The sequence below is a fragment of the Kitasatospora sp. NPDC091207 genome (genome assembly GCF_044768625.1).
Taxonomy (GTDB): Bacteria; Actinomycetota; Actinomycetes; order Streptomycetales; family Streptomycetaceae; genus Kitasatospora.
This window is the reverse complement of the sequence record NZ_JBIVVS010000031.1, coordinates 1-57,037: the sequence shown is the minus strand read 5'-3', so window position 1 is coordinate 57,037 and position 57,037 is coordinate 1. Positions and strand designations below refer to the sequence as shown.

Annotated in this window: 48 protein-coding genes (1 of these 48 cut by a window edge); 11 read left to right on the top strand and 37 right to left on the bottom strand. The window is 73.3% G+C overall.

What is annotated here, in order from left to right; genetic code table 11:
* On the top strand, nt 1-635 hold the 3' portion of the coding sequence (locus ACIQTO_RS33675) for a DUF6348 family protein (protein ID WP_402396228.1). Its footprint begins 106 nt before the window's first position; 635 of the gene's 741 nt are visible here — the last part of the coding sequence; its start codon lies off the left edge, out of view; it ends in the stop codon at nt 633-635.
* 62 nt (nt 636-697) lie between these two features.
* Here ACIQTO_RS33675 and ACIQTO_RS33670 read toward each other — a convergent pair whose 3' ends face one another.
* From ACIQTO_RS33670 to ACIQTO_RS33655, 4 genes are all read right to left on the bottom strand, one after another.
* Nucleotides 698-892, bottom strand: a complete 195-nt coding sequence (locus tag ACIQTO_RS33670; protein ID WP_329487645.1) for a hypothetical protein — start codon at nt 890-892, stop codon at nt 698-700.
* A 558-nt stretch (nt 893-1,450) separates the two neighbouring features.
* The gene (locus ACIQTO_RS33665; protein WP_402396225.1) at nt 1,451-2,680 is read right to left on the bottom strand and encodes a PP2C family protein-serine/threonine phosphatase; all 1,230 of its coding nucleotides are present in this window, start codon (nt 2,678-2,680) and stop codon (nt 1,451-1,453) included.
* A gap of 325 nt (nt 2,681-3,005) precedes the next feature.
* Nucleotides 3,006-3,491 carry a ribose-5-phosphate isomerase gene (locus ACIQTO_RS33660; RefSeq protein WP_402396223.1) on the bottom strand — a complete coding sequence of 162 codons (486 nt, stop codon included), beginning with the start codon at nt 3,489-3,491 and terminating at the stop codon, nt 3,006-3,008.
* Nucleotides 3,492-3,605: 114 nt separating this feature from the next.
* On the bottom strand, nt 3,606-4,220 hold the full coding sequence (locus ACIQTO_RS33655; protein WP_402396220.1) for a biotin transporter BioY: 615 nt from the start codon (nt 4,218-4,220) through the stop codon (nt 3,606-3,608).
* A 357-nt stretch (nt 4,221-4,577) separates the two neighbouring features.
* On the opposite strand from ACIQTO_RS33655, the gene ACIQTO_RS33650 reads away from it, so the two are divergent.
* Nucleotides 4,578-5,993 (top strand): amino acid permease, encoded by a 1,416-nt coding sequence (locus tag ACIQTO_RS33650; RefSeq protein ID WP_402396217.1) that lies wholly within the window; start codon nt 4,578-4,580, stop codon nt 5,991-5,993.
* Between the two features lie 80 nt (nt 5,994-6,073).
* Here ACIQTO_RS33650 and ACIQTO_RS33645 read toward each other — a convergent pair whose 3' ends face one another.
* Nucleotides 6,074-6,706, bottom strand: a complete 633-nt coding sequence (locus tag ACIQTO_RS33645; RefSeq protein ID WP_380576291.1) for a disulfide bond formation protein DsbA — start codon at nt 6,704-6,706, stop codon at nt 6,074-6,076.
* Nucleotides 6,707-6,927: 221 nt separating this feature from the next.
* Between ACIQTO_RS33645 and pepN the strand changes: the two genes are divergently transcribed.
* Nucleotides 6,928-9,501 (top strand): aminopeptidase N, encoded by a 2,574-nt coding sequence (pepN, locus tag ACIQTO_RS33640; protein ID WP_402396214.1) that lies wholly within the window; start codon nt 6,928-6,930, stop codon nt 9,499-9,501.
* A gap of 172 nt (nt 9,502-9,673) precedes the next feature.
* On the opposite strand, the gene ACIQTO_RS33635 is transcribed toward pepN, so the two are convergent.
* Together ACIQTO_RS33635 and acnA are read right to left on the bottom strand one after the other, a co-directional pair.
* Nucleotides 9,674-10,978: a glycoside hydrolase family 18 protein gene (locus tag ACIQTO_RS33635; RefSeq protein WP_402396211.1), complete on the bottom strand. Its 1,305-nt coding sequence runs from the start codon at nt 10,976-10,978 to the stop codon at nt 9,674-9,676.
* A gap of 179 nt (nt 10,979-11,157) precedes the next feature.
* Nucleotides 11,158-13,803 (bottom strand): aconitate hydratase AcnA, encoded by a 2,646-nt coding sequence (gene acnA, locus ACIQTO_RS33630; RefSeq protein ID WP_402396208.1) that lies wholly within the window; start codon nt 13,801-13,803, stop codon nt 11,158-11,160.
* A gap of 463 nt (nt 13,804-14,266) precedes the next feature.
* Here acnA and ACIQTO_RS33625 point away from each other — a divergent pair, with 463 nt between their 5' ends.
* Together ACIQTO_RS33625 and ACIQTO_RS33620 are read left to right on the top strand one after the other, a co-directional pair.
* Nucleotides 14,267-14,674, top strand: coding sequence for a type II toxin-antitoxin system VapC family toxin (locus ACIQTO_RS33625; protein WP_402396206.1), 408 nt, complete (start codon nt 14,267-14,269; stop codon nt 14,672-14,674).
* 112 nt (nt 14,675-14,786) lie between these two features.
* Entirely contained in the window at nt 14,787-15,440 is a 654-nt protein-coding gene (locus ACIQTO_RS33620) for a superoxide dismutase family protein (protein WP_402396203.1), read from the top strand.
* 49 nt (nt 15,441-15,489) lie between these two features.
* Here ACIQTO_RS33620 and argF read toward each other — a convergent pair whose 3' ends face one another.
* The 3 genes from argF to ACIQTO_RS33605 form a co-directional block, all read right to left on the bottom strand.
* Nucleotides 15,490-16,491 (bottom strand): ornithine carbamoyltransferase, encoded by a 1,002-nt coding sequence (gene argF / locus ACIQTO_RS33615; protein WP_402396201.1) that lies wholly within the window; start codon nt 16,489-16,491, stop codon nt 15,490-15,492.
* A 240-nt stretch (nt 16,492-16,731) separates the two neighbouring features.
* A complete protein-coding gene (locus ACIQTO_RS33610; RefSeq protein ID WP_402396199.1) occupies nt 16,732-19,422 on the bottom strand; it encodes a polynucleotide kinase-phosphatase in 2,691 nt (896 codons plus the stop codon).
* Nucleotides 19,419-21,137, bottom strand: coding sequence for a 3' terminal RNA ribose 2'-O-methyltransferase Hen1 (locus tag ACIQTO_RS33605; protein ID WP_402396197.1), 1,719 nt, complete (start codon nt 21,135-21,137; stop codon nt 19,419-19,421). Before ACIQTO_RS33605 ends, ACIQTO_RS33610 begins: the two co-directional genes overlap by 4 nt.
* 216 nt (nt 21,138-21,353) lie before the next feature.
* Here ACIQTO_RS33605 and dapD point away from each other — a divergent pair, with 216 nt between their 5' ends.
* Nucleotides 21,354-22,343, top strand: a complete 990-nt coding sequence (gene dapD, locus ACIQTO_RS33600) for a 2,3,4,5-tetrahydropyridine-2,6-dicarboxylate N-succinyltransferase (RefSeq protein ID WP_402396194.1) — start codon at nt 21,354-21,356, stop codon at nt 22,341-22,343.
* A gap of 227 nt (nt 22,344-22,570) precedes the next feature.
* Here the strand turns inward: dapD and ACIQTO_RS33595 are convergent, their stop codons facing one another.
* The 6 genes from ACIQTO_RS33595 to ACIQTO_RS33570 form a co-directional block, all read right to left on the bottom strand.
* A complete protein-coding gene (locus ACIQTO_RS33595) occupies nt 22,571-23,242 on the bottom strand; it encodes a DUF6099 family protein (protein ID WP_402396192.1) in 672 nt (223 codons plus the stop codon).
* Between the two features lie 244 nt (nt 23,243-23,486).
* Nucleotides 23,487-23,879 carry a nucleotide pyrophosphohydrolase gene (locus ACIQTO_RS33590; RefSeq protein WP_402396189.1) on the bottom strand — a complete coding sequence of 131 codons (393 nt, stop codon included), beginning with the start codon at nt 23,877-23,879 and terminating at the stop codon, nt 23,487-23,489.
* Complete coding sequence (locus ACIQTO_RS33585; protein WP_402396186.1) at nt 23,876-25,360, bottom strand: AAA family ATPase; 1,485 nt, start codon at nt 25,358-25,360, stop codon at nt 23,876-23,878. The genes ACIQTO_RS33590 and ACIQTO_RS33585 overlap by 4 nt, the downstream gene beginning before the upstream one ends.
* A gap of 246 nt (nt 25,361-25,606) precedes the next feature.
* Nucleotides 25,607-26,449, bottom strand: a complete 843-nt coding sequence (locus tag ACIQTO_RS33580) for a putative RNA methyltransferase (protein WP_402396183.1) — start codon at nt 26,447-26,449, stop codon at nt 25,607-25,609.
* Nucleotides 26,450-26,501: 52 nt separating this feature from the next.
* A complete protein-coding gene (locus ACIQTO_RS33575; protein WP_402396181.1) occupies nt 26,502-27,380 on the bottom strand; it encodes a RimK family alpha-L-glutamate ligase in 879 nt (292 codons plus the stop codon).
* Nucleotides 27,377-28,357 (bottom strand): RimK family alpha-L-glutamate ligase, encoded by a 981-nt coding sequence (locus ACIQTO_RS33570; RefSeq protein WP_402396179.1) that lies wholly within the window; start codon nt 28,355-28,357, stop codon nt 27,377-27,379. The genes ACIQTO_RS33575 and ACIQTO_RS33570 overlap by 4 nt, the downstream gene beginning before the upstream one ends.
* A gap of 283 nt (nt 28,358-28,640) precedes the next feature.
* Between ACIQTO_RS33570 and ACIQTO_RS33565 the strand changes: the two genes are divergently transcribed.
* Nucleotides 28,641-29,534 (top strand): GNAT family N-acetyltransferase, encoded by an 894-nt coding sequence (locus ACIQTO_RS33565; protein WP_402396177.1) that lies wholly within the window; start codon nt 28,641-28,643, stop codon nt 29,532-29,534.
* A gap of 66 nt (nt 29,535-29,600) precedes the next feature.
* On the opposite strand, the gene ACIQTO_RS33560 is transcribed toward ACIQTO_RS33565, so the two are convergent.
* Nucleotides 29,601-30,020, bottom strand: coding sequence for a fic family toxin-antitoxin system, toxin component (locus tag ACIQTO_RS33560; RefSeq protein ID WP_402396174.1), 420 nt, complete (start codon nt 30,018-30,020; stop codon nt 29,601-29,603).
* Complete coding sequence (locus ACIQTO_RS33555) at nt 30,017-30,253, bottom strand: toxin-antitoxin system HicB family antitoxin (protein WP_380576310.1); 237 nt, start codon at nt 30,251-30,253, stop codon at nt 30,017-30,019. Before ACIQTO_RS33555 ends, ACIQTO_RS33560 begins: the two co-directional genes overlap by 4 nt.
* A gap of 178 nt (nt 30,254-30,431) precedes the next feature.
* Between ACIQTO_RS33555 and ACIQTO_RS33550 the strand changes: the two genes are divergently transcribed.
* Nucleotides 30,432-30,629: a hypothetical protein gene (locus tag ACIQTO_RS33550; RefSeq protein ID WP_402396172.1), complete on the top strand. Its 198-nt coding sequence runs from the start codon at nt 30,432-30,434 to the stop codon at nt 30,627-30,629.
* A gap of 53 nt (nt 30,630-30,682) precedes the next feature.
* Here ACIQTO_RS33550 and ssuE read toward each other — a convergent pair whose 3' ends face one another.
* The 13 genes from ssuE to ACIQTO_RS33485 all read right to left on the bottom strand — a co-directional run bounded on the left by ssuE (nt 30,683) and on the right by ACIQTO_RS33485 (nt 45,000).
* Nucleotides 30,683-31,273: an NADPH-dependent FMN reductase gene (gene ssuE, locus ACIQTO_RS33545; RefSeq protein ID WP_402396169.1), complete on the bottom strand. Its 591-nt coding sequence runs from the start codon at nt 31,271-31,273 to the stop codon at nt 30,683-30,685.
* A gap of 182 nt (nt 31,274-31,455) precedes the next feature.
* Nucleotides 31,456-33,135, bottom strand: a complete 1,680-nt coding sequence (locus tag ACIQTO_RS33540) for an FAD-binding oxidoreductase (protein WP_402396166.1) — start codon at nt 33,133-33,135, stop codon at nt 31,456-31,458.
* 183 nt (nt 33,136-33,318) lie between these two features.
* Complete coding sequence (locus tag ACIQTO_RS33535) at nt 33,319-34,233, bottom strand: LLM class flavin-dependent oxidoreductase (RefSeq protein ID WP_402396164.1); 915 nt, start codon at nt 34,231-34,233, stop codon at nt 33,319-33,321.
* A gap of 117 nt (nt 34,234-34,350) precedes the next feature.
* Nucleotides 34,351-35,715, bottom strand: coding sequence for an aminotransferase class V-fold PLP-dependent enzyme (locus ACIQTO_RS33530; RefSeq protein ID WP_402396161.1), 1,365 nt, complete (start codon nt 35,713-35,715; stop codon nt 34,351-34,353).
* A complete protein-coding gene (locus tag ACIQTO_RS33525; protein ID WP_402396159.1) occupies nt 35,712-36,518 on the bottom strand; it encodes an SDR family oxidoreductase in 807 nt (268 codons plus the stop codon). The genes ACIQTO_RS33530 and ACIQTO_RS33525 overlap by 4 nt, the downstream gene beginning before the upstream one ends.
* A 90-nt stretch (nt 36,519-36,608) precedes the next feature.
* The gene (locus tag ACIQTO_RS33520) at nt 36,609-37,469 is read right to left on the bottom strand and encodes a sulfurtransferase (protein ID WP_402396158.1); all 861 of its coding nucleotides are present in this window, start codon (nt 37,467-37,469) and stop codon (nt 36,609-36,611) included.
* A gap of 119 nt (nt 37,470-37,588) precedes the next feature.
* On the bottom strand, nt 37,589-38,785 hold the full coding sequence (locus ACIQTO_RS33515; protein WP_402396155.1) for an MFS transporter: 1,197 nt from the start codon (nt 38,783-38,785) through the stop codon (nt 37,589-37,591).
* A gap of 60 nt (nt 38,786-38,845) precedes the next feature.
* Entirely contained in the window at nt 38,846-39,367 is a 522-nt protein-coding gene (locus ACIQTO_RS33510) for a cupin domain-containing protein (protein WP_402396153.1), read from the bottom strand.
* 28 nt (nt 39,368-39,395) lie between these two features.
* Complete coding sequence (locus ACIQTO_RS33505; protein WP_402396150.1) at nt 39,396-40,634, bottom strand: styrene monooxygenase/indole monooxygenase family protein; 1,239 nt, start codon at nt 40,632-40,634, stop codon at nt 39,396-39,398.
* Nucleotides 40,631-41,818 (bottom strand): LLM class flavin-dependent oxidoreductase, encoded by a 1,188-nt coding sequence (locus ACIQTO_RS33500; RefSeq protein WP_402396148.1) that lies wholly within the window; start codon nt 41,816-41,818, stop codon nt 40,631-40,633. The genes ACIQTO_RS33505 and ACIQTO_RS33500 overlap by 4 nt, the downstream gene beginning before the upstream one ends.
* Nucleotides 41,815-43,053 (bottom strand): styrene monooxygenase/indole monooxygenase family protein, encoded by a 1,239-nt coding sequence (locus ACIQTO_RS33495; RefSeq protein WP_402396145.1) that lies wholly within the window; start codon nt 43,051-43,053, stop codon nt 41,815-41,817. Before ACIQTO_RS33495 ends, ACIQTO_RS33500 begins: the two co-directional genes overlap by 4 nt.
* 93 nt (nt 43,054-43,146) lie before the next feature.
* The gene (locus tag ACIQTO_RS33490) at nt 43,147-43,956 is read right to left on the bottom strand and encodes a TauD/TfdA family dioxygenase (RefSeq protein WP_402396142.1); all 810 of its coding nucleotides are present in this window, start codon (nt 43,954-43,956) and stop codon (nt 43,147-43,149) included.
* Between the two features lie 36 nt (nt 43,957-43,992).
* The gene (locus ACIQTO_RS33485; protein WP_402396140.1) at nt 43,993-45,000 is read right to left on the bottom strand and encodes an L-tyrosine/L-tryptophan isonitrile synthase family protein; all 1,008 of its coding nucleotides are present in this window, start codon (nt 44,998-45,000) and stop codon (nt 43,993-43,995) included.
* Nucleotides 45,001-45,450: 450 nt separating this feature from the next.
* On the opposite strand from ACIQTO_RS33485, the gene ACIQTO_RS33480 reads away from it, so the two are divergent.
* Nucleotides 45,451-46,452, top strand: a complete 1,002-nt coding sequence (locus tag ACIQTO_RS33480; RefSeq protein WP_402396137.1) for a LysR family transcriptional regulator — start codon at nt 45,451-45,453, stop codon at nt 46,450-46,452.
* A gap of 250 nt (nt 46,453-46,702) precedes the next feature.
* On the opposite strand, the gene ACIQTO_RS33475 is transcribed toward ACIQTO_RS33480, so the two are convergent.
* Entirely contained in the window at nt 46,703-48,058 is a 1,356-nt protein-coding gene (locus ACIQTO_RS33475; protein ID WP_402396269.1) for a class I SAM-dependent RNA methyltransferase, read from the bottom strand.
* 326 nt (nt 48,059-48,384) lie between these two features.
* On the bottom strand, nt 48,385-50,454 hold the full coding sequence (locus tag ACIQTO_RS33470) for an APC family permease (protein WP_402396134.1): 2,070 nt from the start codon (nt 50,452-50,454) through the stop codon (nt 48,385-48,387).
* 229 nt (nt 50,455-50,683) lie between these two features.
* On the opposite strand from ACIQTO_RS33470, the gene ACIQTO_RS33465 reads away from it, so the two are divergent.
* Nucleotides 50,684-51,352: a potassium channel family protein gene (locus tag ACIQTO_RS33465; protein ID WP_402396131.1), complete on the top strand. Its 669-nt coding sequence runs from the start codon at nt 50,684-50,686 to the stop codon at nt 51,350-51,352.
* Nucleotides 51,352-52,023 (top strand): potassium channel family protein, encoded by a 672-nt coding sequence (locus tag ACIQTO_RS33460; RefSeq protein WP_380576327.1) that lies wholly within the window; start codon nt 51,352-51,354, stop codon nt 52,021-52,023. Before ACIQTO_RS33465 ends, ACIQTO_RS33460 begins: the two co-directional genes overlap by 1 nt.
* Nucleotides 52,024-52,108: 85 nt before the next feature.
* Here the strand turns inward: ACIQTO_RS33460 and ACIQTO_RS33455 are convergent, their stop codons facing one another.
* The 4 genes from ACIQTO_RS33455 to ACIQTO_RS33440 all read right to left on the bottom strand — a co-directional run bounded on the left by ACIQTO_RS33455 (nt 52,109) and on the right by ACIQTO_RS33440 (nt 56,717).
* The gene (locus ACIQTO_RS33455; RefSeq protein WP_402396128.1) at nt 52,109-52,849 is read right to left on the bottom strand and encodes a DUF3159 domain-containing protein; all 741 of its coding nucleotides are present in this window, start codon (nt 52,847-52,849) and stop codon (nt 52,109-52,111) included.
* Between the two features lie 2 nt (nt 52,850-52,851).
* Nucleotides 52,852-53,259: an OB-fold nucleic acid binding domain-containing protein gene (locus ACIQTO_RS33450; protein ID WP_380582840.1), complete on the bottom strand. Its 408-nt coding sequence runs from the start codon at nt 53,257-53,259 to the stop codon at nt 52,852-52,854.
* 72 nt (nt 53,260-53,331) lie between these two features.
* Nucleotides 53,332-54,012, bottom strand: a complete 681-nt coding sequence (locus ACIQTO_RS33445; protein ID WP_402396125.1) for a response regulator — start codon at nt 54,010-54,012, stop codon at nt 53,332-53,334.
* Nucleotides 54,013-54,050: 38 nt separating this feature from the next.
* Nucleotides 54,051-56,717, bottom strand: a complete 2,667-nt coding sequence (locus tag ACIQTO_RS33440) for an ATP-binding protein (protein ID WP_402396122.1) — start codon at nt 56,715-56,717, stop codon at nt 54,051-54,053.
* Nucleotides 56,718-57,037 lie beyond the last annotated feature (320 nt).

The following is a 57,037-nucleotide window of genomic DNA, read 5'->3' as shown; positions in this document are numbered from 1 at the left end:
ACGTCGACCTGGGCTTCGTGTTCCGGCTGGGCCACGCGGACGCGCCCGTGGTGTGGGACTGCGCGGCCGGCCTCGGCAAGACCGAGGAGGAGAAGCTCGACAACGCGGTCCGGATGTGGGCGACCACCACCGCCGCGGTCCTGGTCGAGCTGCGGGAGCGCCGCGGCGAGCACGCCGACCACGCCGATCACCCGGAACTGCCGGGCTGGCACGCCGTCCAGGGGCCCGCGGCGGTGTTCGGCTTCGGCAACGAGCGGCTGGCCGGCTGGCTGGCGGAGCACCGGGTGCTGCCCGCGCTGGCGCCCGCGCTGCTGCCGGAGCTGACCGGGCGGCACCTGAACGGGGTGAAGCTCTTCCTCGGCGGCAAGGCGGGGGACGACGTCGCCGAGGTCCGGGTCAACGGCGAGGTGTCGGAGGCCGCCTCGGCGGCGCTGCGCGCGCTGGACTGGCCGCGCGGCGAACGGCTCTGCTGGGCACGGCTGTTCGTGCTGCTGACAGCCCCGGACGCGGCGTCGGTGACGACCGCGCCGACGAACGCCGCGGCGCCCGCGGCACCGCGGCCGCGGGCCCCGGCGGCCGCCCGGGCCCGGGGGTTCTTCGCCCGCTGGCGGCAGGCCAGACGGGCCGACCGGTGACCCGGGCGGCCGGCCCCCTCCCCCGCTGAACGCCCCCGGGCCTCGACCGAGGCCGCCGCGGGTCAGCTGGCGATGTTGGAGATGCTCTTGGCGATCTGGCTCAGGAAGTCCTGGATCGGCTTGGCCGCCGTGCTCTGGTTGAGCATGAAGCCGAACAGCGCGGCCAGGATCGCGTGCCCGACCTTCAGTTGCTTGTTGCGGATGAAGATGAAGCAGATGACGCCGAACAGGACCAGTGCGGAGACGGAGAGTGCCACCCGGACTCACTTCCTCGTTTCATAGCGGGGCGCCATCGGCTGACAGCCCCTGCGAAGCCGGACCCCGGCCTGTCCGACGGTCCCGAGGCGGAACGGCAGTTCGTCCGACGTGTCGCGGCCGGAAGGAGAGTCCGGTACGGCCGGACGGTGTCCGTCGTGCCGCATGTGGCGCCCCCATCCCCCGAATCCTGACCAGTCCCGCCCGGACTCAGTGTGGTCGAACGTGCCGATTGCGTAAAGGTCTGACTGTCAGCCGAACGCCGATATCCTGCGATGCGAGACGAGTTTCCGCCGACCGAGACGATAGCGGAGCCGTTCTGACGAATCGTCGGCGGGGCGCCGCTGAGCGGCCGGGAAACACCCGGCGGGGCGGACCGGAACGGGCTGGTCCGCTCCGGTGACGGCGGGTCGGAAATGGCCGAAGATCAGCTCCCCGGCTTGACAGCAGCTGCCCGCGGCATGTGCCGGGCAGCCGCCCGCCCGCTCACCGGCGGAAACGGCCCGGCGAGCGGGCCGGTGGATCCGGCGGGCACGGCGGCCCGGCCCGGACGCGCGGGGTCAGTCGCGCCAGAGCAGCAGGACGGCGCGGTCGTCGTTGATGTCCCGGGCGACCGTCTCGATCAGCCGGGCGGCGGCACCCGCCCCGGCGCCGGGACCACCGCCGGGGACCAGCCGGTCGGCCTCGCCCATCAGCCGGTCCATCCCGTCCGAGAGGTCCCGGCCGGGCGCCTCGACCATGCCGTCGGTGCAGAGCATCAGGACGTCGCCGCGGTTCAGCCGGCCGCGCACACCCTCGAACTTGGCACCGTCGTAGATGCCGAGCAGCGGGCCCTCGGTGCTCTCCTTCATCTCCCAGCGCCCGGCGCCCGCGAGCCGTTGCATCCCGGGCAGGTGGCCGGCCGAGAGCAGTTCGTACTCCCCGGTGTCCAGGTCGAGGACCAGGTGGACGGCGGTGGCGAAGCCCTCCTCCCAGGACTGGCGGAGCAGGTAGCCGTTGGCGGCGGGCAGGAAGTCGTGCGCGGGCAGCGAGCCGACCAGGCCGCCGAAGGCCCCGGAGAGCAGCAGGGCCCGTGAGCCGGCGTCCATGCCCTTGCCGGAGACGTCCGCCAGGACCACCTCCAGCACCCGCTGGGCGGGCCCGGTCCGGGCGGCGACCACGAAGTCCCCGGAGAAGGACTGCCCGCCGGCCGGGCGCAGCGCCATGTCGGCGTGCCAGCCGTCCGGCAGCTCCGGGACACGGCTCTGCACCCGCAGCCGCTCGCGCAGGTCGAACAGCATGGTGGAGCCGCCCCACCAGGGGACCCCGACCCGGCTGCGGAACTGGGCCAGCAGCAGACCGCCGACCCCGGCCGCGCCGACCACCAGGGCGGCGCCGGGGGTGACGCCGTAGGTGTAGGCGTCCGGGTCGGCGCTGGCGACCCGCTGGCCGGTGTGGATCACGGACTCGGCGGACAGCCCGAGCGCGGCGAGCGCGTAGAGCACCACCAGGCTGCCGGGGCGCAGCAGCAGCGCGGCGGCCAGGATGGGCAGGACCAGGGAGGTGGGCGGGGCCCAGGCCGGGATCCAGATGTTGAGCAGGATCAGCAGCGGGACCAGCAGGGCCAGCACGCAGAGCACCGGCCAGTCGGCGGCGCCGCCGCGGAAGTAGTCGACACCGGCGGTGCGCAGCCTTCGGCGGACCCGGCGGAGCTTCTTGCGCAACCGGGCCGTCACGGGGTCGGGCACCGTGGCGGCGCCGGGCCTCGTCGCAGTCGTCTGGGGCGGTTCGCCCGGCGGTCTGCCAGCCATGGGGACCGACCATATCCACCGGCACGGGTCGGCGTCGACGGCTCGGGCGCGGGCGGCGCCGCCGTGGCGCTGGCGCGTCAGCGGGTTTCGGCCGATTGCGGCGGTCGTCGGCCGCTTCGTCAGGAGGCGTGCGCCGGTTGGGCGTACGAACCACGCGGGCCGCGCACGCGCCCCGTGTGCGGGGTCGTCCGCGCGCCGGCCGGGCGGAGCGGGCTCTGTGGCCGATCACACAGGGCGACATCGGGCGGCGCGGCTGCCGACAAGCGCGCCGGCCGGCCGCGCCGGGGAGCGCGGCCGGCCGGCGGAGGCGGTCGGAAGGGGTGGGTCAGCCCTGCGGGTGGTGGGCCGGGATGGGCGGGAGCTCGCCCGTGGTCTCGTACTCGCTCAGCATCGTGATCCGGCGGGTGTGCCGGTCGTCGCCGCTGTACGGGGTGTTGAGGAAGACCTCGACGAAGCGGGTCGCCTCCTCCTGGGTGTGCATCCGGCCGCCGACGGAGATCACGTTGGCGTTGTTGTGCTCGCGGCCGAGCGAGGCGGTCTGCTCGCTCCAGGCCAGCGCGGCACGGACGCCCTTGACCTTGTTGGCGGCGATCGCCTCGCCGTTGCCCGAACCGCCGATCACGACGCCCAGTGCCTCCGGGTCCGCCGCGGTGCGCTCGGCGGCGCGCAGGCAGAACGGCGGGTAGTCGTCGGCCGCGTCGTAGATGTGCGGCCCGCAGTCGACCGGCTCGTGGCCGGCCTCCTTGAGCCACTCCACGAGGTGGTTCTTCAGTTCGTATCCGGCATGGTCCGAGCCGAGGTACACGCGCATGCCCATGAGTGTGGCATGCGTGTGCGGCGGGGCCGCGCAGGGGGCACGGCCGAGCGAGCCGGGGCCCGGCGGCGCCGGGCCCCGGGCGGGGCCGAGGTCCGCGGAGGCGCCCGCTCAGCGCTTTCCGAGCAGCTTCCAGGCGAGCGGGAGGGCGCCGGCCGCCAGGACGGCCTTCAGCGCGTCGCCGACCAGGTAGGGGTAGAGACCCAGCTCGGCGGCGCGGGCCAGCGGGACGCCCAGCGAGAAGGCGAGGTAGGGCACGCCGACGGCGTAGATGGCGGCGGTGCCGAGGGCCATCGTGGCGGCGGTGTTCAGCGGGCTCCGGTCGGCGCCCCGGCGGGCCAGCGCGCCGGTGAGGGCGGCCGCGAGGACGAAGCCGATCATGTAGCCGAGCGTGGGCATCGACCAGCCGGAGGCACCCTCGGCGAACCAGGGCAGGCCCGCCATGCCGGCCAGCAGGTAGAGGCCGAGCGAGGCGATGCCGCGGCGGGCGCCGAGCGCGGTGCCGACCAGCAGGGCGGCGAAGGTCTGGCCGGTGACGGGCACCGGGGAGCCGGCGACGTTGACCGAGAACTGGGCGGCCAGGCCGGTGAGGGCGGCGCCGCCGGTCACCAGGGCGAGGTCGCGGGTCTGGGCGCCGAACCGGCCGGACGCGGCGGGCAGCAGGTCGGCGAGGACGCCGCGGCTCAGTATCGGGGTGCTGGCAGTCGGGGTGCTGGCAGTGGCCATCGGGGGTTTCCTCCGCACGGGGACGGTCGGCGATCGGGTGATCGGGCGAGTCGGACGATCGGGTGGGCGTGGGTTCCGGCGATCAGGACCGGGTGGTGCTGATGATCAGGTGAGTGAACACCTGTGAACCTACGCGGTGATCGCCGTCGGCACCGTCAGGGAACCGGACAAAGCCCCGGCGCCGGTCATTGTCGGATCCGCCCCACCCATCACCACGGAATGTGACCATTCCGGCCATTTCCCGTCACGATCCGGTCCGCATCGTGGGCCCGGCCCCGTCATTCTTGGCATGGACAGTGGCGCCCCCGGATATTGGGCAACTCGCACCGCATTCCGAACAGTCTGGATCCCCACCTCATGGCCCGTACCTCCGCGCCCTCGGCGCCCGGGACGACCTCCGCCTCCGACGCGCCGGCCGGCGGGCAGCAGCTCACCCACGGCCTGAAGCAGCGCCACCTCTCGATGATCGCGCTCGGCGGGGTCATCGGCGCCGGCCTCTTCGTCGGCTCCGGGGCGGGCATCGCGGCGGCCGGGCCCGCCATCATCCTGGCGTTCACGCTCTCCGGCCTGCTGGTCATGCTGATCATGCGCATGCTCGGCGAGATGTCGGCGGCCCGTCCGGCGTCCGGCTCCTTCTCGGTGCACGCCGAGAAGGAGGTCGGCCCGTGGGCCGGGATCACCGCCGGCTGGATGTACTGGGTGATGCTCTGCTGCGGCGTCGCCGCCGAGGCCACCGCCGCCGGAAAGATCGTCAACGGCTGGATCCCCGGCGTCTCCGCCTGGGTCTGGGTCGGCCTCTTCATGGTCTTCTTCTGCGCCAGCAACCTCACCGCGGTGAAGAACTTCGGCGAGTTCGAGTTCTGGTTCGCCACCATCAAGGTCGCCGCGATCATCGCCTTCCTGGTGCTCGGCACGCTCGGCGTCGCCGGGGTGCTCGGCCCCGGCGCCCCCGGCACAGAGAACCTCACCGGCCAGGGCGGCTTCCTGCCCACCGGCGTCAGCGGGCTGATCGTCGGCCTGCTCGCCTCGGTCTTCGCCTACGGCGGTCTGGAGACCGTCACCATCGCCGCCGCCGAGTCCGACGACCCCAAGCGCAACGTCGCCAACGCGGTGCGCACGGCGGTCTGGCGGATCGCGATCTTCTACATCGGCTCGATGGCCCTGGTCGTCACCCTGGTCTCCTGGAAGGACCCGTCGGTCGTCGAGAACGGCCCCTACGTGACCGTCCTCCAGCACCTGGGCGTGCCCGGCGCGGGAACCATCATGGAGGCCGTGGTGCTGATCGCCCTGCTCTCCGCGATGAACGCCAACATCTACGGCTCCTCCCGGATGGCGTACTCGCTGGTCTCCCGCGGCCAGGGACCGAAGGCGCTGGCCAAGGTCAGCGGCGGGGTGCCGCGGCCGGCCGTGGTCGCCTCCTGCCTGTTCGGCTTCGGCGCGGTCCTGGCCTCCAAGTTCTGGCCGGACACCGTCTTCACCTGGCTGATGAACACCACCGGCGTCGCCATCCTGGTGGTCTGGTTCTTCATCTGCGTCGTCCAGCTGCGGATGCGCCGCCGGCTGGAGCGCGAGTCGCCCGAGCTGCTCACCGTCCGGATGTGGGGCTTCCCGTACCTGACCTGGGTCGCGATGGCCGCCGTGGTCGGCATCCTGGCCCTGATGACCACCACCGAGGGCAACCGGCAGCAGCTGTACGCGGCCGGCGTGCTCGTCGCGCTGCTCGTCGGGGCCGGCCTGCTCAAGCAGCGCCGGGACGCCGCCGCCGCCCGCTGAGGCACGCGAGAGGGGCCCGGTACCGCCTCGGTACCGGGCCCCTCTCGCGCGTCCGCCCGCAGGCAGGCGCGCGGCGGCCGCTACTCGAAGGACGGGCCTGCGGTGCGGGTGCGCTTGATCTCGTAGAAGCCCGGGGTCGACGCGACCAGCAGGGTGCCGTCCCAGAGGCGGGCGGCGGCCTCACCGCGCGGGGCCGGGGTGACCACCGGGCCGAAGAAGGCCACCCGCTCGCCGTCCGCGCCCTCGACCGCGATCACCGGGGTCCCGACGTCCTCGCCGACCAGGGTGATGCCCTCCTTGTGCGAGGCCCGCAGGGCCTCGTCGTACGCGTCCGTGTCGGCGGCGTCCGCCAGCTCGGCCGGCAGGCCCGCCGCGACCAGCGCCGCCTCGACGGTCTCCCGGGTCCGGGGCAGGCCCTGGTTGTGGAAACGGGTGCCCAGCTCGGTGTAGAGGCGGCCGAGCACCTCGTCGCCGTGCTGCTGGGCGGCGGCGACGCAGACCCGGACCGGGCCCCAGGCGCTGTCCAGCAGCTCCCGGTAGTCCTGCGGGAGGTCGCGGTGCTCGTTCAGCACGGACAGGCTCATCACGTGCCAGTTCACGTCCACCGGACGCAGCCGCTGGACCTCGATCAGCCAGCGGGACGTCATCCAGGCCCAGGGACAGGCCGGGTCGAACCAGAAGTCGGCGGTCTTGCGCTCAGCGGCAGTCGTCACGGCTGTCGTCCTTCGGTGAGATGCGGGGCGGCCCCCGACTCGGGGTCCATCCGATCCCGAACACCCGCGCGGCGCCGCTGATTCCGGACCGGCGCCCCGGTTTGTGCAATGGTACCGGCGCGAGGGGCGTGAAAGGATGCCCCCGCAGCACCACAACGCGCAGCACCCACCGCACCAGTGAACACCGCACCACCGTGCGAGCCGGACAAAGGAGTACCGCCGTGCCGGGCAAGAACCTGAGCCGCGACGAAGCCCAGCAGCGGGCCAGCATCCTGTCTGTGGACAGCTACCAGGTCCGGCTGGACGTGACGTCGGCCCCCGACCCGGCGGCCGCCACCTTCCGCTCCACCACCACGATCGCCTTCGGCTGTTCCGAGCCGGGCGCCTCGACCTTCCTCGACCTGCTGGCGAGCGCGGTCCGCGCGGTCACCCTGAACGGCCGCGCGCTCGACCCGGCCACCGCCTTCGACGGTGCCCGGGTGCACGTCGACGGCCTCGCCGACCGGAACGTCCTCGTGGTGGACGCCGACTGCGCGTACAGCCGCACCGGCGAGGGCCTGCACCGCTTCACCGACCCGGTGGACGGCGAGACCTACCTCTACACCCACTACGAGCCAGCCGACGCCCGCCGGGTGTTCGCCACCTTCGAGCAGCCCGACCTGAAGGCCCCGTTCTCCTTCACCGTCACCGCGCCCGCCGCCTGGGACGTCCGGTCCAACGCCGTGCACGAGGAGGTGACCACCGAGGGCGCCGCCCGCACCTGGCGGTTCGCGCCGACGCGGCCGATCTCCACCTACCTCACCGCCGTGGTCGCCGGCCCCTACCACGTGGCCACCGACCACTACAGCCGCACGCTGGCCGACGGCACCACCCTGGAGATCCCGCTCGCCGCGCTGTGCCGCAAGTCGCTCGCGCCCTACTTCGACTCCGACGAGATCCTCGGCGTCACCAAGCTCGGACTCGACTTCTTCCACGAGGAGTTCGACTACCCGTACCCGTTCGGCAAGTACGACCAGGCCTTCGTGCCCGAGTACAACATCGGCGCGATGGAGAACCCGGGCTGCGTCACCTTCCGCGAGGAGTTCATCTTCCGCTCGAAGGTCACCGACGCCGCCTACGAGGGCCGGGCCAACGTCATCCTGCACGAGATGGCGCACATGTGGTTCGGCGACCTGGTCACCATGCGCTGGTGGGACGACCTCTGGCTGAAGGAGTCCTTCGCCGACTTCATGGGCTCCTACGCGCTGATCGGCGCGCGCACCCGCTACTCCGCCGCCTGGATCACCTTCGCCAACCAGCGCAAGGCCTGGGCCTACCGGCAGGACCAGTTCCCGACCACCCACCCGATCACCGCGGACATCCGGGACCTGGAGGACGCCAAGCTCAACTTCGACGGCATCACCTACGCCAAGGGCGCCTCGGTGCTCAAGCAGCTGGTGGCGTACGTCGGTTCGGAGGCCTTCTTCGAGGGCGCCCGCCGCTACTTCAAGCGGCACGCCTTCGGCAACACCGAACTCGCCGACCTGCTGGACATCCTGGAGGAGACCAGCGGCCGCGACCTCAAGTCCTGGGCCGCCGCCTGGCTGCAGACCGCCGGCGTCAACTCGCTGACCCCGCAGGTCACCGTGGACGCCGAGGGCCGGATCACCGAGCTCGCCGTCCTCCAGGACGCCGGGAACGGCAGCGTCCTGCGCCCGCACCGGATCGCCGTCGGCCTCTACGACCGGGACGCCGACGGCGCGCTGGTGCGCACCGACCGGATCGAGCTGGACGTCACCGGCACCCGCACCGTCGTGGCCGAAGCCGTCGGCCGCCCCCGGCCCGCGCTGGTGCTGCTGAACGACGACGACCTGACCTACTGCAAGATCCGCTTCGACGCCGAGTCCCTGGAGACGCTGCGCGGCGGCCTCGGCGACATCGAGGGCGACCTGGCCCGGGCACTGGCCTGGTCCGCGGTGTGGAACCTCACCCGGGACGGCCTGATGCCGGCCCGCGACTACATCGCCCTGGTGCTGCGCTTCGCCGGGCAGGAGTCCAACATCGGCGTGCTGCAGTCCCTGCACCTGCAGGCCAAGGGCGCCGTCGACCTGTACGCCGACCCGGCCTGGCGCGGCGAGGGCGGCCGGCTGCTGGCCGACGGCGCGCTGCGCGAGCTGCGCGCCGCCGCCCCCGGCAGCGACCACCAGCTGGCCTGGGCCCGCTTCCTGGCCCAGACCGCCAACGGCTCCGAGCACCTGGGCCTGGTCCGCGGCCTGCTGGCGGGCACCGCCCGGATCGACGGCCTGGACGTCGACCAGGAGCTGCGCTGGGCGCTCTGGCTGGCGCTGGCCGCGGCCGGCCAGGCCTCGGACGAGGAGCTCGCCGAGGAGCTGACGGCCGACCACACCGCCAGCGGCAAGCGCCAGTACACCCAGTGCCTGGCCGCCCGGCCGACCCCGGAGGCGAAGGCCGCCGCCTGGTCCGCCGTGATCGACTCGGACGAGCTGCCCAACGCGCTGGTCGAGGCGAACATCGCCGGCTTCGCGCTGCCCGGGCACCGCGACCTGACCGCGCTGTACGCGGCGCCGTACTTCAAGCTGCTGGAGCGGGTCTGGTCCGAGCGGACCATCGAGATCGCGATGCGGATCGTCGGCGGGTTCTTCCCGCACGCCCAGATCAGCGAGGAGACGCTGGCCGAGGCGGACGCCTGGCTGGCCGGGCACCCGGACGCGGCGCCGGCGCTGCGCCGGCTGGTGCTGGAGCGCCGGGACGACCTGGCCCGGGCGCTGCGGGCGCAGGCCTGCGACCGCGCCTGACACCTCGGCCGGCGCCTCCTGCCGAGGCCGCCGGCCGGTACCGCTCGCCGGCACCCGCCGGCACGGGGACGGGCCCGCCGCGATCGCTCGCGGCGGGCCCGTCCGTGTCGTGCGGGGACCGGCGGTGTGGCGCGGGGGCCGGCGGTGGCCGCCGGGCCCGGTCCGGCCGGGGTCAGTTGCCCCGCAGCCCGCGGTCCAGGGCGGCGATCCCGCTGCCCCGGGCGTCGTCGCCGTCCAGCGACCAGACCATCACGCCGCCCAGGTCGTTCCAACGGGCGTAGCGGGCCTTGGCGGTGAGCACCTCGGCGCTGTCGTAGCTGTAGAAGGTGGTGCCGTCGTACTTCCAGGACGCGCCGTGCTCACGGTCGACGGAGAGCTTCCCGGGCAGCGCGTTGATCTCCTGGTAGGTGAGGTCGCCCGCGGCCGCGGTGGCCGACTGGTACAGGCCGTTGCGGCTGCCCGCCGGGACACCCGTCCAGCCGTGGCCGTAGAACGGCGCGCCGAGCACGGTCTGGCGGGACGGCAGGCCGCGCTCGGCGTAGTGGTCGACGGCCTTGTCCGCGCTGCGCTGACGCGGCTCGGGGTCGGTCGGGTCGGAGTAGAGGTTGGCCTGGTGGTTGGTCGGGCCCTTGCCCTCCCACGGACCGTGCAGGTCGTACGTCATCAGGTTGAGCCAGTCGACGGACTTGGCGACCTCGGGCAGCTCCAGCCGGTCCGCGACGGTCTCGTTGGCCGCCACGGCGGCGGTCAGCAGGTAGTGCTTGCCCTTCTTGCCGCTGAGCGCGTCCAGCTGCTTGCGGAACTCCTGCATCAGCAGTGTGAAGTTGCGGCCGTCCTCGGGCCGGACGACGTTGCCCGCGTCACCGCCGCCGCCCGGGTACTCCCAGTCGACGTCGATGCCGTCGAAGACGCCCGCGGCCACCCCGGTGCCGCCCTCGGGGGCGCCGGCCAGCCGGGGCAGGTTGCCCTTGATGTAGAGGTCGAGGCAGGAGGAGACGAACTTCTTGCGGGCCTCGTCGGTGGCGGCCGCGTCCGAGAAGTACTTGGACCAGCTCCAACCGCCCAGCGAGATGACGGTCCTGAGCTGCGGGTTCTCGGCCTTCAGCTTGCGCAGCTGGTTGAAGTGGCCCTTGAGCCGCTGGCCGGGCGCGTCGGCCCGGCCGTCCACCGAATCGGCGGCGGAGAAGGGGCGCTGGTAGTCGTTGAGGGCGTCGCCCTGGCCGGCCTCGTTGGACTCGAAGCAGGTGCCGTCGGCGGAGACGTTGCCGAAGGCGTAGTTGATGACGGTGAGCTTCCCGGCCTGGCCGGACTCCTGCACCCGCTTGGCGGAGCTGTTGGCCCCCCACTGGGTGAAGTAGCCGACCCGCTCCCCCTTCAGCCTCGGGCCGTGGCCGCGGTCGTGGGCCGAGGCGGCGGGGGCGGCGACAGCGGAGGCCACCGTGACGGCGGCGAGGAAGGCAGCGGTACGACTGAGCATGCGCATACGAGAAGACCTGCGGCTTTCTCTGAATCAGCATCAAGTGGTCTGGACCAAGCTGAAACAGAGGTTTAGTCCATTCGGCCCGGACATACAAGAGGCCGGACCGCGTTGACGCGATCCGGCCTCTTGACTGTCTCTTTACCGTCGGGGCCTCAGCCCCGCGGTGCGTGCGCTGGTCAGCCGATCAGGCTGCGCAGCACGTACTGCAGGATGCCGCCGTTGCGGTAGTAGTCCGCCTCGCCGGGGGTGTCGATGCGCACGACCGCGTCGAACTCGACATCGCCGGCCTTGACCTTGACGGTCGCCGGGGTGCGGCCGTCGTTGAGCTCGGTCACACCGGTGAAGGAGAAGGTCTCCTCGCCGGTCAGGCCGAGGGACTCGGCGTTCTGGCCCTCCGGGAACTGCAGCGGCAGGACGCCCATGCCGATCAGGTTCGAGCGGTGGATGCGCTCGTAGGACTCGGCGATGACGGCCTTCACGCCCAGCAGCGCGGTGCCCTTGGCGGCCCAGTCACGGGACGAGCCGGAGCCGTACTCCTTGCCGGCGAGGACGACCAGCGGGATGCCGGCGGCCTGGTAGTTCTGCGAGGCGTCGTAGATGAACGACACCGGCGCGTCGGCCTGGGTGAAGTCGCGGGTGTAGCCGCCCTCGGTGCCCGGCGCGATCTGGTTGCGCAGGCGGATGTTGGCGAAGGTGCCGCGGATCATCACCTCGTGGTTGCCACGGCGCGAGCCGTACGAGTTGAAGTCGCGCTTCTCCACACCGTTGGCGGTCAGGTACTGCGCCGCCGGGGTGCCCGGCTTGATGTTGCCCGCCGGGGAGATGTGGTCGGTGGTGACCGAGTCGCCCAGCTTGGCCAGGACGCGGGCACCGGCGATGTCGGTCACCGGGCTCGGGGTCTTGGCCATGCCCTCGAAGTACGGGGGCTTGCGGACGTAGGTGGACTCGGCGTCCCACTCGAAGGTGTTGCCGGTCGGGACGGGGAGCGACTGCCAGCGGTGGTCACCGGCGAAGACGTCCTGGTAGCCCTTGTCGAACATGGCCTCGTCGATGGAGCCGGCGACGGTGTCGGCGACCTCCTTCTCGGACGGCCAGATGTCGGCGAGGAAGACGTCGTTGCCGTCGGCGTCCTGGCCCAGCGCGTCGCGGGTGATGTCGATGTTCATGTTGCCCGCGAGGGCGTAGGCGACCACCAGCGGCGGGGAGGCCAGGTAGTTCATCTTGACGTCGGGGTTGATCCGGCCCTCGAAGTTGCGGTTGCCGGAGAGCACCGAGACGACCGCCAGGTCGGACTCGTTGACGGCGGCCGAGACCTCCTCGGGCAGCGGGCCCGAGTTGCCGATGCAGGTGACGCAGCCGTAGCCGACCAGGTTGAAGCCCAGCTTCTCCATGTACGGGAGCAGGCCGGCCTTCTCGTAGTAGTCCATGACGACCTTGGACCCGGGGGCCAGGGTGGTCTTGACCCAGGGCTTGACGGTCAGGCCCTTCTCCACGGCCTTCTTCGCCAGCAGGGCGGCGCCCAGCATGACGGAGGGGTTGGAGGTGTTGGTGCAGGAGGTGATCGAGGCGATCACGACCGCGCCGTTGTCGATCTCGTAGGTCGAACCGTCGGGGGCGGTCACCGCGGTCGGCTTCGAGGCCTCGGCCGAGTAGGTCGGCAGCGCCTCGGCGAACTTGGTGGCGGCCTCGGCCAGGATCACGCGGTCCTGCGGGCGCTTCGGGCCGGAGATCGACGGGACGACGGTGGAGACGTCCAGCTCGAGGTACTCGGAGTAGACCGGCTCGACCGACGGGTCGTGCCAGAGGCCCTGCTCCTTGGCGTACGCCTCGACCAGGGCGAGCTGCTGCTCGCTGCGGCCGGTGAGCTTCAGGTAGCTGATGGTCTCGGCGTCGATCGGGAAGATCGCACAGGTCGAGCCGAACTCCGGCGACATGTTGCCGATGGTGGCGCGGTTGGCCAGCGGGATCGCGGTGACGCCCTCGCCGTAGAACTCGACGAACTTGCCGACCACACCGTGCTTGCGCAGCATCTCGGTGATGGTGAGCACCAGGTCGGTGGCGGTGGTGCCGGCCGGCAGCTGGCCGTTGAGCTTGAAGCCGACCACGCGCGGGATCAGCATGGAGACCGGCTGGCCGAGCATCGCGGCCTCGGCCTCGATGCCGCCGACGCCCCAGCCCAGCACGCCCAGGCCGTTGACCATGGTGGTGTGCGAGTCGGTGCCGACGCAGGTGTCGGGGTAGGCCTGGCCGCCCCGGACCATGATCGTGCGGGCCAGGTGCTCGATGTTCACCTGGTGGACGATGCCGGTGCCCGGCGGGACGACCTTGAACTCGTCGAACGCGGTCTGGCCCCAGCGCAGGAACTGGTAGCGCTCCTTGTTGCGGCCGTACTCGATCTCGACGTTCTGGACGAAGGCGTCCGGGGTGCCGAACTTGTCGGCGATGACGGAGTGGTCGATGACCAGCTCGGCCGGGGCCAGCGGGTTGATCTTGGCCGGGTCGCCGCCCAGCTCCTTGACGGCCTCACGCATGGTGGCGAGGTCGACCACGCACGGCACGCCGGTGAAGTCCTGCATGATCACGCGGGCCGGAGTGAACTGGATCTCCTGGCTCGGCTGGGCGTCGGCGTCCCAGTTGCCGAGCGCGCGGATGTGGTCGGCGGTGATGTTCGCGCCGTCCTCCGTGCGGAGCAGGTTCTCCAGCAGCACCTTGAGGCTGTAGGGCAGCCGCTTGGAACCCTCGACGGCGGAGAGCTTGAAGATCTCGTACGACTCGTCGCCCACCTGCAGCGAGCTGCGGGCGTCGAAGCTGTTCGCGGACACGACTGACTCCTTCTAGGTGCTTCGTGCGGTATCCGGCCGCCACGGTGGTAAGGTCACCCTTACTTAGGTTGACCCCGCCCGCACCGCCGGTGAGCGCCTCTCGGCAAGTATCTTGATGTCGAGATATATAGTAGTGGGCAGTTATCTCGATGTCGAGATAAACCATAGTGCATGGCGGCGCGTCCGCCACGTCGGCACCACCTCCACACTGCCCCCACCCGGCACATCCCGCCCGAACCCCTTGTGACGAGGCCCCCAAGGCCGGGCGTCCAACGGTGGGCATCAAACGGTGGGCATCAAACGGTGGGCGGCGGGTCGGGGCGGAGCGGGGCGCAGGCGGGGCGCAGGCGGCGGACCGGGAGCGGGCCCGGCACGGGCGGCAGGCGGCGGGTCCGGCGGCAGACGACCGGTAGCGTGACCGGCGACGTGACATGACGGACGGGAACGGGCCGGGGGCCGACTGATGATCGTGGTGGACGCATCCGCACTGGTACTGGCGCTCGCCGACGAGGGTGAGCGCGGAACGGCGGCCCGCGCCGAGCTCGCGGCCGACGGCGAGTGGGTGGCCCCCGAGCACATCGTCATCGAGGTCATGCAGTCGTTGCGCGGCCTCTACCTGGCCAAGGAGCTCACCGCCGAACGGGTCGGCGAGATCGTCGCCCGACTGCCCGAGCTGGCGATCCGCAAGGTCGGGATCACCCCGCTGCTCGGCCGGATCTGGGAGCTGAAGGACAACCTCACCCCGGACGACGCCGCGTACGTCGCGGTCGCCGAGCGGTACGGGGCTCCGCTGGTCACGGCGGACCTGCGGCTGATGCGGGCCAGCGGGCCGCGCTGCGAGATCCGGGGGATCCACGGCTCGGCCGGGTAGGACAGCCGGGACGCCGGGGAGGCCGGGGCCGCCCAGGGGGTGTCCGTTCGGTACGGGCCACCGTTGAGCAGGGCGTCCGCCGTACCGCTCCCCCACCCCGGAAGGCCCGCCGATGCCCGGTCCGATCGCCGCCGCCCTGCTCCCGCTCGCCCTGCTGGCACCCACCGCGGCCGCGGCGGCCGCCCCTCCCGCGCAGGCCGCCCACACCGCACCGGCGTCGCCGGCCGCCGGGGGTTCCGTGCGGCCGACCGCCGACGCTGCCGCCGAGGGCTCCGACAGCTCCGCGGCCCGGACGGTCTCGGTGGTCGAGGCCGCCTTCGACCCGGCGTCGGCCTTCGTCCCGCCGACCGCGATCAGCCACGCCACCGACCTGGTGCCGTACGGCTCGCACGTCCGCGTGGTGATCGACCGCTCGGTGCCCGGGCGGACGCTGCTGACCCTGACCGTGGCCGGACTCGCCCCGGACCACGAGTTCCCGGCACACCTGCACACCGGCTCCTGCGGGGCCGACCCGGCCGCCTCCGGTCCGCACTACCAGCACCTCGCCGACCCGGTGCAGCCGTCCACCGACCCCTCCTACGCCAACGACCGCAACGAGCTGCGGCTGACGCTGCGCACGGACGGCCGGGGCGCCGGCTCGGCCGCCGCCTCGGTGGCCTGGCAACCCCGGCCGGGCGAGGCCCGCTCGGTGGTCCTGCACGCGGGCACCCCGGCCGGCCCGCACGCCGCGGGCGACCGGGCCGGCTGCGTGAAGCTGAAGCCGTGACGCTGAGGCCGTGACGCCCCTGGGGTCCTGAGGTCCCGGATCCGGGACCTCAGGACCCCAGGGTGGCGACCAGCACGGCCTTGATGGTGTGCAGGCGGTTCTCCGCCTGGTCGAAGACGATGGAGTGGTCCGACTCGAACAGCTCGTCGGTGCACTCCAGCTCGGCCATCCCGGTCGTCTCGTGCAGCTGCCGGCCGACCACCGTGCCCAGGTCGTGGAAGGCGGGCAGGCAGTGCAGGAACTTCACGGCCGGGTTGCCGGTGGCCCGGACGGTCTCCATCGACACCTGGTACGGCTTGAGCAGCTCGATCCGCTCGACCCACACCTCCTTGGGCTCGCCCATCGAGACCCAGACGTCGGTGTAGAGGAAGTCGGCGCCGGCCACGCCCGCGTCGACGTCCTCGGTGAGGGTGATCCGGGCGCCGGTCGACCCGGCGAGCACCTCGGCCGCCTTCCGGACGTCCTCGGCGGGCCAGAGCGCCCGGGGCGCGACGATCCGGACGTCCATACCGAGCAGGGCGCCGGTGACCAGCAGCGAGTTGCCCATGTTGGAGCGGGCGTCGCCGAGGTAGGCGAGGGCCACCTCGGTCAGCGGCTTGGCGGTGTGCTCCTGGATGGTCAGGACGTCGGCGAGCAGTTGGGTGGGGTGCCACTCGTCGGTCAGACCGTTCCAGACCGGGACCCCGGCATGGGCGGCCAACTCCTCGACGACCGCCTGGCCGTGCCCCCGGTACTCGATGCCGTCGAACATCCGGCCCAGCACCCGGGCGGTGTCCTTGATCGACTCCTTGTGGCCGATCTGCGAGCCGGACGGGTCCAGGTACGTGGTGGTGGCGCCCTGATCGTGGGCGGCGACCTCGAAGGCGCAGCGCGTCCGGGTGGAGGTCTTCTCGAAGATCAGCGCGATGTTCTTGCCACGCAGCCGGGGCTGCTCGGTGCCCGCGTACTTCGCCGCCTTGAGCTGGGCGGCGAGGTCCACCAGGAAGCGGAACTCCTGGGGAGTGAAGTCGAGCTCCTTGAGGAAGTGCCTGTTCCGGAGGTTGAAGGCCATGCCGGGCTCCTGGGGTGACGTGGACGAACAGCGAAGCGGCAATTATATACGATGCTCGGAATTTCTATGCAAAGACTTCGCGATACTTCGGCCGGCGGCAGCCGCCGTGCCGGGCCGCACGGCCCGGGAGCGGCACGCACCGGCCGGGCCTGCGACGCGGCGGACCCTGCGGGGTGACCCGCGGGACCCGCCCGGTCCGCAGCGGTGCGGCTCCCCGGCGGGAGCACCCTGGGACGGACCCTAGAGCCGGGGGTCGACCGGCTCGGACTCCAGCGCGAGGACGGCGAAGACCGGCTCGTGCACCCGCCAGAGCGGCTCACCCGCCGCCAGCCGGTCCAGCGCCTCCAGGCCGAGCGCGTACTCGCGCAGCGCCAGCGAGCGCTTGTGCCCGAGGAAGCGCTGCCGCAGCTGGTCCAGGTACTCGGTGTAGTCCGGCCCGTAGATGATCCGCAGGTACTCGCGGCCGCGGACCTTGACTCCGGGCTGTACCAGCCCGCCCGGGCGGCCCTCCCCGGCCCTGCCCCGGGCCGGCGAGACCAGTGGCTTGACCACCATGCCCTCGCCACCCGCCCCGGTGAGCTCCTCCCACCAGGTGACGGCCGCCGCGACGGACGCCTCGTCACCGGTGTCCACCAGCAGCCGGCCGGTCCGGTGCAGGACCGGGGACCGCGGCTCCGCCGCGTGGTCGGCGTCGACCAGGCCGTCGATCCAGGCGAGGTGCTCGTCGTGCGGACGCACCGCGAGGTTCGCCCCCTCGGCCGCCAGCACCTGGAACGGTGCCAGCCGGATGCCCGCCAGGCCCTCGGTCGGCCAGCAGTACCGCCGGTACGCCTCGGTGAACGCCTGGGCGTCGGCGGCCCGCTGCCGCTGGCGGGACGTCAGCGCGGAGAGGTCCAGCCCGCGGCCGGCCGCCTGCTCCAGCGCGGTGAGCACCCGCGGCAGCGCCGCGCGTGCCGCCGCGCCGACCGCCGCGTACTGGCGGCGCAGCAGTTCGGTGGCCTTGAGGGACCACGGCATCAGCTCGGTGTCCAGCAGCAGCCAGTCGGTCCGCAGCTGGTCGAAGAGCCCGGAGCGCTCCGCCGCGGCCCGCAGCCGGCCCAGGACGGCGGCGGTCAGGTCCTCGTCGCCGAGGAAGGCCCGGCCGGTGCGGGTCCAGATCGCCCCCGGGCCGGCCGGCCCGAACCGCTTCTCCAACGCCGTGTCGTCCCGGGCCACCAGCACCACCGCGCGGGAGCCCATGTGCTTCTCCTCGCAGATCACCTGCCGGACGCCGTCCTCGCGGTAGGCGAGGAAGGCCTCCTCCGGGTGTTCCAGGTAGCCGGGGCGGCGCGAGGTCGCGCTCGGCGCCATGGTCGGCGGCAGGTAGGCGAGCAGCCGGGGGTCGATCGCGAACCGGCTCATCACCTCCAGCGCGGCCGCCGCGTTCTCCTCCCGGACGGCGATCCGGCCGTGCAGGGCGGTCTCGACCACCCGGCGGCCCGCCACGTCCGCGAGATCCAGTGGACGGCCCTCGCGGGAGCCGGGCGCGTCCGTGATCATCGGCCGGACCGGCGCGTACCACTCCCGCTCCGCCTCGACGCCCACCAGCTCGCGCTCCGGGTAGCGCAGCGCGGTCAGGCTGCCGCCGAAGACGCAGCCGGTGTCCAGGCAGATGGTGTTGTTGAGGAAACTCGCCACCGGCACCGGTGTGTGGCCGTAGACCACCAGGGCCTTGCCCCGGTACTCCTCCGCCCACGGGTAGCGCACCGGCAGGCCGTACTCGTCGGTCTCACCGGTGGTGTCCCCGTACAGCGCGTGCGAGCGCACCCGGCCGGAGGCCCGGCCGTGGTACTTCTCCGGCAGACCGGCGTGGCAGACCACCAGGGCCCCGCCGTCCAGCAGGTAGTGGCTGACCAGGCCGCGCATGAACGTCCGGACCTCGGCGCGGAACTCCTCCGACTCGCCCGCCAGCTGGTCCAGCGACTCCTGGAGACCGTGCGAGACGGTGACCTTCCTGCCGTCCATCGCGCGGCCGAGCTTGTTCTCGTGGTTGCCCGGCACGCAGATCGCGTGCCCGGCCGCGACCATGCCCATCACCAGGCGCAGCACACCCGGCGTGTCCGGGCCGCGGTCGACCAGGTCACCGACGAAGACGGCGGTACGGCCCCCGGGGTGGACGGCGTCCACCGGGCGGCCGGCGTCGTCCCGCGCGAGGGCGTAGCCGAGGCGGGTGAGCAGGGTCTCCAGCTCGGAGCGGCAGCCGTGGATGTCCCCGACGATGTCGAAGGGGCCGGTGAGGTGGCGCAGGTCGTTGAAGCGCTTCTCCGGCACGATCTCGGCGGCCCCGACCTCGGCCTCGCCGCGCAGGACGTGCACCTTGCGGAACCCCTCGCGCTCCAGACCGCGCAGCGAACGGCGCAGCTCGCGGTGCTGGCGCGGGACCACGTGCGCGGGCAACTGGCGGTCGGGGCGGGAGCGGTTGCGCTCGGCGCAGACGCCCGGCGGGACGTCCAGCACGATCGCGATCGGCAGCACGTCGTGGTCGCGGGCGATCCGGATCAGCTGCTTGCGGGCCTCCGGCTGGACGTTGGTCGCGTCCACGACGGTCAGCCGGCCGGCGGCGAGGCGCTTGCCGACGATGTAGTGCAGCACGTCGAAGGCCTCGGCGGAGGCGGACTGGTCGTTCTCGTCGTCGGACACCAGGCCGCGGCAGAAGTCCGAGGAGATCACCTGGGTGGGCAGGAAGTGCTCGCGGGCGAAGCTGGACTTGCCCGCACCGCTGGTGCCGATCAGGACGACGAGGGAGACGTCGGTCACCGGGAGGCGGCGCGCCTTCGCGGCGGCGGGGGCCTCGGGTGCGGGGGCCTCGGTGGTGCCGGGCTCGGTGGTGCCCTGGTCGGGGGGCGTCCCCTCGGTGGGGCTCGGGAACTGCGCGTCGTCGTCGGTCGTCATCGGGGCTCGCCCCCTTCGGGCGTCGTACGGTCGGATGTGGTGGTGCCGGCGGCTTCGATGGTCTCGCGGTCGGCCCTGGTAGTGGCACCGGCGGTTTCGGTGGGCGCGGGCTCGGTGGGCTCGGCCTCGGTGGGCGCGGGCTCGGTGGGCGCGGGCTCGGCCGTGCTGCCGAGGCGGAACAGCGCGAGCTGGGTCGGCGGCCCCACGTCCGGGTCCTCCGGCCCGACCGGACGGATCACGACGGTGTAGCCGTAGGACCGCGCCACCCGCTCGGCCCAGGCGCGGAACTGCGCGCGATCCCACTCGAAACGATGGTCGGCATGCCGGACGTGCCCGGCCGGCAGACTCTCCCAACGGACGTTGTACTCGGCGTTCGGCGTGGTGACCACGACCGCCGACGGACGGGCCGCCCCGAGCACCGCGTACTCCAGGGCCGGCAGCCGGGGCAGGTCCAGGTGCTCGATCACCTCGCAGAGCACCGCCGCGTCGTAGCCCTTCAGCCGCGTGTCCGTGTACGTCAGCGCGCCCTGGACCAGCTTGACCCGGGCCACCTGACGCTCCGGCATCCGCTCCAACCGCAGCTTGCGGGCGGCCGCGGTCAGCGCCCGCGCGGACACGTCCACACCGAGCACCTCGGTGATCCGGGAGTCCTTGAGCAGCGCGCCGATCAGCTCGCCCTGCCCGCAGCCGAGGTCGGCCACCCGGGCCGCCCCGACCTCACGCAGGGCGGCCAGGATCGCCGTCCGGCGCTGCTCGGCGAGCGAGGGCCGCTTCGACGGCGCCCCGTCCTCGGCCGGTCCCGCCGCGATCGGTCCTCCTTCGGCCGGTCCCGCCTCGGCCCGCCCGGTGGCGGCCGGGTGCGCCGCCCCGGGCTCGGGGCCGTCGGTGTCGTCGACCGCGTTGTCGATCTCCTCGACCTCGCGGTCGTCGGCCTCGGCGAGCCGTGCCAGCTCCAGGCGCTCCATCGCGGTCCGGGTCAGCGACCAGCGTCGCGAGAGGTACCGACGGGCGATCAGGGCCCGCTCCGGGTGGTCGGCCAGCCAGCCCTCGCCGGCGGCGAGCAACTTGTCGACCTCGTCCGGGGCGACCCAGTAGTGCTTGGCACCGTCGAGCACCGGCAACAGCACGTAGAGCTGCTGGAGCGCGTCCGCGAGACGGACGGTGGACGAGGCCAGCTCGACCCGCACGTAGCGCGACTCGCCCCACTCGGGGAACGACTCGTCCAACGGGATCGCCACGGCCTCGACCTGCCAGCCCAGCGGCTCGAAGAGCCGGGTCACCATGGCGGGCCCGCCACCCTCGCCCGAGCCGTTGGCGGGCACGGCGGGCAGTGCGATCCGCAGCGGCCGGGGCCGGTCCGCCAGCCCGGGGCGGGCCTCGCAGACACCCTTCATCGCCGTGCGGAACACCGTCCGCAGGGCCACCGCGAGCAGCGAGGACGCGGCGTAGGGGCGGTCGTTGACGTACTGCGCGAGCGCGAAGTCCGGTGAGCCGCCCCGGCCCTTGCCCCGGCCCCTGCGGACCAGCGCGATCGGGTCGATGTCGAGCAGCAGCGCGGCCGTGCAGAGTTCGTCGCCCGCCGCCGGGTAGAAGACGTGGGCCTCCCCGTGCGACGTCCCGAACCGCTGGACCTTGCCGGGGTGTTTGTGCAGCAGGAAACCGAGGTCGGTGGCCGGGCTCTCGGCAGTACCGGTGGTGGAGATCGACATGAACACCAGCCCGAGTATTGCCCAGCACCCGCCCGCCGAGCACCGGGTTTTGCGCGCCGGGGAACGGCGCGGCCCCCGGGCGGCCCCCCGCGATGACCTGCCGCGACCCCGGTCTCCACCACCTCCGGCACCGGCACCGGCGCGGCCCGGGACGGCCCGCCGCGCTGTCCGCACGGTGAGCGTGTTCGGCACCGGCGCCCCGTATTCGTTAACGTGCACGATGTGACTGCAGAATCCACCTCCCTCGCAAGCGGCGCCGTTGCCGTCGGTCTGGCCACCATCGCCGCCGACGGCACCGTCCTCGACACCTGGTACCCCGCCCCCGCGCTGGCCGCCGAGCCCGGCCCGGCCGGCACCGTCCGCCTGACCGCCGAGCAGGCCGAGACCGAGCTGGGCGCCGGCGCCGCCGAGGCGCTGCGCGCCGACGCGCGCCGCGGCGTGGAGGTGGTCGCCGTGCGCACCACGATCGCCTCGCTCGACGAGAAGCCGATCGACGCGCACGACGCCTACCTGCGCCTGCACCTGCTGAGCCACCGTCTGGTGAAGCCGCACGGCCAGAACCTGGACGGCCTGTTCGGCCTGCTCGCCAACGTGGCGTGGACCAGCATCGGCCCGGTGCAGGTGGACAAGGTCGAGCAGGCCCGGCTGGCCGTCCGCGCCCAGGGCGGCCAGCTCGCCGTGTACGGGATCGACAAGTTCCCCCGGATGACCGACTACGTGGCCCCCTCCGGTGTGCGCATCGCTCACGCGGACCGCGTCCGGCTCGGCGCGCACCTGGCCGCCGGCACCACCGTGATGCACGAGGGCTTCGTCAACTTCAACGCCGGCACCCTGGGCACCTCCATGGTCGAGGGCCGGATCAGCGCGGGTGTCGTGGTCGGCGACCACAGCGACATCGGCGGCGGCTCCTCGATCATGGGCACCCTGTCGGGCGGCGGCAAGCAGGTCGTCTCGGTCGGCGAGCGCTGCCTGCTCGGCGCCAACGCCGGTATCGGCATCTCGCTGGGCAACGACTGCGTGGTCGAGGCCGGCCTCTACGTCACCGCCGGCACCCGGGTGACCACCCCGGACGGCAAGGTGGCGAAGGCGGTGGAGCTGTCCGGCCAGGACAACCTCCTCTTCCGCCGCAACTCGCAGACCGGCGCGGTCGAGGTCATCGCCCGGGCCGGCTCCTGGGGCGGTCTGAACGCCGAGCTGCACGCGCACAACTGATCGCCTCCTTCGAGGTCTCGGGCCCCGGCACCGCTTCGGCGGCGCCGGGGCTTCCGGCTGTTCCGGGGGCTTTCGGGCCTGTTCCGGGGCTTTCGGCTCTCTGTCGGGCGCTTCCCCCGGTTCCCGTCTGCCCGGTTCCTGGGGCCCACCCCCGCCCCTCCCACCCCCACCCCCTCCCGGGGCCGCCGACCTGCAGGCCTCAGTCCGCGAAGCCCCGCCCCGACCGCCTACCCCATCGGCACGGACACCTCCGGCGCGCCGGCCGGGCCCGGCATCCGGTAGCCCGGTCGCAGGGCCTCCCGCCCCGGCCCGCCATCACCCGGCGGGCCGATCCTGAGCACCAGTAACGGCGCCCCCTGTTCGGCGGCCGGTGCCGGGAGCCCCGGTGGACCGGCCGCACCGCCCGCCGCCGCCTCACCGTCCTCGGCCCGCCGGACGGACTCCCGCAGCCGGCCCACCACGTCCCTGCAGTCGGCGCCGGCGTCGACCCCGTCGATGCACGTCCAGTAGAGGCTCTCGGTATCGGCCCCGCAGGCCAGCACCACCAGCGTCTCCCCGACCTCCTGGAGCAGCCCGAGGAGCTCCTCCAGCGCCGGGCCGAGGGCGCCGAGCTCGGTCAGCCGCCCGGCGCGTCCACCGATGCCCAGCCCCAGCAGGGCGGATGAATCGCCCGAGGACTGGTCGAGGCAGCCCGCGGCGTGGGCACCGGCCTCGGCCAGTTGCTGGCCGAGGCCGGCCAGCTCGGCGTCCTCCGGCCCGGTGTCGTCCAGCTCTGCCAGCCGGGCACCCACCGCCTCGGTGAGCAGCGCGGCCTGTCGCGCCTCCAGCAGCACGTCGGACACGTTCCTGGCCTCGGCCAGGGCGTGCCGGGCCGTCTTGATCAGTCGCAGCGCCTCCATCGGCGGCCACCCCTTCCACGCGTTCGCACCGTGCCCGCCCCGTCCTGCGACGGGTGGGCACCTGGTCACGGCGAAAGCGTGCGCCGACGAAGGGATCGGCGCAGCCACCCCCTCGGAACCTGTGGACAACCCCGGGGGTGTGGACAACTCTTGTCCCTCGCAGGGGTGAGTCACCCACACCTCGATTGACTCCGGCGCCCCGGCCCCTGAGCCCCGCACACCGGATTCCGACCCAGGCTCAGACTCAGGCGCCGGACCCCGCCCCCGCCCCCGGACCCGGACCGGGCCCGGCCCCGGGCGCCGGGAACCGCAGCTCATTGCGCTCGATCTTGGCGGCCAGGGCGGTCAGCGGGTCCACCCCCACCGCGGTGCAGAACTGCAGCAGGTACGCGAGGACGTCGGCGACCTCGTCCCGCACCCGGTGCGCGCTGTCCGGCTCGGACATCACCGAGCCGGCCTGCTCGGGGGTGAGCCACTGGAAGATCTCCAGCAGTTCCCCGGCCTCCACGGTCAGCGCCGCGGCCAGGTTCTTCGGCGTGTGGAAGGGCTCCCAGCGGCGTTCCGCCGCGAACTCCGTCAGCCGCTGCCGCAGGCTCTCCAGGGTCGGGTCCGCCGGTTCCGTCTCTCGTTCGCTCACCCGTCCAGGTCTACCTCATCCAGCGCCACGCCCGCCGGTCGCGGTCCGCCGGCGGCTCCCGAGGCACCCACCGCCCGCGCGCCCGACTCCGCACCCGACCGCGCACCCGGCCGCGCACCCGCGCCCGAACCGGTCGGCGCACCCGAACCCGCCCCTGCCACCGCGCCCTCCCCGCGCGCCGCCTGGGCCGGCACCCGCGCGGTCTCCGCACGCAACACGCTGTGCCCGGAGCCGGGATCGCGCCGGCACTCGACCAGGGCGACCCCCGGCGGCAGCTCACCGGGCCCGCCGAACGCCTCCCGCGCCGCGGCCGGCTCCTGGAGGGCGGCCAGCACCCGCAGTTGGTCGCGCCCGGCCATCTCCCCGGCGAGCCGCAGCAGCGAGGCCGCCTGCTCGGTGCCGAGTCCGGCGCCGAGGTCCTCGGCGAGCACGGTGAGCTGCCGGTGCGCCCAGGGCACCTCGGCCGCGTCGAGGTCGAGAACGCCGGCGCCGGTGAGCAGGACGGCGGCGAACGCGAGGTGGCGCAGCATGCCGTCGGAGGCCTGGTCCGCGCCGGTGCGGCCGAGGACGCCCTCGTCGAAGACGGCGAGGACCCGCTCGTCGGCGCCGGCACCGCGGCGGGCCAGGTCGAGTCCGAGCAGGGGGTGCGGGGCGGCGGACTGGACGACGCGGAGCAGCCGGCCGTAGCGGCGGCCGCATTCGTTGCTGAGCCGGGCGATCACGGCGGAGATGTTGGCGGCGGTACTGAGCAGCCGGGCCTGCGGGTCGGGGCGGGCCCAGTCGCGCATCAGCCCGGGCACGGGGTGGACGGGGAAGACCTCGCGCAGGGCGGTGAGCACCTGTTCGGTGGCGGCCAGCACCGTGCGTTCGCCGGGTGAGGACCCGGCGACGCGCAGGGGGATCTGGGCGGTGATCAGGGTGGTGTTCGGGAAGGGAGCGCGGATGTCGCCCTGCCGGGTGTCGTTGTGCCAGCCGACGTTGACGCGCTGCCGGCGGAGGTCCTGTTCGCCGGTCTCGACGAGGATCCGGCCGTCGAGGGTGAGCTGTTCACGGGCGATCCGGACCGGTCCGTCGGTGCGGATGACCAGTTCCAGCCGGATCGGCCCCTGGTCGGAGCGGACGGTGCAGCCCAGGATGACGGCGTCGCGGCCGTGCGGGACGCAGCCGTCGAGGCCGCCTCGGACGGGCGTCGTGAGGGGGCCGCCTAGCCCGGGCAGACCGTTCAGGGAGTCGGTGATCTCCTCGCCGAGGGCGAGCCGGGAGAGGACCGCGAGGGCGTCGAGGGCGTTGGACTTGCCGACACCGGCGGGCCCGTACAGCACGGTGAGGGGCGCGAGCGGCAGGACCGCGCGCCGGTACGACTTGAACGAGGTGAGCCGGATCTCCTCGACGGTGGGGCGCTGGACGGAGGGCGGACCGGGGTCCGGCGTCCGCTGGTGGGGGTGGGCCGGCACGGCGGGCCGGGTGGCGTCGCGGTTCACCCGTCGGACGTTAGCCGCCGCTCGGGCGGCAGAAACGTGCCTGCCCGCCAGATTCATCCCAATGAGGCGCCACCGACACGAGGCGCCACGGACATGAGGCGCCACCGACGCCGCGGCCCGACGGGCCGGCGTTCCCGGGGCCGGCCCTACCGCGGCACCCGGGGACCGGGCCGGGAGGCCCCGGGGAGAGCGCCGGTCCGGGAGCGCCCCGGAGACGTCCGCGGCCCCGGGGGCGGGCACCCCCGCTCAGCGCCGGTAGGCGGCGACCGTCACGGAGGCGGTGACCTCGACCGGGTCCGGCAGGGCGGCGAGCCGGGCGGCCAGCCGCTCCTGGTCGGTGTGCCAGGCGCTCGGGCCCATCCCGACGACCGTGCGGACGTCGGCGGCGGACAGCCGCAGCCCGAACTCGACCTCCTGCCGCCCGACCGGGGTCAGATGGGGGCCGAGCTTCTCGTCGATCCGGCGCTGCTTCTCCTCGTCGACCGAGAGCAGGCCGAGCGCGCCGACCAGTTCGCGCAGATGGCGTGGGGTCGGCGAGACCAGCAGCAGGGTGCCGCCGGGCCGCAGCACGCGGCGGATCTCGGGACCGTTGCGCGGCGCGAAGACGTTGAGGACGAGATCGGCGGTGCCGTCCAGCAGCGGCAGCGGACGCCAGGCGTCGCACACCACGGCGCCGATCCGGGGGTGGGCCCTGGCGGCGCGGCGCAGCGCGTACTTGGAGATGTCGAGGGCGGCGCCGGACCGGCCCGGCAGGGCGTCCAGGACGTGGGCGAGATAGTGGCCGGTGCCGGCGCCGAGGTCGGCGACCAGGCCGTCCGGTGCGGCGTCGGCGAGGGCCCCGGCGGCGGCGTCGGCGAGGGCCGCGGCGATCGGGCGGTAGTGGCCGGCGGCGAGGAAGTCGCTGCGGGCGGCGACCATCTCGGCGGTGTCACCGGTGCCGGTGTGCGCGTCGCCCGCGAGCAGGCTGACATAGCCCTGCTTGGCGATGTCGAAGCTGTGCCCGGTGGGACAGCGCAGGGCGCGCCCGTCGGGGGTGAGGCCCTGCGCGCAGTGCGGGCAGGCCAGGTAGGGCTGGATGTCCTGCAGCAACGTCCGTCTTCTCTCGCCGTCCGGTCGTGCGGTCCGGCCGGAAGGGCCAAGCCTAACGACCGGCGGTGTCCTGGCGCGCATCGCGCTGTGCCGGGAGGCGGAGGCCGCCGGCCTGCCGGGCCTCGACGCCGTGGCGGGCCACCCGCAGGGCGAGCGCGGCGAGGGCTTCGGGGGCGCCGGCCTGGCCGCGGATGCCGGGGAAGGCGTTGATGTCGACGATGACCGGTTCGGCCGGACCGTCGAGCAGGTCGACGCCGTAGACGTCGAGGCCGAAGACCTCGCCGACCCGGCGGGCCAGCTCGGCACGGTCGGCGGGCAGCTCCCGGGGGCCGAACGGCCCGCCGCCGTCGGGTGCGCCGGCGGGTTCGGAGAGTTCGGAGCGGCGGCGGGCGCAGAAGACCTGCCCGGCGACGACCCAGAGCTTCTGGTCCCAGCCGGTGCCGGCGAGGTAGGGCTGGGCCACCACGGGTTCGTCGGGCCACGCCTCGGCGAGGGCGCGCAGTCCGGCGGCGTCGTCGACGCGGGCGACCAGGTCACCGCGGCGACTGTGGCGGCTCTTGATCACCGACGGGTGGTCGAGGGCGGGCAGTCCGGCGATGGTGGCGGCGGTGCGGGTGGCGGCGAACGGCAGGCCCGACCGGCCGGCGAGATCGGCCATGTCCGTGCGGTCCTGGCAGAACGCGGTCGCGGCGGCCGAGTTGACGACGGGGGCGCCGCGCTCCTCCAGGTGGCGAGCGAGCGCGAGGGCCCGCGGAGTGCGGGCCTTGAGCAGGTAGACGTCGGCGAGCGGGCCGGGGCCGAGGAGTTCGGCGGCCGGGAGGTCGTCGCGGTTCGGGTCGAGGCTCTCGACCCGGTGGCGGGGGGACAGCAGCGCGGCGGTGGCGGCGAGCAGCGGATGGCCGGGATCGGCGGTGAGCAGGCAGATCCTCATATCGCGCCGCCCACGGCCCCGTTGACGAGGTCGCCGCGACCCAGGCCGTCGATCAGCCCCGCGCCGCCCACGCCCACGGCCGTGCCCTGCGCGGGCAGCCGTACCGGCTCCGCCACCGGGACGGCCGGCGCCTGGTCCAGCGCGGGCGCCGGAGCGGAGACCGCCGTGCCGGTGCGGGCCAGCCGCAGCACGGCGCGGGAGACCCGGGCGACCGCGTCGGGCACCTGGCGGAAGCTGGGGAAGTCGTTGATGTCGACGACCACCGGTCCGTCCGGGCCGAGCAGGACGTCGACGCCGTAGAGGTCGAGACCGAAGACCTCGCCGACCTGCGCGGCGATCCGCGCGACGTCGCCGCTGAGCGGCACCTGCCGTTCGCGCACGCCCTGGCCGGGGTGGATCGGGGAGCAGCGCTCGGTCGCGTAGAGCTCGCCGTCGACGCAGTACACCTTGAGATCGGTGCCGGAGTTGGGCACGTAGGGCTGGGCGATCAGCAGGCCCTCGCCGGCCAGTTCGGGACCGAGTTCGACGAGGTGGTCGGGGGTGGGGACGAGCCGCACGGCCCGTCCGGAGCTGCCGTCGGCGGGCTTGACCACCAGGGGGTACTCGGAGGCCGGGATCTCGGCGAGCCGCTCCCAGCGGGCGGCGGCGTAGGTCACCGGGACGGGCAGGCCACGGGTCCGCGCGATCACCGCGGCCAGCGCCTTGTCCCGGACACCGCGGATGGAACGGACGTCGTTGACGGTGGTGAGGCCGACGGCGGCGGCGGCTTCCAGGAGGGTCAGGCCGGGGCCGCCGGAGACGGTCTTGAGCACCCAGGCGTCATGGCTGCCGGCCCGCACCGCCTCGGAGATCGCCATCAGCGAGTTCCCCGGGCGCAGCACGTCCACCCGGTGCCCCCAGGCGGTGAGTTGGCGCACCACGTCGAGCGGCATGCCGTCGTGCCGGTAGTGCTCCTCGACCAGAAAGCAGAGCCTCATGAGCCTGTCATCCCCCTCGCCTCTCCCCGTGCCGACGCCCGCCGATCCGTCCGGCGGAGCTGTAAAAGCCCCAGGATGCCACGGGGTCCGCACACAAGATCGCCCGGCCTGTAAGCATTCGGCAACAATCGGTCCGAAATGCCCGGGCTCCCGGCGCGCCGGACCGACCGCACACCGGCCGCGCGGCGGCAGCCCACCGACCGCGCGGCGACCGCGCAACCGCACCCCACCGACCGCGCAGCGGCGGCAAAAAGGCTGGCAGGAACGTGACAGGCCTGCTTGGATGCACCGCGTGACTTCCGCCGATCTTGATCCCGCCCACCGCCCCCTCCTCGACGAGATCGAGCACTACTACGACGCGGTGCCGCGCGGCTCCGCCCGCGTCGAGGACTTCGGTCCGCTGAGCCTGTTCGTCCGCGAGGGCGAGGGCTGGCCGTACTACGCCCGCCCGGCACTCGGCCACACCGGTCCGGCGGTCACCGCCGAGGACGTCCGGCGGGTGCTGGCCCGCCAGCGCGAGCTGGGCGCGCCGCAGGCCTTCGAGTGGGTGGCCGAGCACGATCCCCTGCTGCGCGCGGCGGTGGAGGAGGCCGGGCTGGCGGTGCACGAGCACCCGCTGCTGGCGCTGGGCCCGGACGAGGAGCCCGCCCTGCCGGGGCCCGAGCTGCCCGCGGGGGTGTCGGTGCGCGTCCTGTCCCCGGCGGATCCCGACCTCGCGAGCGCGACCGCCGTCCCGCACCTGGCGTTCGGTGAGCCCGGCACCGGCCTCGGCCTCGCCGGACCGGACGAACTGGCCGTGACCGCCGAGCAGTTGGCCTCGGACGGCGCGGTCGCGCGGATCGCCGGGCGGATCACCGCCGGGCTCACCGTGCTCGCCGCGGCCATCCAGGACGGTACGGCGCTCTGCGCGGGCCAGCACAACCCGGTCGGCGCGGTCACCGAGGTGGCCGGTGTCGGCACCCTGCCGGCGGCGCGCCGGCGCGGCCTCGGCCTGGCGGTGACGGCGGCGCTGGTCGCGCACGCGCGGGCGAACGGCGTGCGGACGGTCTTCCTGTCCGCCGCCGACGAGGACGTCGCCCGGATCTACCGCCGGGCGGGCTTCCGCCCGTTCGCGACCGCCCTGATCGCCGAACCCGCCGCGACCGAACCCGCCGCGACCGGGCCGGCCGGGGCCTGACCGGCCGCGCCGCCGCCCGGCCCGAAGCCCGCCCGGCCCGAGAACCGGCCGTCGCGCACCCCCGCCCTACTCCTCGTTGTCGTCCTCGCCGCTGACGTCCTCGCCCTCGGCCTCGTCCACCACCCACGCGGCCAGCCGCTCGGCCACGCCGGACACGCCGAGCCGCCCCTCGCGGATCGCCCGGGCGAGGCTGCGCACCTCGCGGGCGGTGGTGGCGACCGTGCAGCCGCTGGCCACCAGGTAGGCGTAGGCGACGGCGGTGGCGAACAGTTCGTTGGTCTTCTCCAGGGCCGGCACCCGGATGAGCTGGTGCATCAGGGCGGCGGCGCGGTCCTGCGGTTCGGGGTAGACGGCGATGTCGAAGATCTCGGCCTGGTGGCGGGCGACCGCCGCGAGCAGCGATCCGTAGTCGGTGACCTGCGGGTCACCGGGCGTGTACTGCTCGGCTGTCATGAGCAGCCACGAGAGGTCGACCTCCAGGTTCAACGACGCACGTCCTGGAGGTCGCCGCGCTCGCCGAACTCGGCCAGGAAGGAGGACTCGTACTCCTTCATGAACTGCGCGGCGGCGTCGACGAACACCCGCCCGGCCTCGCCCATGTCCTGCTGGACCAGGCGCTCGATGTACTGGTTCATGCTGATCCCCTGCTGTTCCGCCCGCTCCCGGGCCATCTCCGCGGTGGTGGCGTCCACCCGGACGTTCAGCTGTTTCTTACCCATGAAATTCACGCTAGCGCTGAAGTGCTAGCACGACAAGGGCGCGCACACCTGAGCCGCGCGCCCCGGAAACGCCACCCTGGCGCCACGGGAGCAAGACTTGAAGAGTTCTTCACCTTCGTAGACTCTGAACTGCCCCGAGCGTTCCCTGGAGTGGCACCGACCGGTGTGGAGGCCGGCAATGACAGCGATGTTCGACCAGGAGCTGCGCGAGCAGCTCACCCAGGCCCGCAAGGAACTCGCGGCAGCCCGGACCGAGGAGGACGCCGACGGCGTCCAGGCCTACGAGGGACGGATCGCCGGACTGCTGCGGCTCGCCGCACAGCACGGGATCACCCTGCCGCACAGCGCCGACGACGAGGAGCGGCGCGAGCTCTGAGCACCCCGGCCCATCGACGCGGGCGGTCCCCGGAACCCCGGGGGCCGCCCGCGTCACCTCCGCGCGAGGGCGCCGGGCCCGGACCGCCCGGCCGCGGGCAGCCCACCGGGCACCTCCGGCGGCAGCGCGGCGAGGAAGTCCGCCACCGCCTGCTCCAGCCGGGGCGCGGCGTCCGGCGCCAGGCGCGGCGGGCCGCCGTCGAGCGGCTCGATCGCCCCGTCGAGGACGAACGCGCCGCGCACGACGTACCGGGCGCCGAGCGCCGTCAGCACCGGCCGCAGCGCGTAGTCGGGGGCGAGGGCGTGCGCGAGGCTTCCGCCGGTCATCACCGGCAGCACCGTCTTGCCCGCCAGCCCGGACCGGGGCAGCACGTCGAGGAAGGCCTTCAGCAGTCCGCTGTAGGCCGCGTTGTACACGGGTGACGCCACCACCACGCCGTCCGCGGCGGCCACCGCGTCGAGGGCCTCGCGCAGCACGGCGCTCTCGGCCCGCCCGGCCAACAGCTCCGCCGCCGGCAGGTCGCGGACCCGGACGTGCCCGGTCCGGAAGCCGGCCTCGGCCAGGAGCCGGACCAGATGGGCCGTCAGCGCGGCGGTGCGCGAGCCGGCCGAGGGGCTGGCGGATATCGCGAGCAGGGAGGTCATCGGAAGGGCTCCTTCACGGGGGACACGGCGGCGGCGGAACACCACGGCGGCAGGGCGCGGCGGCGGCGGGACAGAGCGGTGGAGCACGGCGCGAACGCCCGCCGCCCGGGCGCCGCCCGCCCGCACGGCGCCCGGACGGAACCGGGCGCCGCGGCGGAGCGGGCGACCCCGCCGGCCACCACTCAGACCGCGGGCAGCCCGACGGACTGGCCGTGCCGGAAGACGTCGTGCGGGTCCCACGCCGCCTTGATCCGCTGCAGACGCGGGTAGTTCTCCTTGTAGTAGAGGTCGTGCCAGGGCACCCCCGAGGTGTTGAGGAGCGGGTCGCCGAGGTCGATGTCGGGGTAGTTCACGTAGCAGCCGTCGGTGATCCCGTTCGGCACCGGCACACCGCCGGTGTCGGCGTAGACCGCCCGGTAGCAGTCGCGGGCCCAGCCGATGTTGCGGGCGTCGTCGGCGGGGTCGTTCCAGAACACCTGCCAGAGCATCTTGAAGGCCGCGTCCCGGTGCGGCGCCGCGGTGGCCGCCGGGTCGACCGCGTTGATCCGGCCGCCGTAGGAGGTCAGTTGCACGCTGATGTCCGGGTTGGCCACGTCCTCGCGGGTGAGGTGCTCGTAGAGCGCGTCGAGCTGCCGGTCGGGGAAGCCGGCCCGCATGAAGGCGGACTTGTACTCGGCGCGCAGCGTCGGGTCGTTGAGCACGCCGTTGGTGGTGCCGAGCATCCGGACCGCCTTGAGCCAGGGCAGCCGGCGCGGCGCGGCGAACCGGGGCAGCGCGGGCAGTTCGCCCATGTGCCGGGTCAGCGCGCCGCGCTCGACGGTGATGCCGTCGCCGATCCGCTCCAGGTAGTCGGCGAGCAGCTGCTCGGCGTCCGGCGCCGAGGCGTCCACCAGGACGAGCATGCCGATCTGGCCGGCGCTGCGGTGGTTCAGCACCAGTTGGCTGATCAGCGCCCGGGCCGGGTCGTCGGGCCCGAGGTGGGCCACGTGCCAGTCGGCGTAGTTGTGGGCCAGGCGGACGAACTCGTCCCGGCTCAGCTCGTCCCACGGCCAGCTGACGGCGCTGACCAGGAGTTCCTCGGGCGGCCTGGGCAGCAGGGCGCGCGGGTCCCGCCCGGTGGCGTCCGGCGAGCGGAACCAGTAGCGGGTGACGACGCCGAAGTTGCCGCCCCCGCCGCCCGTGTGGGCCCACCAGAGGTCGTGGTGCGGGTCCTCCGGGTCGCGGGTGCCGATCACCGCGCGGGCCCGGCCGCTCTCGTCGACCACGACCACCTCGACCGCGTACAGGTGGTCGACGACCAGGCCGTGCAGCCGGCAGAGCGGTCCCCAGGCGCCGCCGCTGACATGGCCGCCCATCGCGACGGAGTAGCAGAACCCGGCGGGGACGACGACGCCCCACTCCGGGTAGAGGGTCTGGTAGGTGCGCAGGTTGGTCGCGCCCGACTCGACGGCGATCGCGTTGAGCCCGGGGTCGTAGCCGACCTCGTGCATCCCGGACATGTCCAGGATGATCCGGACCTCCGGGTTGTGGACGAAGTTCTCGTAGCAGTGCCCGCTGGAGCGCACGGCCAGCCGCCTGCCCTGGTCGAAGGCCTCCTGGACGACGGTGACCACCTCCGCGGTGGTGCTCACCAGCCGGATGGCGTCGGGCGCCGCGACGTAGCGCTGGTTGAGCCCGCTGACCAGGTCCTCGTACTGGCGGTCGGCCTTGGTCACGGTGATCCCGCCCCGCCCCCGCAGGGGGTCCGCCGTCACCCCGCCGCCGTCCGGCGCAGCCCTGTTCTCCGGCACACCCCTGTTCTCCAGCGCGCCCCCGTTGTCCGAAGCCCCCGTGGTGGCCGTGCCGGCCACGTCTTCGATCATCTCTGTCACACCTTCTCTTCACGCGAAATCCTGGGCGACGTGCCCGTCCCCGGCGTTCCCGTCCGCGACGAACCGCCGAATTCCTGTGATCCCCCGTACGGTGTTCCGGATCGGCCGGGTCACTCCCGGCCGATCCGCCGGACGGGATCGCGTCGTGAAATCCCCCGTGGTGTGCGGTCGCCGTCAGCTGTCGCGCAACGGCGGAATCACCTCACGGGCGACTCGTTCGAATTCCTCCCGATGGGCCTCCCCCGGCCAGTCGAGGACGAACTCCGCGACACCGGCTCCGGTGAAGCGTTCGAAGATCTCCTCGTAGCCGTGCTGTCCTCTTCTCGGGTCCCAGGGCCCGAAGATCGTGTAGCCGCGCCGGATGTCCGCGGGGTCGCGGCCCGCCTCGGCGGCGAGCCGGTCCAGCCGGCGGTTCTGCTCGGCGGTGATGCCGAGCACCTCCTGCGCGCTCGCGCCCGGCGGGCCGTGGGTGTTCCAGGCGTCGGCGCACGCGGCCGCCACCCGGATCAGCGTCGGCGACTGGCCGCCGACGATCAGCGGCAGCCGCGGCGACTGCAGCGAACCGGGCACCGTCACCACGTCCTTGACCCACAGCTGGGCCCCCTCGTGGCTGAGCACCCCGCCCCGCAGCACGCCGTCCACGATCGCCACGTAGTCCGCGAACCGCTCGGCCCGCTCCTTGGGCGACCACGGCACCTGGCCGACGCTGTGGTGGTCCCAGGGGAACAGCCCGGCCCCGATGCCGAGGTCGAAGCGGCCGCCGGACAGGTGGTCGAGGGCGATCGCCTGCTTGGCCAGCTGGGCCGGCGGGCGCAGGATCTGGTTGGCCACCAGGGTGCCGATCCGGATCCGGCGCGTGGTCACCGCCGCCGTGGCCAGCACGGACCAGCTGTCGAACCAGAGGCCGCTCGGGTTTCGCAGGTCCGCGCTGTGATCGGGTACGAACACCTGGTCGAAACCGAGTTCCTCCAGCCATCTCAGCCGCTCCACCAGGACCGGGAAAGGCTGGTCCGGATAGAGCATGACGCCGAATCGGCGGGCCGGCGGGCCGGATTCATCCAGGTGTTCGGTCGTGCGTGGTCCGGTCATGTCGGGCACTCTCCTTCCGGTCCCGGAGCCTACTGAGGAACAATCGCCCGGGGCGTGGTCCCCGGAATACCGCCGCCCGCGTGGTCCCCGGAATTCCGCCGCCCGCGCGATTCCCGCTCACCGGAGGAATTCCGGCACCGGCCGGGGGTCCGGCACGGGCCGCCAGCCGTCCTCCGGGTGGTCGTACGCCCAGCGCGGTCCGCGCCGCACCAGCTCCCCCAGCGCCGCCACCAGGCGGTCGACGTGCTCGTCGGTGGTGCCGAGGCCGATGCTGGCGCGCAGCGCGCGGTCGCCCTGGTGTCCGGGCGCGTCGCTCAGCAGGGTGTGGACCGCCTGGTGGGCGCAGAACGCGCCGTCCCGGACGCCGATCCCGTACTCCGCGGAGAGCGCGGTGGCGACCAGCCGCTGGTCGGCGGGCACGTCGCCGCAGCGGGCGACGCTGAAGGAGACCACGCCGAGCCGCTGGTGCCCGCCCGGCCACAGGTCCAGCAGGCGTACCCCCGGGACGGCCGCCAGCCCGCCGCGGAGCCGGGCCGTCAGCGCCTGCTCGTGCCGGGTGACGGCGTCCCAGCCGGTGGCGGTCAGTGTCCGGCAGGCGACCGCCATCGCGTGGGTGCCCACCACGTTCGGGGAGCCGCCCTCGTGCCGGTGCGGCAGCCCCACCCAGCGGACGCTCTCCCGACCGTCCTCCTCGGCGACCCGCGCGGTGGCCCCGCCGCCGGCCAGATAGGGGTCGGCGGTGTCCAGCCAGTCGGCGGAGCCCACCAGGGCGCCCGCGCCGAACGGCGCGTACAGCTTGTGCCCGGAGAGCGCGGCCCAGTCCACGCCCCAGCCGGCGAGGTCCAGCGGCCGGTGGCCGGCCAGTTGGGCGGCGTCCAGCACGGTGCGGGCGCCGTGGGTGCCGGCCACCTCCGCCAGGTCGGCGACCGGCCACAGCTCCCCGGTCACATTGGACGCGCCGGTGATCACCACCAGTTTCGGCCCCCTGGGGGCGTCGGCGAGCGCCTTCGCCAGCGCGGTCACCGCGTCCGCCGCGGTGGCCGGCCGGGCCAGCCGGTGGACCGCGGAGCCGCGCCAGGCCAGCAGGGCGGCGTGGTGGTCGGTGGAGAACCGGAAGACCGCCGTGCCGGCGGGCAGCGCGCGGCCGAGCAGGTTGAGCGCGTCGGTGGTGTTGCGGGTGAACACCACCTCGGCGTCCGGGGCCGCGCCCACGAAGCGGCGCACCGTGTCCCGGGCCCGCTCGTAGGTCCGGGTGGAGACCGCGGAGGCGAAGCCGGCGCCGCGGTGCACGCTGCTGTACCAGGGCAGCATGCGGTCCACCTCGTGCCGCACGGCCGCCAGGCTCGGGGTACTCGCCGCGTAGTCGAGGTTGGCGTACGGCACCCAGGACCCGGTCACCAGCGGCACCTCGAGGTCGCCGCCGACGACCTCGGGCACGCCCCGGGCGGCCCGCTGGGGCCCGGCGGCGGTCGCGGGTGTCACCGGGCCGTCCATCCACCGTCCATGACCAGCACCGAGCCGGTGAAGAAGCCCGCCTCGTCACCGGCCAGGTAGACGACCGCCGAGGCCGCCTCCCGTGCGCTCGCGATCCGGCCGAGCGGGTGCAGGGCGGTGAACATGTCGGCCATCTCCTGGTCGCCGCCCACCGAGGAGCGGTACATCGGCGTGTCCACGGACGCCAGCGCCAGGGCGTTGACCCGGATGTTCTCGCCGGCGTACTCCAGCGCGGCGGCCTTCGTGAGGCCCACCACGCCGTGCTTCCCGGCCACGTAGGCGCTGATCCCGGCACCGAACCCGACCACGCCCAGCTGGGAGGCGTTGTTGACGATCACCCCGCCGCCGCGCCGCCGCAGGGCCGGGATCTCGTGCCGCATCGACAGGAAGACGCTGGTGAGGACCCGGCTGAGGTCGTCGGCCCAGGCCTCCGGCTTCTGGTCGGCGAGCAGACCCGGGGTGCCCAGCGTCCCGGCGTTGTTGAAGGCGATGTCCAGGCCGCCGTAGTGCCGCTCGGCCGCGCGGACGGCGGCCGCGACGTCCTCGTCGAGCGTGACGTCGGCCGTGACGGCGATCGCGGCGCCGCCGGCGGCGGTGATCTCCCCGGCGACCCGGTCCAGTTCGCTCCGCCGCCGGGCCGCCAGCACCACGCTCGCGCCCTGCGCGGCCAGGGCCTTCGCGGTGGCCTCGCCGATGCCGGAACTGGCGCCCGTCACCAGGGCGACCTTGCCCGCCAGCCGCTCCCGGACGGGCGCGCCGAGCGGGGACTGCGTCGTGTTGCGTTCGTTCATGGCAGGTGGTGGGGGCCGCCCGGGGCGGGCCGGCCCCGCTCCCTTCAGGCTCGGAGGATCAGCGTGGAGTGGGGTGGGGAGGTGCCCGGCTCAGTCGCCGGGCGTGCCGCGTTCGACCGGCGCGCCGATCAGCGACCCGTACTCGGCCCAGGAGCCGTCGTAGTTGCGGACGTCCGGCCAGCCCAGCAGCTCGCGCAGGACGAACCAGGTGTGCGCGGAGCGGGCACCGACCCAGCAGTAGGTGATGGTGCCGAGGGAGGGTTCCAGGCCGGCGAACCGCCGGCCGAGCTCCTCGTCGGAGCGGAAGGTGTCGTCCGCCGCGACGACGGCCTCCCAGGGCAGGTGGACCGCGCCCGGGACGTGGCCGGAGCGCTGCGCCACCTCATGGGGGTTGTGGCCGGCCGCGAACGCCTCCCCGGCGAAACCGGGTGCGAAGACCAGCCCGGAGAACTCCTCCGGGCTCCGGACGTCGAGGATGTTGCGCCGCCCGATGGCGGCGAGGACGTCGTCCCTGGTCGCCCGGACCGACGGGTCCGGCTCGGTGACCAGGTAGCCGGTCGCCGGGCGGTCGGGCAGCGCGGTGGTGAGCGGGCGGCCGTCCAGCTCCCACTTGCGGCGGCCGCCGTCGAGCAGCCGCACGGACCGGTGGCCGTAGAGGGTGAGGTACCAGTAGAGCTGGGTGGCCAGCAGGTTGGCGTTGGCCGAGTGGACCACGACGGTGTCCTGCTCGCCGATGCCCTTGGCCCGCATCAGCCGCCCGAACGCCGCCCGGTCGACGACGCCGAGCCGCAGGTCGTCCTGGAGTTCGCTCCAGTTGATCCAGACCGCGCCCGGCAGATGGCCCTTGCGGTACTCGGTGTCCTCGTTGCCGGTCTCGACGAAGACCACTCCTTCGGTGCCGAGACGGCGCTCGGCCCAGTCGCCGGTGACCAGGACGGAATCACGACCCATGGTTGCCCCTCGTGAAGTGACGGCCGGGTGGTCCCGGCGGGACTCCCGGCCCCCGCACGGGACCGGGCGAAGCGGCGGGGCCGGCCGGCGCACCGGGCGCGGCCCCGCCTGGCGGAGCGTCAGGCCGGCGAGGTCTCGGCCGCCCGCTCCTTGGTGCCGGCGCCGGCCACCCCGCTGCCGCCGGTGCGGTCGCGGTGCCAGGCGTAGGCGCTGAGCAGGATGCCGAGGACGGTGACCGCGGCGGCGGCGAGGTAGACGGAGCGCAGGCCCGGGCCGTCGATGACCCGGCCGCCCAGCCAGCCGGCCAGGGCGGCGGCGAGCTGGTAACCGGAGGCGTTCACCGCGATCGCCAGGGTCGGCGCCGAACTGGCGGTGGTCAGCACCCGGGTCTGCATGCCGGGGATGACGGAGAAGCCCAGCGCCCCGATCACGAACACCATCACCGCCGTGAGCACGGTGCCGTCGCTGACCGCCCACATCACCAGCAGGCCCGCGGTGAGCAGGCCCAGCAGGCCGACCTGCGAGGCCATCAGGGAGCGGTCGGAGAGCCAGCCGCCGACGAAGTTGCCGACCGCCGCGCCCACCCCGTACGCCAGCAGCAGCAGCGGGACGGCCCCGTCGGCGAAGCCGGTGAGGTCGGTGAGCAGCGGCGAGAAGTAGGTGAACACCATGAGCAGGCCCATGTTGGCGACGGCGGTGATGCCGATCGCCAGTTGGACGTTGCGGTCGCGGAACACCCGCAGCTCCGCCACCGCGCTGGTGGTGGAGGCCGCGACGTCCGGCACCAGCGGCAGCACCAGGACCAGACCGACCAGACAGACCCCGGCGATGACGGCGAAGGTCGCGCGCCAGCCGAAGTGGTCGCCGATGAAGGTGCCGATGGGCGCGCCGAGCATCATCGAGAGGTTCATCCCGAAGACCAGCTTGGACACGGTCGAGGCCTGCTTGCCCTCCGGGGCCGTGGACGCGGCGATCACGATCGCGTTGGCGAAGAACGTGGCGGTCACCAGGGCGGTGACCACGCGCGCGACGAACAGCACGGCGTACGCGGGCGCCAGTGCGGACGCCACATTGCCGACGATCACGATGACGAGCAGGCCGACGATGAGCGGCTTGCGCGGGTACCGCGCGGTCAGTGCGGTGAGCACCGGACCGCCGATGATCATTCCGATGGCGTACGCGGTGACCAGGAGCCCGGCCGCGGGGATCGACACGTCGAGGTCGGCGGCGACGTCCGGCAGGATGCCGGCGATGACGAACTCGCCGGTGGTGATGCCGAACACGCACAGCATCAGGGAAAGGAGCTTCAACGACATGGTGTCTCTTCTGTCGGTACGGGAGCGTCGGCCGGCCGGCCGGGGAGGCCGGCGCGGCTGTCAGGGGGTCGGTGGCGGGCCGGCGTAGCGGTACGCGTACGTGGTGCCCAGCGCGATGATGTGGTCGAGGTCGGGGCCGCCCACGTCCTCGGTGGGCAGCGTGAGGGCCCTGGCGTGCGGGATCTCCGCCTTGAGGAACAGGTCGAACTGCGGCCTGCGGTCCGGCTGGGGCGTGGAGTGGATGGTGAGGAAGCGGCAGTTCGGCGAGGTCGTCACGAAGCCGTGCGGAACGGTCCGCGGCACGATCATCGTGCTGCCGGCCTCGGCGACGAACTCCTGTCCGTCGCAGACCATGCGCAGCGTGCCGTCCAGGACCATGAAGACCTCGTCCTCGTAGTCGTGGATGTGCAGCGGCGTGGTGTAGCCGCGGACGCCGGTGTGCTGCACGACGGTGAAGGCGTTCCCCGTCGCCTCGCCGGGCACGCGTATCTGGGCCAGGCCGCCGAGCAGCCACACCGCGGTCTGCTCGGACTCGGGGATCAGCCGGCCCTTCTCGTCCCGGGCCGTGTCGGGAAAGGTCATCGCGCTCCTTGGGTGGTCGTGGGTCCGTTCAGCGGCCGACGGGTCCGGTCCGCTCGCAGTCGGCGAGGAAGGCGCTCACGCCCTCCGGGGTGGACAGCGCCCGCCACATCGCGACCGGGTCGTCGAAGGTGCTGACGAAGGCGTCGGCGACCCGCTGGTCGGCCGCGGCCCGCCCGAACAGCGCGGCGACGTGCGACGGGGGTTCGGCGAGGAAGGCGTTGCTCCACTCCACGACGTGGCGGGCGTGCTCCCAGAGCCGCCCGGACGCGTCGCGGCAGAACTCCTCGTCGTAGCGCCCCTGATGGCTCGTGATCAGCGCGGCCAGGGCGAAGGCGCTGTGCGAGCCGAGGTTGGCGCCCTGGGCGGTGAGCGGGTCGTTGGTGATCCAGGCGTCGCCGACGGCCAGCGCGCAGGTGCCGTCGTCGAGCCGGGCCCAGCCCCGGCGGACCACCGGGGTGATGGCGCCCTGGGTGAGTTCGCCGGGCGCGGTGAGCGCGAAGCCGGCGGTGTCGATCCGCTCGCGCAGGCCCGGGGCGTGGGCGGCCACCAGGTCGAGCACGTGCCGGTGGAAGGCCGCCGGGTCGGCGTCGGCGTCGAGGTGGCAGGCGGACTCCAGGGGCCCGCCCGGAACGGCCTCGAAGGCGAGGACGTCGGCCCGGCCGGCCGGGGAGTAGAAGGGCAGGCGCAGGATCTCGCCGGCACCGGGCAGGAAGTGGATGTCGAGCGAGTGCGGCACCTCCTCGTCGATCCCGAGGTAGATCCCGGCACACAGGACGCGCTGCGGCGTGCTGTACGGCGAGCGGGCGGCGTCGGCCGGGAACAGCCGGCGCACCGAGCGGTTGCCGTTGGCGACGACCACCAGGTCGTGGCGCCGGCCGATCTCCTCGACCGGGAGGTCGCCGGTCTCCAGCTCCCCGCCGCGGTCGACGAAGGCACCGAGCAGCCTGGGCAGGTAGATCCGGAAGTCGACCACGCTGGACGGCGGCCGCAGCGCGGCGAGGAACTCCAGCGGCCGCGGCTCGCCGGTGTGCATGGTGACCGCCCAGTGCCGCACCTGTGCGTCGGCGAACTCCCAGTCATGGACGCCGAGTTCCCGCTCCCGCCGCTGCGTCTGCCCGAACCGGGCGGGGAAGTTGCGCGGCCGGCCGCCCTTGAGGCCCTCGACGCCGTGCTCCGAGTACACCGTCACCGGCACGCCGGACTGCTGCAGGCGCAGCGCCAGTTGCAGGCCGGAGATGCCGGATCCGACGACGCCCACGCCGGTCACGCGGACACCGCCGCGGAGCCGTCGGCGGCAGCCGCGTCCGGGCCGGAGCCCGCGCCGCCGCCCGGGCCGGAGTCGGAGCGCAGCCGGGCGGCAAGCCAGCCGACGGACTCGATCGTGTAGCCGGCGGCCTCGGGCGAGGCCAGCGCGGAGGCGGGGATCAGCATCGGGTGGCGCATGCCCGCGTCGATGAGTTCGCCGATCCGTTTGAGCACCGTCTCCCGGCTGCCGGCGATGACCTGGTCGGCGACCACCTCGTCGGGCACCACCGCGAGCGCCCGCTCCACCTCGGCCCGGGTGAGCAGGTGCGGCAGCAGTTCGACCAGGCCGCGGTAGTCCTCGCCGAAGGGGTGGGCGGCGCCGTGCCGCCGCCAGGCCCGGGCGCCCGCGTGCAGCGCGAGGTAGCGGATCGGAGTGGCCCGCAGCAGGTCCTGTGCGGCGGCGTCGGTCTCCGCCACCACGATCGGGACACCGCCCGCGGCGACGATCGTGTCGGGGTCGCGGTCGGCGTCGACGGCGGCGGCGCGCACCACGTCGAGCCGGCGGGCGTACTCGTCGGGGGCCATCAGTTCGGAGGGCAGCCAGCCGTCGGCGTGGCGGCCGGCCAGGGTGAGCATCCGCGGGCGGTTGGCACCGAGCCAGATCCGGGGCGTGCGGCCCTCGGGGGCGGGCGTGATGAGCGCCCGGTCGAGGGTGAAGTGGGTGCCGCGGAAGTCGTGCGGGCCCTCCCCGGAGAACAGCAGCCGCAGGACGCGCAGCGCCTCCTCGACCCGGTCCACCTGGTGGTCGTGCGGCACGCCGTACGGCACGAGGTTCTCCAGCGCTCCCGCGCCGATGCCGAGGACGGGGGCCTGGTCGGTGAGTTGGGCGAGGGTCAGCGCGGTCTGCGCGAGTACCGCGGGGTGGCGCCGGTGCGGGTCGGTGACCCCGATGGCGAGCCGGACCGGGCCGGCCTGCGGGGCGAAGTTGCCGAGCACGGTGGCGAAGTCGAGGCAGCGGTCCGGGGTGGGCAGGTCCGCCGCGACATGGCTGAAGTCGGTGTCCCAGGCCTGCCGGGGAAACACGTTCATCAGGTGGTCGAAGACCAGGAAGGTGTCCAGCCCGGCCTGGCGGGCGAGTTCCAGCAACCCCCGCCCGGCCTCGATCCGTCCGACCGCGTCCCAGACCAGGCCGACCTTGACGCTCATACCGCACTCCTCACTGACTGTGCCCGGGCGATGAACTCGTCGGTGCTCTCGGGGCCGGCGAGGCCGCGCCACATGGCGTCCGGCCGGTCGAGGTGGGCGACGAAGGCGTCGGCCACCCGCTGGTCGGCCGCGGCGGCGGCGAGCAGGGTGCCCAGGTGGGCCGGGGGCGGGCCGATGAACAGGTTGGTCCAGTCGACGACGGGCCGGGCGATCCGCCACATCCGCTCGGAGACGGCGTGGCAGAACGCCGCGTCGTACGGGCCGGTGTGCTCGCGCAGCGCGTCGGCGAGGTGGAAGGCCAGCGCCGAGCCGAGGTTGGCGCCCTGGGCGGTGAGCGGGTCGTTGGTGATCCAGGCGTCACCGACGGCCAGCGCGTACCGGTCGCCGGTGAGCGGGGCCCAGCCGCGGCGGACCACCGGGACGACCGCGCCCTGGAGCAGGTCCACCGGTCGGGCGAGGGCGAAGTCCCGCTCGTCGACGCGCTCCCGCAGGGCGGGCGCGTGGGCGGTGACGAGGGCGAGGACCTCCTTGGCGAAGCCGTCCGGGTCGCCGCGGTGGTCCCGGCCGGTCAGCGCCCCGAACGGGCCGTCCGGGACGGCCTCGACGAGCACGGCGGTCACCTGCCCGGTGAACGAGTGGTAGGTGGGGGCGTGGATCTCGCCCGCCCCCGGGACCATGTGCATCGTCATGCCGGCCGGCTCCGGCGGCCGGACCCCGTGGAACAGGCCGCCGGCGAGGTGGCGCGGTGCCGAGAGGTAGGGCGAGCGGGCCGGGTCCCGCGGGAAGACCTCGGTGAGCGCGCCCCGCCCGGCCGCCACGACCACCAGGTCATGGCGTTCGGCCAGCCGCTCCAGCCCGGCCCGGTCGGCCACCCGCAGCCGTACCGGATCCCCGCCACGCCGCCGGTACTCCTCCAGCAGCGTGGCGAGATACATCCGGAAGTCGACCGAGCTGGCCGGCTTCGGGAGCCGGCCGCGGAAGGAAATCCCGCCCGGGCCTTCCACGTTCAGGTGCATCCACGCGTTGTCGTACGCCTCCGACGACCATGCGGTGACGCCGAGCGCGGATTCCCGTTCCCGGGTGGAGTCGAACCGAGTGACGAAGTTCAACGGCGGCCCGCCGCGGATGTCGTCGGGCTCCTGGGCCGTGTACAGGGTGGTGTCGATGCCGAACTGCCGTAGCCTCAGCGCCAGATGAAGACCGGAGATCCCGGTGCCCACAATGCCAATACTCATGTTCTCGCTCCACCTGTGCCGGAAATGGTGGCCTCCGGGCGTTGACGGGTGATGACGGGACTCGTCGGGAGTACCGGGAGCCGGCCGGGAGGGTCAGATGACCTCGACCCGCTGCAGATGGCGGGAGGTCGGCCCGTTGAAGGCGTTGCGCCCGTGCACCAGCGCGATGTTGTCGGCGATCACGATGTCGCCCCGGCGCCAGTCGTGGGCGTAGCAGTAGGCGGGGCGGTGCAGCCGTTCCGCCATCGAGGCGATGAACTCCTCGGCCTGCGCGCCGTCGATGCCGTCGACCTGGACGGCCACCGGGTTCTTGTAGACCGCGGGGTCCAGCGGCTCGGCGAAGCGCAGCACGGGCACGCCGGTACCGGGGTGCTGGGCCACCAGCCGCTCGGTCACCTCGCCGCCGTAGTGCACCATCTTCTCGGTGGTGTAGGTGACGCTGATCCGCGCCCAGAGCTCACGCAGTTCGGGCTCGGCGTCCCGGTAGACGGCGGTGGTGTCGGAGAAGACGGTCTCCCCGCCGGCCCCCGCGGTCGCGTCCAGGCACTGGAAGAAGAAGTACCGCGGATCGGCCTCGACGAAGGCGCCGTCCCAGTGGAACGGCACGTCGCCGCTGGCGAACAGGTAGTTCCGGGGATTGTCCTCGACCACCAGGTCGATGACCTCGCCCGGCTCCCATTTCAGGACCTCGCCCCACCGCCGGCAGTAGTCGGCGAATTCCTGCTTCGCCAGGAGAGAGAATCCGCGAAGCACCAGGACCCGCGATTCCTCGGTCCAGCGGGCCAGCGTGTCCACCGGAATGTCGGCGATCCGGGCATTCCCACCGGGGGCCTCGACCACGCGGCCGAACGGACGGAGCGGAATGTGGCGCAGATCCGCGATCGGGGACATGGACATCGTCATGGCGCGTTGTCCTCCTTTCTGGGGGGGGTGGCGGCCCTACGGGCGGGCGGCGAGGTGCGGGGCGACGAAATGGCTGGGCCGGCCGTCCCGCCACACGACGGAGGCCTGGAGGTTTTCCGCGTCCCACCGCTTGACCAGGTACCGGCTGACACCGTCGTCGAGCACCACGCCGTGCCAGGGGGTCAGCCAGCCGTCCTTGGTCGGCATGAGCTGGAGCCCGAACTTCTCCGAGTGCGGAGGCTGCGGGTGTATCGACAGGCGTATCGCGTCGGGGAATTTCTCGGCGACCAGCCGGCTCCACGCGTTGCTCCGCAGAATGGTCTGGTAGGCGGCGTCCTTGGAGTTCTTCCGGAGCTGGTTCCGGGTCGTCCCGCCGCCGTGCCGCGCCACCGCGTCCTCGAACATGAAGCGGTGGATGCCGTTGAACAGCGCACGCGTGTTCCGGTCGGCGCGGACGTTCTCCTTGAGCTCGTCCAGCGTCGCGGAGTAGTTCTCCTCCAGCACCCGCCGCATCTTCGGGTAGTCGAGGCTGCCGAACGCGTCGTCCAGGCCGAAGAGGTCCAGCGCCGACCAGTGCGCGGTGCCGATCATCTCGCCGAGGGCCTGCCGGTAGGCGGTCACCGCCCCGTCGGTCACCCCGACCACGTCGCCGAAGACGTGGCCGTCCGAGCAGATCGTGACCCGGGCACCCGGCCCGTAGAAGTGCCGCACGTAGTCACAGAGCGACTGCAGGAAGCCGACCGCCAGCCGCTCACCGAGGTCCGGCAGCGCGCCGAGCACCTTGCCCTGGTTCGGGGACTTCGCCGGAAAGGCCGGCACCACGAAGTGGATGGGCTCACCGCGCGCGGTGAAGCGCTCCATCTTGGCCCGGTGGACCTCCGAGCACGCCTCGCAGCGCGCGTTTCCCGCGATCTGCGGGCCGTCCGCCGGACCGTCCGGTTCGGCCGCCAGCGCCTCGTCGATCCGCTGGTACCGGTAGAGCAGTTCGAGTACGCGTGCCGATGCCGTCCGGGCGGACGGCTCCCCCGTGGTGTTGTGGTTCAACACTCCTCCAGACAACATGCCCGTTTGGGCGCGAAGCCGGAATCGAGCGGTCCGCACCTGGCGGGCTCGGGCGGAATTCCTGGTTGAACGCTCATTTCACCGCTCCTGAATTCGTGTCCGCGCCGGGCGGCACGGAACCGCTTCTGGGATGGTGCTCGGTGGTTCTCGGCGGACCGCCATGATCGGTCGTGCCCAGTGGACGCCCCGCCCGCGACGGCCGTTCTCGCCGGAACGACGGCCGCGCCTCCGCGTACGCGGGTGGATCGGGGCAGGCCGAAAGAAGCGGCCGGCCGGTTTTCGGCCACCCCGGCCGCGCTGGACCGGATTCGCCCGCGATCTCGCTGAGGCACCGTCAGCTTCCCTCGCCCGCAAGGCTCCGCGCAATCGTCTATCGATTAGCATGGTTGATGGATCGCGGAGCCAGCTCCGGGGCGATGGGAGGCAACGGCGATGGTCGGCGTGGACGACCCGGCAGTTCATCAACTGCGATCACTGCTGACGCTGGCCGAGGAGCTGCATTTCGGCCGCGCCGCCGCGCGGCTCTATCTGACCCAGCCCGCCCTCAGTCAGCAGATCCGCGCCCTCGAACGCCGCCTGGGGGTGCAGTTGTTCACCCGGACGAGCAGGAAAGTGACGTTGACGCCCCTGGGGCACGCCCTGCTTCCCCTCGTCCGGAACGTGGTGGGCGCCGCGGACGAACTGCGCGACGCCGCACGCCACTCGCCCGCCGACGGCGACGGGCTGACCCTGCGGCTGGGGCTGACCGACTGCGCCGCCGCCCTGGCGGCCACCCGCCGGGTGATCGCCGCGCTCACCACCCTGCACCCCGGTCTGGACGTGGACTTCCACGTCCTGGATCTGGTCGAGCAGACCACCGCCCTCGCGATCGGGAAGATCGACGCCGCGTTCGTCTACCTGCCGGCGCCCGAGGGCTTCCACGCCGAACCCCTCACCACCGAGCCGCGGGTGGTCTGCGTGGCCGCCTCCGACCCGCTGGCCCGGCAGCCGGCGCTGCGGCTCGCGGACCTCGCCGACCGGCCGATGGTCGGTCTCGCGCCGGAGGTGTCCCCCTCCGAGCGGAGCTTCTGGGCGATGGACCCGCGGCCCGACGGCACCCGGGTCCGCTACACCGCTCACCAGGTGACCCGGGTGGAGTCGCTGCTCTCCGCGGTCTCCTTCGACGGGGCGATGGCCTTCCTGCCCGCCGTGGCGGCCGAGCTCTTCCCCCGCCCGGACGTCCGCTACCGGCCGGTGGAGGGCCTGGTGCCCTGCGACTTCGGCGTGGTCTGGCCCACGGACGACCACGAGAAGCCCGGCATCGCCGTCCTCCAGGACATCTGCCGCCGCCTGCGCGACCAGGGGCTGCCCGCCGGGACGATGCAGGCACCGGCCGGGTCCGAGGCCCCCCACGGCACCGCGGTGCCCGCCGACGCGGGCGCGCCCTTGCGCTGACCCCGGGCCGGCGGCCGTGCCCGGCCGGGCCACGTGTCCCGGACCGTTCGCGCCGGCCACCGGGCCCGGCCGGGCAGCGCACCCCGCCCCGTCGGCCCGACCGGGCGGCGCGTACCGGACCGGCCGGACCCGCGTGTACCGGCCCGGCCGGGCGGCGCGGGCCCCGCGGCACCCCGGACGGCCCGTGAACGCCGACAGGCGGCACCCGGACCGACCGGATGCCGCCTGCGCGTCAGTGCGAGAGCCCCGACTACTCCCCGACCGGCTCCAGGATCGCCACGCACTCGAAGTGGTGGGTCATCGGGAACAGGTCGAACGCCCGCAGCGAGACCGGCCGGTATCCGCCCTCACGGAAGAACGCGAGGTCCCGGGCGAGCGCGGCCGGGTCACAGGCGACGTAGGCGATCCGACGGGCCGAGAGACCGGCCAGGTGCGCGACGGTCTCCCGCCCGGCACCCGCCCGCGGCGGGTCCAGGACGATCAGGTCGGTGGCGGTGATGCCGGTCCGCGGCAGCAGCGTCTCCACCCGGTCGCACTCGATCCGGACGTTGTCCAGCACCGCCAGGTTGTGCCGGGCGTCGACCACGGCCTGCTTGGAGGACTCGATGCCGAGCACCGCGCCGTCCTCACCGACCCGGTCGGCCAGCGCACCCGCGAACAGCCCGACACCGCAGTACAGGTCCAGCGCGTTCTCGCCCCACTGCGGGTCCAGACCGTCCAGCACCGCGTCGACCAGGGTGTCCGGCGCCTCCGGGTGGATCTGCCAGAAGCCGCCGTTGCTGACCCGCCAGGTCCGGCCGGCCGCGCGCTCGCGGACGAAGGAGCGGCCGTGCACCTTGTGGATGTTGTCGTGCTCGTCGATCCGGGCGATCGACACCGGCTTGTCCAGCTCGACCAGCGGCAGCTGGGCGCCGGGCCGCGGGGTCAGCACCACCTGGCGGTCCGAGGACCCGGCGGCGGCGATCACCTCGACGGTGGCGACGCCCGGCCAGTCGCGGGCCTCGATGCCCAGCTCCGTGACACCCTCGGCGGCGATCAGGCAGCGGTCGACCAGCTGGATGTCGTGCGAGCGGTGCTTGCGCAGCCCGACCTTGCCGCTCTCCTGGTCCACCGCGTACTGCACCCGGCTGCGCCAGGCCGGCACCTGCCCGGCCGCCAGCTTGCCGCCGACCGGCTCGACACTGCCGTCCCAGCCGGCCTCGACCGGGGTGAGGCCCGCCAGCTTGGCCAGCTGCTCGGTGAGCACCTGCACCTTGAGCTTGCGCTGCCCGCCCGGGGTGACGTGCTGCCAGTCGCAGCCACCGCACTTGCCCGGCCCGGAGAACGGGCAGGGCGGGGCGATCCGGTCCTTGGCGGGCTCCAGGATCTCCACCGCGTCGGCACGCAGGAAGCGCGACTTCGTGGTGCCCTCGGTGACCTGGGCGATCACCTTCTCGCCGGGCAGCGCGTGCCGGACGAACAGCACCCGGCCCTCGTGGCGGGCCACGCAGTGGCCGCCGCCGTGCGCGACCGCGCCGACCTCGACCTCGTAGCGCTCGCCGACCAGCGGGTCGCCGCCGGGCCCCCTGGGGGCGGCCTCGGCCCGCGGCGCGCGCGGCGTGCGCAGCGCCTTCGGCGGACGGACGGCCTGCTTGCGCGGGCGGTCACCGCTCTTGGGCTGCTCCTTGGGCTTCTCCTTGCGCGCCTGCGCGGGCGCGGGGCGCTCGGCGGGCTCGGGAGCCCGCTCGCCCGGCGCGAGCGGGGCGGTCTGCGCGGTGAAGCCCTCGCGGTCGGTGGCGGCCGGGCGCACGGGCTTGCCCCAGCGCGGCCGGGCGACCTGCCCGGGCTTGCCGGCGCCGCCCTTGCGGGCGCCCTTCGCGGAGCCCCCCTTCGAGGACGAGCCCTTCGACGAGGAGCCCGAGGAGCCGTTGGAACGGGGCGGGGTGTTGCGGGTCACTGGGAGGAGTCCTTGCTGCTGTCAGCGGTGCCGTCGGGCTGTGCGGAGACCTTCGACTTTACGGCCTTCGGCGCCCGCGGCTCACCACGGCGGACGGCACCGGGCGCCGACCAGGCCTTCTGCGGCTTGCGCCGTTCGGAGGACTCCAGCTGCCAGGGCACCGAGGTGACCATCACCCCGGGCTTGAACAGCAGGCGTCCCTTGAGCCGCAGCGCGCTCTGGTTGTGCAGCAGGTGCTCGTACCAGTGACCGACCACGTACTCGGGGATGTAGACCGACACCACATCGCGCGGACTGCTGCGGCGCAGGTTCTTCACGTAGTCCAGCACCGGCCCGGTCACCTCGCGGAACGGCGAGTCCAGCACCTTGAGCGGCACCTCGATGCCGCGCTCGTCCCACTCCGCGCGCAGCGCCGCGGTGTCCGCCGGGTCGACGTTGACGGTGACGGCCTCCAGCGTGTGGGCACGGGCCAGCCGCGCGTACGCCAGGGCGCGCAGGGCCGGCTTGTGCAGCTTGGAGACCAGCACGATGGCGTGCACCCGGGTGGGCAGCACCACGTCGTCCGGCTCCTCGGCGGCGACCAGCTCCTCGGAGACCCGGTCGTAGTGCCGGCGGATCGCCTTCATCAGCACGAACAGCACGACCATCGTGGCGATCGCGATCCAGGCGTGGCTGATCTTGGTGGCCAGGACGACGATCAGCACGGCCATGGTCATCACCAGGCCGAAGGTGTTGATCGCCCGGCTGCGCTGCATGTGACGGCGCTTGGCGGGGTCGGTCTCGGTGCGCAGGTGCCTGGTCCAGTGGCGGATCATGCCGGACTGGCTCATGTTGAAGGACACGAAGACACCGACGATGTACAGCTGGATCAGCCGGGTCGGATCGGCGTCGAAGGCGATGATGAACAGGATCGCGGCCAGCGCCAGCAGGATGATGCCGTTGGAGAAGGCCAGCCGGTCGCCGCGGGTGTGCAGCTGGCGCGGCAGGTAGCGGTCCTGCGCCAGGATCGAGCCGAGCACCGGGAAGCCGTTGAAGGCGGTGTTGGCGGCCAGCACCAGGATCAGACCGGTGACGGCGGCCACGAAGTAGAAGCCGGGCGTGAAGTTCGAGAAGACGGCCTCGCTGATCTGCGCCAGCGCGGTCTTCTGGTGGTAGCCGTCGCCCGCGCCGACCAGCTGCTCGGCGGGGTTCTCGGCCATCTGGACGCCGGTGAGCCGGGCCAGCCAGATGATGCCCATGAACATCACGACGGCGATGGACGCCATCATCAGCAGCGTGGTCGCCGCGTTCTTGCTCTTCGGCTTGCGGAAGGCGGGCACACCGTTGGAGATCGCCTCGACGCCGGTCAGCGCGGCACAGCCCGAGGAGAACGCCTTGAGCAGCAGGAACACCATGGCGAAGCCGGCCAGCGACTCGTTGCCGGGCGTCGGCTCCAGGTGGAACCCGGCGCTCTCGGCGGGCATGTCCTGGCCCAGGCCGAAGTGCCGGACCACGCCGTACACGACCATGCCGAGCACGCCCACCATGAAGGCGTACGTCGGAACGGCGAAGGCGCTGCCGGACTCGCGGACACCGCGCAGGTTCATGCCCATCAGCACGATCACCACGACGACCGACAGGGTCAGCTCGTGGCCGCGCAGCGCGGGCACCGCGGACACCACGTTGGCCACCCCGGAGGTGGTGGAGACCGCCACGGTGAGGATGTAGTCCACCATCAGCGCGCTGGCGACCACCAGGCCGGAGTTGGGGCCGTGGTTCACGGTGGCGACCTCGTAGTCGCCACCACCGCTCGGATACGCGTGGACGTTCTGCCGGTACGAGGCCACCACGGCGAGCATCACGACGGCGACGACGACGCCGATCTGCCACGAGAAGTGAATGGCCGAGGCACCCGCCAGGGAGAGCGTCAGCAGGATTTCCTCGGGCGCGTACGCGACCGAGGAGAGCGCGTCCGAGGCGAAGACGGGCAGCGCGATGCGCTTGGGGAGCAGCGTTTCCCCGAGCTTGTCGCTGCGCAGCGCACGCCCGATCAGGATGCGTTTCGGAAGGTCAGTCGGCATAGGCACGTTAAGGAATCGTAGGGGCTGTTCGCCCCGTGGTCCGACTTACGGCCCCCCCTTCGTCGCGACTGTGTTCGGTGGACCGGCTAGCGTGTCGGATACGAGCAGGCGGGCAACACTCAGGTTGTCACACCGAGCCCCACGAACACGCTCACCCCGGACCACGGGGCGGGAAAGGAAGATGAACGGTGTTTGCGCAGGTCAAGAACCCAACGGGACGGGTGAGGTAGCGCCGGTGCACATCGTCATCATGGGCTGCGGCCGCGTGGGCTCCGCCCTCGCCAGGGCACTGGAGAAACAGGGCCACTCGGTCGCCGTCGTCGACCAGGATCCGACGGCGTTCCGCCGCCTCGGCGCCGGCTTCAACGGCCGCCGGGTCACGGGTGTCGGCTTCGACCAGGACACCCTGAAGGAAGCGGGCATCGAGGAGGCCGGCGCGTTCGCCGCCGTCTCCAGCGGTGACAACTCCAACATCATCGCGGCCCGGGTCGCCCGGGAGAACTTCGGCGTGGAGAACGTCGCGGCCCGGATCTACGACCCCCGCCGCGCCGAGGTCTACCAGCGCCTCGGCATCCCGACCGTGGCGACCGTCCGCTGGACGGCCGACCAGATGCTGCGCCGGCTGCTGCCGAGCGGCGCCGAGCCGCTCTGGCAGGACCCGAGCGGCACCGTGCAGCTGGCCGAGGTCGCCTACGACCCGCACTGGGTCGGCCACCGGATCAGCGCGCTGGAGGAGGCCTCCGGCACCCGGGTGGCGTTCGTCACCCGGCTCGGCGAGGGCGTGCTGCCCACGTCGCAGATGGTGGTGCAGGAGGGCGACCTGGTGCACGTCATGGCCCGCCGGGCCGACCTGGCGGCCGTCGAGGCCGCGTTCGCGCAGGGGCCGAAGGAGGAGGGTCACTGATGCGGGTCGCCATTGCCGGGGCCGGGGCCGTCGGCCGCTCGATCGCGAGCGAGCTGCTGGAGAACGGCCACGAGGTCCTGCTGATCGACAAGAACCCGAACTCCATCTCGGTGGAGCGGGTCCCCATGGCGGAGTGGCTGCTGGCCGACGCCTGCGAGATCACCTCGCTGGACGAGGCAGCGCTGCAGCGCTGCCACGTGGTGATCGCCGCCACCGGTGACGACAAGGTCAACCTGGTCGTCTCGCTGCTCGCGAAGACCGAGTACGGCGTGCCGCGGGTGGTCGCCCGGGTGAACAACCCGAAGAACGAGTGGCTCTTCAACGAGTCCTGGGGCGTGGACGTCGCCGTCTCCACCCCGCGCCTGATGTCCGCCCTCGTCGAGGAGGCGGTCAGCGTCGGCGACCTGGTCCGGCTGATGCGCTTCAGCCAGGGCAACGCCAACCTGGTCGAGCTGACCCTGGCGAGCGACACCGAGCTGGTCGGCACCCGGGTCGGCGACGTGGCCTGGCCGCCGGACACCGCGCTGGTGACCATCATCCGCGAGGGCCGGGTGCTCACCCCGGGCAAGGACGACACCCTGGAGGGCGGCGACGAGCTGCTCTTCGTGGCCGCCCAGGAGCGCGAGGAGGAGCTGGAGGACCTGCTCTCCGCGTCCTCCGGCGCCCAGTAGCGACCGGCGCCGTCGGCAGACGCGAGCGGGGCCCGCACTCGGATCGAGTGCGGGCCCCGCTCGCGTGCGCGGTGTTCCCCGGGCGCTACCTGTCCCCCGGCGGTGCCTCGGCCGGCTCGTCGTCCAGCTGCGCCTTGATGGGCGGCGGCGCCTTCAGCAGGATCTGCCAGGTGACGTACATCGCCAGCAGCATCGGCGGGATGCCCAGGGCGACCTTCAGCCAGCCGAGCAGATTGACGTTGTGGGTGAAGTACAGCGGGAAGAGGATCACCGGCTTGATGCCCATGATCACCACCCAGGCCCAGGTGGCCTTGGTGTAGGCCGCGAGCCGGCCCGGGTTCTCCTTGCGCCAGGTGAACATCTCCCCGGTGATCGGGCCGAGCATCAGGCCGATCATCGGCCAGCGGACCAGCGCCGAGACGGCCAGGCCGATGCAGTAGCCGACGTTCCAGAGCAGGCCGGGCAGGTAGAAGTTCTCCGCCTTGCCGGTCTTCATGGAGATCCAGGCACCGATGGCGACCCCGAAGACGCCGCTGAAGGCGTGCTGGACGGTCTCCCGCCGGGCCAGCCGCGCCACCACGAACAGGCCGCTCAGTCCGAGCGCGGCCCAGGCGGCCGCCGGGACCTGGTGGGTGATGTTGTACGTGACGATGAAGACCAGGCCGGGCAGCGTCATGTCGACCATGCCGCGGACACCGCCGAACGCCTTCATCACGGTGTCGGCGGCCTCGCGGGAGGCGGCGGCCTGTCGGGCCGCCTCGTCGCCGGGCTCGATCTCGACCACGCCGAGCTGGGCGGCGGGGTCGCCGCCGGGCTGGTTGCTCACGCTCATTCGCTCCCGTGTCCGACCGGACGCAGTTCGTAGCGGGGGTTGAACAGCACGCGGCGCCCGCGTGCGTGGCCGATCCGGCCGCTGGCCACCAGTCGGCGGCCCGGCTCTATACCGGCGATGGAACGCCGCCCGAGCCAGACCACGTCCAGCGCCTCGGTACCGTCGAAGAGCTCGGCCTCCAGCGCGGGTACACCGGCCCGCGGGCGGAGGGTCACCGTCCGCAGGGTGCCGGCGACGGTGACCAGTTGACGGTCCCCGCAGCTGGCGATCGGGGTGCAGCCCGACTCCGCCGCGATCTCCTGGCGCAGCTCCTCTGCCTGGAGCTCCGCCGCGGAGGAGGTCAGCCGGTTGAGCATACGGCGGAAGCGGCCCTGCGGCTGGTCGCTGCTGATGTCACCACTCATGTCGGAAGGGTACCGGTTTTGGGGGCCTCGGCGGCAGGTCACGAAGTCGGCCGGGGCCGGACGGCCCCGCCGTCAGCCCTCGAAGCGGTAGCCCATGCCCGGCTCGGTGATGAAGTGGCGCGGGTGCGAAGGGTCGCGCTCCAGCTTGCGGCGCAACTGGGCGAGGTAGACCCGCAGGTAGTTGGTCTCGGTGCGGTAGGCCGGGCCCCAGACCTCCTGGAGCAGCTGGGTCTGGCTGACCAGCCGGCCGGCATTGCGGACCAGCACCTCCAGCAGGTGCCACTCGGTGGGCGTCAGACGGATGTCGGCGCCGTCCCGGTTGACCTTCTTGGCCGCGAGGTCGACGGTGAAGCTGTCCGTGACCACCAGCGAGTCGTCCTCGCCGGCCACCGGCTCGGCCCGCCGCACGGCGGCGCGCATCCGGGCGAGCAGCTCGTCCATGCCGAAGGGCTTGGTGACGTAGTCGTCGGCACCCGCGTCGAGCGCCTCGACCTTCTCGTCGGAGGCGTGCCGGGCCGAGAGCACGATGATCGGCACCCTGGTCCAGCCGCGCAGACCCTTGATCACCTCGACGCCGTCCATGTCGGGCAGACCGAGGTCGAGGACCACCACGTCGGGGTGGCGGGCGGCGGCCAGCTCCAGGGCGCTCGCGCCGTCGTGGGCCGCGTCGACCTCGTACTTGCGGGCCTTGAGGTTGATCACCAGCGCGCGGACGATCTGCGGTTCGTCGTCCACGACGAGGACCCGGGTCATACGGGCTCCGCCTTTCACAGCTGTCGGAAGGATGGTGGTCATACCGGGGAAGGGCGGTCCGTCGGCCGGGAGGACGGGCCGCCGGCGGGTGCGGCCGACGAGGCCGTCCCGGGGTGGTCTTCGGGCGAGCCGGCCGGCTCGGCCGCCTCGGTCTGCCCGGCCGGCTCCGGCGGGCGGTCCACGGCGGGCAGGGTGACGACCATGGTGAGGCCGCCGCCGGGAGTGTCCTCGGCCGTCACGGTGCCGTCCATCGCCTCCACGAAGCCGCGCGCCACGGCGAGCCCGAGGCCCACTCCGGCCCCGCGCGGCGCGTCCCCGTACCGCTGGAACGGCGCGAAGATCCGCTCCTTCGCGTCCTCGGGCACCCCGGGTCCGCGGTCGACTATCCGCAGCTCGACCCGGCCCGGGCCGCCCGCCGGATGCAGGGCGTCGGCCTTGACCAGCACCTTCAAGCCGTCCGGGCTGTACTTGACGGCGTTCTCGACCAGGTTGGCCAGCGAGCGTTCCAGCAGCCCCCCGTCGGCCCGGATCATCGGCAGCGTCTCGGGGACGTCCAGCCGGACGGCGTCGGGCGGCACACCGCCGAGGGCGAACGGCACCACCTCGTCCAGGTCGGTCTCCTGGATCAGCGGCGTGACGGTACCGGTCTGCAGCCGGCTCATGTCGAGCAGGTTGTTGATCAGGTGGTCGAGCCGGTCGGCGCCGGCCTCGATCCCGGCCAACAGCTCCGCCTCGTCCGCCTCGTCCCACTCGACGTCCGCCGAGCGGAGCGAGCTGACCGAGGCCTTGATGCTCGCCAGCGGGGTCCGCAGGTCGTGCGAGACGGCGGCCAGCAGCGCCGTACGGATCCGGTTGCCCTCCGCCTCCCGCCGGGCCGCGACGGCCTCCCCCGCCAGCCGGCGGCGTTCCAGCAGCACAGCGGCCTGAGCCGCGAAGGCGCCGAGCAGCCGGCGGTCCTCGGCCGGCAGCACCCGGCCGCGCAGCACCAGCGCCAGGGTGTCGCCGACCGGGACGTCCACGTCCGCGGTCTCCGGCCGCAGCGGCGGGCGCGGCCCGGCCGCCGCCACCGACTGCCACGGCCCGATCGGATCGGGCCGCTCCAGCAACGCGGCGGCGTCCTGCTGGAACGTCTCCCGGACCTGCTCCAGCAGCGCGGTCAGCACGCCGTCCCCGCCCGGCGCACCCCGTAGCACCGTGCCGGCCAGCGCGCTGAGCGTCTGTGCCTCGGTCTGGCTGCGGGCCGCCTGATGGGTACGCCGCGCGGCGAGGTCCACCACGGAGGCGACCGCGATGCCGACGGCGGTGAAGATCCCCACCGCGATGATGTTCTGCGGCTCGTCGATGGTGAAGGTGTGGATCGGCGGGGCGAAGTAGTAGTTCAGCGCCGAGGACCCGACCAGCGCCGAGGCGATCGCCGGGAAGAGCCCGCCGACCAGTGCCGCGCAGACCGTCAGGGACAGGAACAGCAGCATGTCGGTGGAGAGCCCGAGGCCCTCGACGTGGGTCAGTAGCAGGGCCAGCAGCGGCGGGCCGCCCAGGCCGATCAGCCAGCCCGCGACGGTGCGCGACCGGCCCAGGTCGGTGACCCTGCGGATCGGGACCCGGCCCAGGCCCTTGGCGGCCTGCTCGTGCGTGACGATGTGCACATCGATGTCACCGGACGCCCGGGTCACCGTGGTGCCCACGCCCGGTCCGTAGAGGTACTGCCAGGCGGGCCGGCGGCTGGTGCCCAGCACGATCTGGGTGGCGTTCACGCCGCGGGCGAAGTCCAGCAGCCCGGCGGCGGGGTCGTCGGCGAGCACCGCGTGGAAGCTGCCGCCCAGGTTCTCCACCAGGGCCCGCTGCTCGATCAGCGCCTGGGAGGAGCCGGAGCCCGAACCGGCCAGTCCGTCCGAGCGGGAGATGTGGACGGCCAGCAGCTCGCCGCCGGAGCCCCGGGCCGCGATCCGGGCCGCCCGACGGATCAGGGTCGCCCCCTCGGGCCCGCCGGTCAGGCCGACCACGATCCGTTCCCGGGCCTGCCAGGTGCCCTTGATGCCCTGCTCGGCCCGGTACTTCTGGAGGTACTCGTCGACCCGGTCGGCCGTCCAGAGCAGCGCCAACTCGCGCAGCGCGGTGAGGTTCCCGGGGCGGAAGTAGTTGGCGAGGGCGGCGTCGACCTTCTCCGGCGCGTACACGTTGCCGTGGGCCAGGCGCCGGCGCAGGGCCTGCGGCGACATGTCGACCAGTTCGAGCTGGTCGGCCCGCCGCACCACCTCGTCCGGCACGGTCTCCCGCTGCCGGACCCCGGTGATGCCCTCGACCACGTCCCCCAGGGACTCCAGGTGCTGGATGTTCACGGCCGAGATGACGTCGATGCCGGCCGTCAGCAGCTCCTCGACGTCCTGCCAGCGCTTGGCCGCGCGGGACCCGGGCACATTGGTGTGCGCCAGCTCGTCCACCAGCACCACCTGCGGGCGGCGCGCCAGGACGGCGTCCACGTCCATCTCGGTGAAGGAGGCGCCCCGGTGCACGAGCTCACGGCGCGGGACGACCTCCAGGCCGTCGACCAGCTCCGCGGTGTGCCGGCGGCCGTGGTCCTCGACGAACCCGACGACCACGTCCGTGCCGCGCTCCTGCCGCCGATGCGCCTCGGAGAGCATGGCGTACGTCTTGCCGACCCCGGGTGCCGCCCCGAGGTAGATCCGCAGCCTGCCGCGTCCCATGTGCACCATTCTTGATCCGGCCCGCCCGGGGGACCACCCCGGACACCTGTTCCCCTCACCTTGGAGACTACGGCGTAGCCCGCGATTCTCCACCGATCAGGGCGCTGATCAGGCAGTTTTAGCGCCATATTGACGGCGGACAGGGGCTGCCCGGGACTCCTGCCGACCCCTTCACGGCACCCGGGGCATCGGCCGGACGGTCCCCTCTGTCGCACCGCGTCCGGAAACGCAAAGAACCCCCACCCGAAATCGGGTGGGGGTTCTTCACAATGATTGTTCGGCGGCGTCCTACTCTCCCACAGGGTCCCCCCTGCAGTACC

Excerpts from the sequence above, each read along its gene's own strand:
- ACIQTO_RS33665 (WP_402396225.1), bottom strand. The coding sequence starts at position 2,680 with ATGGCTGGCAGACCGCCGGGCGAACCGCCCCAGACGACTGCGACGAGG.
- ACIQTO_RS33660 (WP_402396223.1), bottom strand. The coding sequence starts at position 3,491 with ATGCGCGTGTACCTCGGCTCGGACCATGCCGGATACGAACTGAAGAAC.
- ACIQTO_RS33655 (WP_402396220.1), bottom strand. The coding sequence starts at position 4,220 with ATGGCCACTGCCAGCACCCCGACTGCCAGCACCCCGATACTGAGCCGC.
- ACIQTO_RS33650 (WP_402396217.1), top strand. The coding sequence starts at position 4,578 with ATGGCCCGTACCTCCGCGCCCTCGGCGCCCGGGACGACCTCCGCCTCC.
- ACIQTO_RS33635 (WP_402396211.1), bottom strand. The coding sequence starts at position 10,978 with ATGCTCAGTCGTACCGCTGCCTTCCTCGCCGCCGTCACGGTGGCCTCC.
- ACIQTO_RS33625 (WP_402396206.1), top strand. The coding sequence starts at position 14,267 with ATGATCGTGGTGGACGCATCCGCACTGGTACTGGCGCTCGCCGACGAG.
- ACIQTO_RS33620 (WP_402396203.1), top strand. The coding sequence starts at position 14,787 with ATGCCCGGTCCGATCGCCGCCGCCCTGCTCCCGCTCGCCCTGCTGGCA.
- argF (WP_402396201.1), bottom strand. The coding sequence starts at position 16,491 with ATGGCCTTCAACCTCCGGAACAGGCACTTCCTCAAGGAGCTCGACTTC.
- ACIQTO_RS33610 (WP_402396199.1), bottom strand. The coding sequence starts at position 19,422 with ATGACGACCGACGACGACGCGCAGTTCCCGAGCCCCACCGAGGGGACG.
- ACIQTO_RS33595 (WP_402396192.1), bottom strand. The coding sequence starts at position 23,242 with ATGGAGGCGCTGCGACTGATCAAGACGGCCCGGCACGCCCTGGCCGAG.
- ACIQTO_RS33575 (WP_402396181.1), bottom strand. The coding sequence starts at position 27,380 with ATGAGGATCTGCCTGCTCACCGCCGATCCCGGCCATCCGCTGCTCGCC.
- ACIQTO_RS33570 (WP_402396179.1), bottom strand. The coding sequence starts at position 28,357 with ATGAGGCTCTGCTTTCTGGTCGAGGAGCACTACCGGCACGACGGCATG.
- ACIQTO_RS33565 (WP_402396177.1), top strand. The coding sequence starts at position 28,641 with ATGCACCGCGTGACTTCCGCCGATCTTGATCCCGCCCACCGCCCCCTC.
- ACIQTO_RS33555 (WP_380576310.1), bottom strand. The coding sequence starts at position 30,253 with ATGGGTAAGAAACAGCTGAACGTCCGGGTGGACGCCACCACCGCGGAG.
- ACIQTO_RS33550 (WP_402396172.1), top strand. The coding sequence starts at position 30,432 with ATGACAGCGATGTTCGACCAGGAGCTGCGCGAGCAGCTCACCCAGGCC.
- ssuE (WP_402396169.1), bottom strand. The coding sequence starts at position 31,273 with ATGACCTCCCTGCTCGCGATATCCGCCAGCCCCTCGGCCGGCTCGCGC.
- ACIQTO_RS33540 (WP_402396166.1), bottom strand. The coding sequence starts at position 33,135 with ATGATCGAAGACGTGGCCGGCACGGCCACCACGGGGGCTTCGGACAAC.
- ACIQTO_RS33535 (WP_402396164.1), bottom strand. The coding sequence starts at position 34,233 with ATGACCGGACCACGCACGACCGAACACCTGGATGAATCCGGCCCGCCG.
- ACIQTO_RS33525 (WP_402396159.1), bottom strand. The coding sequence starts at position 36,518 with ATGAACGAACGCAACACGACGCAGTCCCCGCTCGGCGCGCCCGTCCGG.
- ACIQTO_RS33520 (WP_402396158.1), bottom strand. The coding sequence starts at position 37,469 with ATGGGTCGTGATTCCGTCCTGGTCACCGGCGACTGGGCCGAGCGCCGT.
- ACIQTO_RS33515 (WP_402396155.1), bottom strand. The coding sequence starts at position 38,785 with ATGTCGTTGAAGCTCCTTTCCCTGATGCTGTGCGTGTTCGGCATCACC.
- ACIQTO_RS33510 (WP_402396153.1), bottom strand. The coding sequence starts at position 39,367 with ATGACCTTTCCCGACACGGCCCGGGACGAGAAGGGCCGGCTGATCCCC.
- ACIQTO_RS33500 (WP_402396148.1), bottom strand. The coding sequence starts at position 41,818 with ATGAGCGTCAAGGTCGGCCTGGTCTGGGACGCGGTCGGACGGATCGAG.
- ACIQTO_RS33495 (WP_402396145.1), bottom strand. The coding sequence starts at position 43,053 with ATGAGTATTGGCATTGTGGGCACCGGGATCTCCGGTCTTCATCTGGCG.
- ACIQTO_RS33490 (WP_402396142.1), bottom strand. The coding sequence starts at position 43,956 with ATGACGATGTCCATGTCCCCGATCGCGGATCTGCGCCACATTCCGCTC.
- ACIQTO_RS33480 (WP_402396137.1), top strand. The coding sequence starts at position 45,451 with ATGGTCGGCGTGGACGACCCGGCAGTTCATCAACTGCGATCACTGCTG.
- ACIQTO_RS33460 (WP_380576327.1), top strand. The coding sequence starts at position 51,352 with ATGCGGGTCGCCATTGCCGGGGCCGGGGCCGTCGGCCGCTCGATCGCG.
- ACIQTO_RS33450 (WP_380582840.1), bottom strand. The coding sequence starts at position 53,259 with ATGAGTGGTGACATCAGCAGCGACCAGCCGCAGGGCCGCTTCCGCCGT.
- ACIQTO_RS33445 (WP_402396125.1), bottom strand. The coding sequence starts at position 54,012 with ATGACCCGGGTCCTCGTCGTGGACGACGAACCGCAGATCGTCCGCGCG.
- ACIQTO_RS33440 (WP_402396122.1), bottom strand. The coding sequence starts at position 56,717 with ATGGGACGCGGCAGGCTGCGGATCTACCTCGGGGCGGCACCCGGGGTC.